The sequence below is a fragment of the Enterobacter sp. BNK-13 genome (assembly GCF_048685015.1).
Classification (GTDB): Bacteria; Pseudomonadota; Gammaproteobacteria; order Enterobacterales; family Enterobacteriaceae; genus Enterobacter; species Enterobacter quasiroggenkampii.
In genome coordinates this window covers 1,816,832-1,871,144 of the sequence record NZ_JBLQTP010000001.1, presented here as the reverse complement: position 1 = coordinate 1,871,144, position 54,313 = coordinate 1,816,832, and the positions used below count along the sequence as shown (strand labels likewise).

Here is a 54,313-nt window from a genome sequence, read left to right as displayed (position 1 = left end):
GTGGGCAAAACTTTCCATGCCCCGTTAATCCAGTCTGTGGACGGGCTTAAGCTGGCCGTGGCCTCTTCTCGTGATGAAGAGAAGGTGAAACGCGATCTGCCGGACGTAGAGGTGGTCGCCACCCCTGAAGAGGCTATTCAGCATCCTGATGTTGACCTGGTAGTGATTGCCTCCCCCAACGCCACGCACGCCCCGCTGGCGACGCTGGCCCTGAACGCAGGTAAACACGTGGTCGTGGATAAGCCTTTCACCCTCGACATGCAGGAAGCCCGCGACCTGATTGCGCTGGCGGATGAAAAGCAGCTACTGCTTTCTGTCTTCCACAACCGCCGCTGGGACAGCGATTTCCTCGGCATTAAGCAGGTCATTGAGCAAGGCACGCTCGGCAAGGTTAAGCACCTGGAGTCGCATATCGACCGCTTCCGCCCGGAAGTGCGCGTGCGCTGGCGCGAGCAGAATGTCCCCGGGAGTGGCCTGTGGTTTGACCTGGGGCCCCATCTTATCGACCAGACGCTACAGCTCTTTGGTCTGCCGCAGTCGGTTCAGGGGAATATCGCGACGCTGCGCGACGGCGCAGAAATCAACGACTGGGCGCACGTGGTCTTAAACTATCCGGAGCATAAGGTGATTCTGCACGCCAGCATGCTGGTGGCAGGCGGTACGGCGCGCTTTGCCGTCCACGGGGACAAGGGCAGCGTGGTGAAGGCCAGAATCGATCAGCAGGAAGCACAGTTGCTCTCCGGGGTTATCCCTGGGAGTGAAGCCTGGGGCGAAGACAGCGACAGTATGGTGTTCTTTGGCGCTGACGGCGCATCGCAGACGATCCCTACCCCTAAAGGCGATCAGCGCCAGTATTACATCAACGTGCGTGACGCGCTGCTTGGGAAAATCACCAATCCGGTCCACCCGGTTGAGGCATTAGCGGTGATGGCCGTGCTGGAAGCGGCGGTGAAGTCGTCTGAGACGGGGTCAACCCAGGCGCTGGCATTAACAGTTGAAGAGCGTGCTTTGCTGGGTTAAAAACAAGCCGGGTGACGCGTAGCGATCCCGGCCTACGATTCAGAGCCGTTTGTAGGCCCGTGCAAGCGAAGCGCCGCCGGGCGAGAAGACTACGAACGCTTTTTCGGCATCATGCGCAGAAGAGTATTATCTTTCCAGAAGTAGTGATGCATCAGCGCCGCCGCCGCGTGCAGGCCAATCACAAAATAGCCCAGGTTTGCCAGCGTCTCGTGCCACGCCTTCAGCGTATCCACCAGGTCAAAATTGGACTCCGCCGCATGCGGCATCGCCAGGCCAAAGGCAAACCAGTCGCTGCCCCGGTTATACATCATCACAATGCCAATCAGCGGCAGCGCAATAAACAGCAGATACACTACCAGATGCCCCAGATGAGACATCCCCGTCACCATCGCTTTTGGCTTCGGTTGAATCGGCGGCGCGCGGAACTTCAGGCGAACCAGCAGACGCGTCACCATCAGCACCAGAATACCGATCCCGCATGAGACGTGGATCATATTGATCGCCGGACGCGCGGTGCGCGGGAAGAAACCTCTGAACTCCATCGCGCAGTAGGCGACGATGATTAACAGAAACACCAGCCAGTGGATGCCGATTTGCAGGCTTGTATATTTAGTGCGCATGTGATTTCTCGATTAAAAACAGTTACCGCGCCAACATAATCCCCTTTCCTTAAAAATTCATTAACTTTTCTGGATGGTTTTTCAAATACTTCCCCCCGCATGAAGCATCTTCAATTGCCGCCCTGCCCGTGATGGTCTAAGCCTGGATGAGTTCAAACTGTCGCATCGACACGTTTACAGGAGAACACCATGAGTAAAATTGGCATTAACGGCTTTGGACGCATCGGACGTCTTGTTCTGCGTCGCCTTCTTGAAACCCAGGACAGTAATACCGTCGTCGCCATCAACGACCTCACCTCCCCCAAAGTGCTGGCCTACCTGCTCAGGCATGATTCCAACTACGGTGGCTTCCCGTGGAGCGTGGATTTCACCGAGGATGCGCTGATCGTTGACGGTAAAACCATAGCGGTCTATGCCGAAAAAGAGGCAAAGCATATTCCGTGGAAAACCGCCGGTGTGGATATCGTCGTGGAGTGCACCGGTTTTTATACGTCTGAAGAAAAATCACGGGCGCATCTGGACGCGGGCGCGAAGAAGGTGCTGATCTCTGCGCCTGCGGGCGACATGAAAACCATCGTCTACAGCGTGAACGACGACACCATTGACGCCGGTGATACCATCATCTCCGTCGCCTCCTGCACCACCAACTGCCTCGCCCCGCTGGCGAAAGCCCTGAACGACGCGTTTGAAATTAAGGTGGGCACCATGACCACCATTCACGCCTATACCGGTACCCAGGCGCTGGTGGATGGCCCGCGCGGGAAAGATCTTCGCGCCTCGCGGGCGGCGGCAGAGAATATCATTCCGCATACCACCGGCGCCGCCAAAGCCATTGGTCTGGTGATCCCTGCGCTCAGCGGCAAACTAAAAGGCCACGCGCAGCGCGTACCGGTTAAAACGGGCTCCGTTACCGAACTGGTGGCCATTCTGGGCAAGAAAGTGACCGTTGAGGAGATCAACGCCGCGCTGAAAAAGGCGACGCAGGGCAATAAATCGTTCGGGTATACCGATGAAGAGATCGTGTCGTCAGATGTGATTGGTTCACATTATGGTTCAGTGTTTGACGCCACGCAGACGGAGGTGTCAGAAGCGGGAGACCTTCAGCTGGTGAAAGCCGTTGCCTGGTATGACAACGAGTATGGGTTTGTGACGCAGCTGGTGCGGACGCTGGATAAGTTTGCGGCGCTGTGATTTTTCCCACCTACCCCTCACCCTAACCCTCTCCCCAAAGGGGCGAGGGGATTGTTCCGTGCCTAAATTATATTACGTGCACCCTTCAGGACAGGATCCTGCTGCAGCTGTTTCCATGCGGCGGTGACGGCCTCGGGGAATTCAACGTGAGCAATATAATCCCGCCCGGCCGGGCCATAGCCGTTGGCGTTATCATACAGGCGCGGCAGTTCCCCCATAACCAGTGAAAGGTAACGGTCAACGGGCCACAGGCCGGTGTTGCCCTCGCTGAATTCCACGCCCTCGTTTCCGTTTTGCAGTGTCGGCGTAAACCCCGGATGGCTGAGCCACTGCGGTGAAACGGGCTCATCCCGACAAACGCGGGCAAACGTCGCCATCGTGCGGCGCTGCATCGTCGGATCCTGCACCACCAGCACCCGCCCGGTCGTTCGATGACGCTGTTTCAGCAAGTTCCAGCTAAAACGCGCGTTTTCACCGCAGTTGGTGGAGCGATCCTCAACCCACAGCTGCGCCTCGGGGATCTGCCAGAACGCCCGCGCAATGTCGGCAAGAATGCTCGCTTCAGGCCGCCCCGTGACCGGTACGGTGTGGTAACACGGATGATTGCCAATCGCGGTATATAAAAAGCTAGTCGAATGCCCGATGCCGCCGCTAATCAGAAGCGGCACGTCTTGCTGAGAGGCCATCCGGCAGGCCGCGTCAATGGTTGGGATCACCGCGTTTCCTGCCAGAATCACCGCATCGACTTCCGGGAGCGGACGCGTCGCGCTCAGATCATCCTGCGCCAGCCATTCACCGACAGTATTGATGGCCGCCAGCGTGGCATCTGCCAGAAAGGGAAAATGGGGCTGAACCATGGTGAACTCCTCACGTTGTTGAAGCACCGAATTTATCATTTTTCTGAAATAACCAGAAACATCCAAAAATCATCGGGTTGCACCTGCCTATTATGCTTTTGATTTCCAGCCTTACAAAACATTGTATTGTACAGGCGTCATGAAAAAGCACCCAGCGCTGCTTATTTCACCGTGATCTGACCAGTTTTATCCCCCCTGCGCTTGCCAAACGCAACATCCAACCCTAAGTTGCTTAACAATTTCACAACCTTTTTCATCATCACAGGTTGCACCTGAAGCGCGCCAGGTGACACCTCTCTCATCATCAACGTGGCGGGGTTTCAGGTCATGACAGAACATGAAAGTACGACGACGGTGTTACGTAAAAATAAAAAGGTGTTAATCGCCAGCCTTACCGGGAGCGCCATTGAATGGTTTGACTATTTTCTCTACGGTACGGCGGCCGCGCTGGTCTTCAATAAGATCTTTTTCCCGATGGTCGATCCGGTGATCGGACTCATTCTCTCTTATCTCTCTTTCTCCTTAACCTTCTTTATTCGCCCGATTGGCGGGGTACTTTTCGCCCACATTGGCGACCGCATCGGACGTAAAAAAACCCTCGTGTTGACCCTCTCTTTGATGGGAGGTGCAACCGTCATGATTGGCCTGCTGCCCACGTATGAGATGATTGGCCTGTGGGCGCCCGCTCTGCTGATCCTGATGCGCATCATTCAGGGGATGGGCATCGGTGGTGAATGGGGCGGCGCGCTGCTGCTGGCCTATGAATATGCGCCAGAAAAACGTAAAGGCTTCTTCGGCAGTATTCCGCAGGCGGGCGTGACCATCGGTATGCTGATGGCAACCTTTATCGTTTCGCTGATGACCCTGTTCAGCGAGGCGGATTTCCTCTCCTGGGGCTGGCGCATCCCGTTCCTGCTGAGCTCGGTTCTGGTGTTGCTCGGCCTGTGGATCCGTAAAGATATTGATGAAACGCCCGATTTTCAGCGAGTCAAAGCGTCCGGTCAGGTGGCTAAGGCTCCGCTGCGCGATACGCTGAAACATCACTGGCGTGAAGTGCTGATTGCCGCCGGTTTGAAGGTGGTTGAAACCGCGCCGTTCTATATTTTCTCGACCTTCGTGGTGAGCTATGCCACCAGCACGCTGACGTATCAGAAATCGCAGGCGCTGGAAGCCGTGACGCTGGGTGCGCTAGTGGCGACCATTATGATCCCGCTAATGGGGCTGCTCTCCGATAAGGTAGGCCGTCAGCGCATGTACGCGATCAGCGTCTTCGTGCTGGGCCTGTTTATCGTACCGTGGTTTATGCTGCTCAATACCGGCACCACATGGGGTATCGTGCTCGCGACGGTCATCGCCTTTGGCGTGCTGTGGGCACCTGTCACCGCGGTACTCGGCACGCTGTGCTCTGAAATCTTTAGTGCAAACGTGCGCTACACCGGCATTACGCTCGGCTATCAATTGGGTGCCGCGCTGGCTGGCGGTACCGCGCCGTTGATTGCCACCGGACTGCTGGCAAAATACGACGGCGACTGGGTGCCGGTGGCCTGGTATCTTGCCGTCACGGTGACCATTTCTTTAATCGCGATTTTCTGCGCCAGCCGCGTTAAGCGCGCCACTCTCATCCAGGCGCAGCCCGAACGTCTCTGACCCTTCCCGGCCCGTCCTGCGGGCCGCTCTTTTTCCTTAAATTTCCCTTCACCATTTGATTAACATGCGTAAATCATATTCACTTGAATTATCATTTGCGGCAGACGTAGAATCGCTAGCCCGCTAATTATTCAATCATTTCTAAGGTAAACGACGTTATGCGCCTGCCCGAACGCGACCCTTATGCTCCTCGCGAGTGGCAGCCACATGAGAAACCCGCCCTGTTGGGTTCGCCCTCCACGCCCGAACACAGTACGCCAAAACGCATTGCCTACGGCGTCGTGGGCCTGCTGGTCTGCCTGACGGGTGCGCTGGGCAATGCGGTGGTGACCGCCAACCTGCAAAATTTGCAGGGGACTTTCGGGGCCTGGTCCACCGAAATCGCCTGGCTGCCCGCGGTCTATGTGATGACCAACATCTCCATCAACCTGCTGCTGGTTAAATTCCGCCAGCAGTATGGCCTGCGCGCCTTTACAGAAGGTTTTCTGGTGCTGTACGTGCTGGTCACCTTCTTCCATCTGTTCGTAAACGATCTCAGCTCGGCGCTGATGGTTCGCGCCGCGCACGGCATGGTGGCCGCCGCGCTCAGCTCGCTGGGGATTTACTATCAAATCCAGGCCTGGCCTGCGAAGCACCGCCTGAAGGCGCTGACCATCGGCATCACCGGATCGTCACTCGCCATTCCGCTGGCCCGCCTGTTTTCGACCGAGCTGCTGCAGCTGGACGAGTGGCGCGGGCTCTATTTCTTCGAGCTGGGGCTGGCGCTGATCTCCCTGGCCTGCGTGATAGCCTTAAAACTGCCGCCGGGCGACCGGCGCAAGGTCTTCGAGAAAAAAGACTTTATCACCTTCTTTTTAATGGCCCCCGGGATGGCCCTCCTCTGCGCCGTGCTCTCTTTAGGCCGTCTGGACTGGTGGTTCGAAGCGCCGTGGATCGGCTGGTCGCTGGCGCTATCGCTGGTTCTGATTGTCGCAGCCATCGTCTTTGAACATAACCGCAGCAACCCGCTGCTGAACACCCGCTGGCTGTCGAGCGGCAGCATCGTCCGCCTGGGGCTAATTATGCTGCTGATCCGAATCGTGCTGGCCGAGCAGAACACCGGCGTCATCGGCTGGCTGCAGTACGTGGGCTTACAGAACGAGCAGATGACGCATCTGGCGTGGTCTATTTTCGCCGGGATCGTCTGCGGGATTGTCACCAGCTGTCTCACCATCAAGCCGACGAAACTGGCGTGGCCAATCATTACCTCCCTGGCGCTGATGATTGTTGCCTCGCTCCTGGACAGCCAGTCCAACAACCTGACCCGTCCGGATCAGTTGATGGTAAGCCAGTTCCTGCTGGGCTTCGGCAGCGCCTTCTTCCTGGCGCCCGCTATGCTGGCCGCCATTGGCGGGGTGATCGCCGACCCGCGTAACCTGGTCAGCTTCTCGGTGATGTTTGGCATGAGCCAGAACCTCGGTGGCCTGCTGGGCTCCGCGATCCTCGGCACCTTCCAGACCTGGCGCGAGAAGTACCACTCAAGCCTGCTGGCGGACCAGCTCACCACGCTCAACCCGCTGGTCAACGAGCGAATTCAGCTTTATACCCAAATGTACAAAAGCCTGATTGGCGACAGCGCGCTGCTGGGCACCCAGGCGATAACGCAGCTGCAAACGGTCACCGCGCTGGAGGCGAATATTCTGGCCTACAACGATACTTATCTGCTGACGGCGAGCATCGCTGCCGCCACGCTGGTCTGGATTTTATGGCGCTTGCTGCGCCTGCGCATCACTGCCCGTCTGGCGCTGAAGAACGCCACCGGCAACAAATAATATAAAGAGTTCTGGAGAGTTTATGAGTCAGCAGGATGCCGCCAAAGAGCAGGCCAACACCCGCAAAAATGTGCGCATTGTTTCCGTTTTCACCGCCGCCGCCATCGGTATCGTCGGCGTGCTGGTGATCCTTTATGCGTGGCAGCTGCCGCCGTTCACCCGCCACGCGCAGTTTACCGACAACGCCTACGTGCGCGGCCAGACGACGTTTATCAGCCCGCAGGTGAACGGCTATATCACCGAGGTAAAGGTTCAGGACTTTGAGCAGGTCAAAAAAGGCGACCTGCTGCTGCAGATTGATGACCGTATCTACCGTCAGCGGGTGCATCAGGCCGAGGCGCAGTTGGCGATGAAAATTGCCGCCCTGAATAACAACCTGCAGCAGCGTAAAAGCGCCGAAGCGACGATCGCAAAAAACGACGCCGCGCTGAAAAATGCCCGTGCCCAGAGCCTGAAAAGCCAAGCGGATTTAAAACGGGTGAAAGAGCTGACGGCGGACGGCTCGCTTTCCATTCGCGAGCGCGACGCCGCGCTGGCCAGTGCCGCCCAGGGTAGCGCCGATATCGACCAGGCGAAAGCCGCGCTTGAGATGTCGCGTCAGGATCTGCAGACGGTGATTGTCAATCGCGGTGCGCTGGAGGCGGATGTTGAAAACGCTAAAGCGGCGCTGGAGCTGGCGCAGATTGACCTGCAAAACACCCGCATTGTGGCACCGCGTGACGGCCAGCTCGGCCAGATCGCCGTGCGTCTCGGGGCCTACGTGACCGCCGGGACGCACCTCACCACCCTGGTGCCGCCGCAGCACTGGGTCATCGCCAACATTAAAGAGACCCAGCTCGCGGAGCTGCGCGTCGGTCAGCCGGTGAAATTCACCGTTGATGCCCTGAACAACAAAGCGTATCAGGGACGCGTGGAGAGCATCTCCCCGGCAACCGGCGTGGAGTTCAGCGCCATCACGCCGGACAACGCCACCGGCAACTTTGTCAAAATAGCCCAGCGTATTCCGGTGCGCATTGAGGTACTCGGTAAGCCAGAAGATTCCGCGCTGCTGCGTCCGGGTATGTCGGTACAGGTGACCATTGATACGCGGGAGGCGAAGTAATGATCCTTCGCCCGATAGCCGTGCTGGTGGCGGCGGTCATGCTGGCCGGATGCCAGTCCGTTGACGTCAAGCCGGCGCAGCCGACGCTGCACATCCCCACCCAGTGGCGCACCGTCTCCGGCCCTGCCAGCCCGACGGAGCAGCTCTGGTGGCGTAATTTCCATGACAACCACCTGAACCGCTATGTGGATCAGGCGCTGCAGCATAACAGCGACGTGCTGATCGCCCGCGAACGGATAAACGAGTATCAGGCGCGGGTCTATGCGGCCGACGGCAGCCTGTTTCCTTCGCTTGATGCAGGCGTAACCGGGACGCGCGCCCGTTCACAATCCGCTGCGACCGGGCTGCCGGTTTACGGCACATTGTACAAAGGGAGCCTGACGGCAAGCTATGACGTGGATATCTGGGGCGTCAACCGCAGCACCTCGCGCGCTGCCGAAGCCTCGCTGGAGGCGCAAAAAGCCGCCGCCGCGGCCGCGGATTTGACCGTTGCCTCCTCCGTTGCCTCCGGCTATGTCACTCTCCTCGCGCTGGATGAACAGCTGCGCGTGACCGAGTCCACGCTGAAATCGCGCGAGGAGGCCTTTAACCTCGCGAAACGTCAGTTTGAGACGGGCTACAGCTCGCGCCTGGAGCTGATGCAGTCGGATTCCGAACTGCGCTCGACGCGGGCGCAGGTGCCCGTGCTGCAGCACCAGATTGCACAGCAGGAGAATGCCCTGAGCCTGCTGCTGGGAAGCAACCCGGGCGACGTGGCGCGCGGCGAAAGCTTCGCGGCACTGACGCCGCTGACGCTGCCGTCGCAACTGCCTTCTACGCTCCTGAACCGCCGCCCGGATATCGTCCAGGCCGAACGCCAGCTGGTGGCGGCGGATGCCTCGCTCGCGGCGTCGCGCGCCAGCCTGCTGCCGTCGATCAACCTGACCGCCAGCGGATCGGTTCAGGATCGCACCCTTTCCGGCCTGCTGGACAACCCGCTTCAGCTCTGGAGCGCAGGGGGAAGTATTCTCGCCCCGCTGCTGAACCGTCAGGCGCTGAATGCGCAGGTGGACATTTCCCAGTCCCAGCGTAACCAGGCGCTGTACGCCTATGAAAAAACCGTGCGTAACGCGTTTGCCGAAGTGAACAACAGCCTTGATGCGATAAGTCGCTATCAGGAACAGCTGACGGAGCTGCTTGCCCAGCAGGATGTGGCGCAGGAGACGCTGCGCATTGCGCAGAATCGCTATCGCAACGGTTATTCCTCCTATCTTGACGTGCTGGACGCGCAGCGCACGCTGTTCTCGGTCCAGACCAGCGTCGTGCAGGTGAAAAATAACCTGCTGCTGGCGCAGATTGATTTGTATAAAGCGCTGGGCGGCGGCTGGGTCAGTGCCTGAAACATTTCACCCCGTAGGCCGGGTAAGGCGCAGCCGCCACCCGGCGATTCCCCCTCAGGAGACAATCTATGCAACAACAGTGGTCTGCAGTTGATAATTTCATGATTTCTTCGCTGATTCCTGACGATGACGTACTGAATCAGGTGCTGGAAAACAACAAGCGCGCCGGGCTACCCGAACACGATGTCGCGGCCAATCAGGGGCAGCTGCTGGCGCTGTTCGTGCGCATGACGCAGGCAAGACGCATTCTTGAGATTGGGACGCTGGGTGCCTACAGCTCAATCTGGATGGCGCGTGCGCTGCCGCCGGACGGTAAGCTGATTACGCTTGAGGCCGATCCGACGCATGCCGGGGTTGCCCGCCAGAATATTCACCTCGCGGGGCTAGACGAACGTATTGAATTAATTGAAGGCCCGGCCCTGAGTTCGCTGGAGAATTTCGGTGAGGTTCCGCCGTTCGACCTGATCTTTATTGATGCCGATAAGCCAAACAATCCCGGCTATCTGGAATGGGCGCTGCACTACTCCCGCCCCGGCACGGTAATTATCGGCGATAACGTGGTGCGTGACGGAGAGGTAATCAACGGGGAAAGCGACGACGCGCGCGTGCTGGGCGTGCGGCGTTTTATTGAGATGATGGGGGATAACCCGCGCTTAACCGCCACCGCGCTGCAAACGGTGGGGATTAAGGGTTGGGATGGGTTTACGCTGGCGATTGTAGAACGATAACCAGCCGGGTGGCGGCTACGCCTTACCCGGCCTACCATTTCACCCGTAGGCCCGGTAAGCGCAGCGCCACCGGGCAAGGGTTTAACCGGAAATCTGCTCCATCGCCTGCAGAATACGCTTATCCGAAATCGGATACGGCGTACCGAGCTGCTGGGCAAAGAAGCTGACGCGCAGCTCCTCGATCATCCAGCGGATCGCCTGCACGTCTTCATCGTCGCGGCGCGCTGGCGGCAGCTTGTTCAGCCACTGCTGCCACGCCTGCTGCACGCTCTCCACTTTCAGCATCTGCGCGCGGTCGCGGTGCGGGTCGATAGCCATTTTCTCCAGCCGTTTTTCAATCGCCTGCAGATAGCGCAGCGTATCGCCAAGACGGTTGAAGCCGTTGCCGGTAACAAAGCCGCGGTAGACCAGTCCCGCCATCTGCGCCTTCACGTCCGACAGCCCCAGCGCCATGGTCATATCCACGCGCCCTTTCAGACGCTTGTTGATATTGAACACGGTGGTGAGGATCTGCTCGACCTGTTTGGCAATCTCCACCACGGTGTCGTTCAGCTCCGCACGCACCTTCTCGTGAAGCTGAGCAAAGCCCTCTTCCGTCCAGACCGGGCCGCCCGCCTCGTGGATCAGTTTGTCCACGCCACAGGAGATGCAGTCGTCAATCAGATCCAGCACTTTGCCGTACGGGTTAAAGTAGAGCCCCAGCTTGGCCTTGTTCGGCAGCTTCTCGTGCAGATACTTGATCGGCGACGGGATGTTGAGCAGCAGCAGACGACGCAGCCCGCGCCACATCATCTGCTGCTGTTCCTGCGGGTTATCAAACAGTTTGATCGCCACGCTGTCGCGCTCGTCCACCAGCGCAGGCCAGGCTTTCACCTTATAGTTACCGCGCTTCTGCTCGTAGCTTTCCGGAAGCTGGCCAAAGCTCCAGATATGCAGCCCGCTCTGCTCGATGCCGTCGTCGGCCACCGCAGACAGCGTCTCCTGGACTTTGCCTTTCAGCGCCTCTTTCAGCTCGCTCAGGGAACGCCCTTCCAGCAGCTTTTTGTTTTTATCGTCCACCACGCGGAAGCTGATTTTCAGGTGATCGGGCACCTGATCCCAGTTCCAGTCGTCGCGGTCAATGGTCGTTCCGGTCATGCGGCGGAACTCACGCTCCAGCGCGTCCAGCAGCGGCAGCTCCAGCGGCGTGACGCGGCCCAAAAACGCTTCCGCGTAGTTTGGCGCAGGCACAAAGTTGCGGCGCACCGGTTTCGGCAGGGATTTGATCAGCGCAATCACCAGCTCGCGGCGCAGGCCGGGGATTTGCCACTCGAAACCGCTCTCGTCCACCTGGTTTAACAGCGGTAGCGGAATGTGGACGGTCACGCCGTCCGCGTCTGCCCCCGGCTCAAACTGATAGGTCAGACGCAGCTTGAGGTTGCCCTGATGCCAGAAGTTCGGGTAGTCGAGCTTGCTGACCGACTCCGCGCCCTCTTTAATCAGCATGCTCTTTTCAAAGTTGAGCAGGTCCGGCGTCTCTTTGCTGGCCTTCTTCCACCAGCTGTCGAAATGGCGAGCGGAGATGACGTCGTGGCTGATGCGCTGGTCATAAAACTCGAACAGCGCTTCATCATCCACCAGAATGTCGCGGCGGCGCGATTTATGCTCCAGCTCTTCCACTTCAGCACGCAGCTTCAGGTTTTCACGGAAGAAGGCGTGGCGCGTCTGCCAGTCGCCCTCCACCAGCGCGTGGCGGATAAACAGCTCGCGGCACAGGGCAGGATCGATCTGACTGTAGTTGACCTTACGCGCGGCGACGACCGGCAGGCCGTAAACGGTCACTTTTTCGGTCGCCATCACCGCGCCCTGCGCGCGCTCCCAGTGCGGTTCACTGTACGAGCGCTTAAGCAGATGCTGCGCCACCGGCTCCACCCATTCCGGATCGATACGCGCGGCAATGCGTCCCCACAGGCGGCTGGTTTCCACCAGCTCCGCGACCATGGTCCACTTTGGCGGCTTCTTGAACAGGCCGGAACCGGGGAAGATGGAGAAACGGGCGTTACGCGCGCCGGTATACTCCTGCTTCTCGGCATCCTTCATCCCTATGTGGGACAGCAGGCCGGTCAGCAGCGCGATATGGATTTCGCGGTACTCCGCCGGTTCGCTGTTGACCGGAATGCCCAGCTCTTTCACCACCTGGCGCAGCTGGGTGTAGATATCCTGCCACTCGCGCACGCGCAGATAGTTGAGGAAATCTACGCGGCACTGACGGCGGAACTGATTCGAGGAGAGCGCCTTCTGCTGCTCGCCGAGGTAGTTCCACAGGTTCACAAAGGCGAGGAAATCGGACTCTTTATCGTGGAAGCGGCGGTGCTTTTCGTCCGACGCCTGCTGTTTGTCCATTGGACGCTCGCGCGGATCCTGAATGGAGAGCGCCGAGGTAATGATCATCGTCTCGCGCACGCAGCCGTGTTTTTGCGCTTCCAGCACCATGCGTGCCAGACGCGGGTCGACCGGCAGCTGGCTGAGCTGGCGACCCAGCGGCGTCAGCTTGTAGACCGTCGCCTGCTCGTCGGTGGTGATCGCTCCGAGCTCTTCCAGCAGACGCACGCCGTCCTGGATGTTGCGTTTATCCGGCGCTTCGACGAACGGAAACGCCGCGATGTCGCCCAGCCCCAGGGCGGTCATCTGCAGGATAACGGACGCCAGGTTGGTGCGCAGAATTTCCGGGTCGGTAAATTCCGGACGCGACAGGAAATCGTCTTCGGAATAGAGACGAATACAGATCCCTTCCGACACGCGGCCACAGCGGCCCTTACGCTGGTTAGCAGACGCCTGCGAAACGGGCTCAATCGGCAGCCGCTGAACCTTGGTACGGTAGCTGTAGCGGCTGATGCGCGCCGTACCCGGATCGATCACGTATTTAATGCCCGGCACGGTGAGCGAGGTTTCCGCCACGTTGGTCGCCAGGACGATACGGCGTCCGCTGTGCGGCTGGAAGACGCGGTTCTGTTCGCTATTGGACAGGCGGGCGTACAGCGGCAGGATCTCGGTGTGGCGCAGGTCGCGCTTACTGAGCGCATCGGCGGTATCGCGGATTTCGCGTTCGCCGCTCATGAAGATCAGAATGTCGCCCGCGCTTTCGTTACCCAGCTCGTCAACGGCATCGAAGATGGCCTGCAGCTGGTCGCGCTCGGTATCATCCGCCTCTTCCACAATCGGGCGATAGCGCACTTCCACGGGATACGTGCGACCTGACACCTCGATAATCGGCGCATTGTTGAAGTGCTTCGAGAAGCGCTCCGGATCGATGGTCGCGGAGGTGATGATCACTTTCAGATCCGGGCGACGCGGCAGCAGTTCTTTCAGGTAGCCGAGCAGGAAGTCGATGTTCAGGCTGCGCTCGTGCGCTTCATCAATGATGATGGTGTCATACTGCATCAGCAGGCGATCCTGCTGGATTTCCGCCAGCAGAATACCGTCGGTCATCAGTTTGACCATGGTGTTGTCGCTAACGTGATCGCTGAAACGGACCTTGTAGCCGATGCAGCCGCCCGGCTCCGTCTGCAGCTCTTCGGCAATACGGTTGGCAACGGTGCGCGCCGCCAGACGACGCGGCTGGGTGTGGCCAATCAGGCCTTTGATCCCGCGTCCCAGCTCCATACAGATTTTCGGCAACTGGGTGGTTTTCCCCGAACCGGTTTCACCCGCGACAATCACCACCTGGTGGTCGCGGACGGCCTCAAGAATGTCCTGTTTCTTCTGGCTGACGGGCAGGTTTTCCGGGTAGGTAATCGCCGGGCGCGCAGCTTCGCGCAGCACAACCTTCCCTGCTGCCTGTTCAATCTCTTTCGCCATCTCCTGGTAAATGGCCTGTTGTGCATCAGGATTTTTAACCTTCTTGACGCCGTGCAAACGGCGGGCGAAGCGCTGTTTGTCGCGCAGCGTCAGAGAATCGAGCTGTTGCAGGAGCATCGGGAAGGTGAATTTTTGTTGTTCTGTCATAGCGTTAAAGGGCAGTACACGCCCTGATAAACTCTCTTTTTAATGATTGCTATAGAGTACCACACTGACGCCTTTCGCGCCTTATTCAAAAAATTCGAACATAGGCTTCGATATATTGCGCTATCTCTGTGGCAGGATTGTGAATAGAGTGTCAACAAGCAACGGGGCACCCCCCTTCAATCAAATGCAACAACAGGAATCACCCATGAGCAAAGTATTAGTTTTGAAATCCAGCATTCTGGCAGGGTACTCTCAGTCTGGTCAGCTGTCTGATTACTTCGTTGAACAGTGGCGTGAACAGCATTCTGCTGACGAAATCACCGTGCGTGACCTGGCTGCAAACCCAATTCCTGTGCTGGATGGCGAGCTGGTTGGCGCGCTGCGCCCAAGCGATGCACCGCTGTCTCCACGCCAGCAGGAAGCCCTGGCCCTGTCCGACGAGCTGATTGCTGAGCTGCAGGCGCATGACGTTATCGTCATCAACGCCCCAATGTACAACTTCAACATTCCAACCCAGCTGAAGAACTACTTCGACCTGGTGGCGCGCGCTGGCGTAACCTTCCGTTACACCGAGAACGGCCCGGAAGGTCTGGTGAAAGGCAAGCGTGCGATCGTACTGACCAGCCGTGGCGGTATCCATAAAGACACCCCAACCGACCTGGTTGCGCCATACCTGAGCCTGTTCCTGGGCTTCATCGGCATCACTGACGTGAACTTCGTGTTCGCGGAAGGTATCGCTTACGGTCCTGAAGTGGCGACCAAAGCGCAGACCGACGCGAAAGCCGCCATCGACAGCCTGGTTGCAGCGTAAGACTTCACCCTCTCACCGCCCGGTGGGAGGGTTTTTCTTTTCCCCGCATTTCGTTATCATCCGCTCCCACTCTCCAGCCGGGCGGCCTGATGTCTGCGATTATTGATTCTTTTATTGCCCCACCGTGTCACGATGACATTCAGATCCTCTGGCAGGATGAACATCTGCTGCTGATCGACAAGCCTTCCGGCCTGCTCAGCCTCTCGGGCAAAAATCCGCAAAACCTTGATTCCGTCCATTATCGTCTGGTTCAGACGTTCCCGGGCTGCACGCTGGTGCACCGTCTGGATTTTGGTACGTCCGGGCTGATGGTGGTAGCGCGCAATAAGGCCATTAACGCGGCACTGTGCCAGCAGTTTAGCCAGCGCAGCGTGGAGAAAGTCTACTGCGCCCTGCTTTGCGGCCACGTGGAAAATGATGAAGGGGTTATTGATGCGCCGATTGCCAAAGACCCGGCGCTGTTCCCGCTGATGTCGATCTGCGCCATTACCGGTAAACCCGCCCGCTCCCGCTACCAGGTTGTGGAACGGTTTTATCAGGGGGCGGGATTACCGTTAACGCGGGTGAAACTGATCCCGGAGACCGGGCGAACCCATCAGCTGCGTATTCACTGCCAGCAGCTGGGACACCCGATTCTGGGCTGCGATCTGTATGGCGGTCTTGACGTGCCGGGTGCTGAGGAAACGCCCCGGTTGATGCTGCATGCCTGCGAGCTGAATTTTATTCATCCCGTGAGCGGCGAGCCGGTTAACGCCCGTCACGCCGCCCCGTTCTGAACGCGGTTTACCACATCAAATCGTCAGGGATTTTGAAGTCCGCGTACGGATCGTCTTCGTCCTGCTCTTCCTGGCTGAGCGCGCTGTTTAACACGATGCTGTCGGCATCGCGCTGGGCAATTTTATCGGCCACCACTGCCGGAATGATCGCGTAGTCGCAGTCACCGTTAGCATTGAGCACCAGGCGAGCAATCGCCAGACGGCCGTTGATCAGCTGGGTCTGCGTTTGCTTATCGACTTCAATCTTTTTAATCAGCGTACCGTCGGTAAAGTTAAAGGTGATGTTGCCTTTCGCCACGGTGATGCGGTTCATCTCAATCAGCTGCTTCACCTGCGCCTTAAACTCTTTCGCCAGCACGGCCTGCTTCTGCTGCTCGCTCAGCAGCTTATCACGCTCGATCTGCGCCTTCTTGTTCTCTTCTACCGCTTCCCGAGCCTCACGCGCCTGAACGCGTGATTTCTTTGCCGTACGCTGCACTTTCGCCGCTTTCTTGCTGCTGACGAGGCCCGCTTTCAGCATCTGCTCTTGTAAGGTGAGTTTTGTCATGATTGTTTCTAAACCGGTTGGAAATTTTGGGGATTATAGCGGGAATTGAGGAAAGAGTGCGACATTAGAGAATCGTAGGCCGGGTGAGTGCAGCGTCACCCGGCAAGAAGGCAGCGACACCTCAAGCGTTACACTTCATGAACTTCCCTCATGTTGCATTGAAATTAAGTCACTTCCCCTGCGCCACGGGCTCAGGCATAAATTATGCATTGGTAACTTCTTAGCAACATGAACTTAGGATGCATAACCACAATGAGCAAAGCTTTCACATATACCCTTAAGCGCAGTTGCTTCGATGAGAATTACAACCCGTCAGAAAATACGCGTACGACCACCAACTTCGCCAACCTGGCCCGCGGGGAAAAGCGTCAGGAGAACCTGCGCAATACCCTGGTGATGATCAACAACCGCTTTAACGCTTTAGCGCGCTGGGATAACCCAAACGCCGATCGCTATGCGGTTGAGCTTGAAATCATCTCTGTCGATTTGAATATTGGCGCGGAAAAACCGTTCCCGGCCATTGAGATACTGCAAACCACCATTGTCGACAAGAAAAACAACCAGCGTATCCCTGGCATCGTCGGGAATAACTTCTCGTCTTACGTGCGGGATTATGATTTCAGCGTCCTGCTCCTGGAGCACAACAAGAACCAACAGCACTTCAGCATTCCGGAAAAGTTTGGTGAACTGCACGGCAATATCTTCCGCCATTTTATGAGTTCACCGGAATACAAAGAGAACTTCACAAAAGGACCGGTGATTTGCCTGAGCGTCTCCAGCAAAGATACCTATCGCCGCACCGGTAATCAGCACCCCGTGCTGGGCGTTGAGTATCAGCCGGATGGCGAATCGCTCACGGAACAGTACTTCGCGAAGATGGGCCTAGACGTGCGCTACTTCATGCCGGAACACAGCGTGGCGCCGTTCGCGTTCTTCTTTACCGGGGATTTACTGAGCGACTACACCGATCTGGAACTGATCGCCACCATCAGCACGATGGAGACGTTCCAGAAGATCTATCGCCCGGAAATTTATAACGCCAACTCGGCGGCCGGACTGTGCTACCGACCGGATCTGAACCAGCAGGATCACTCATTAACCAAAATTGTGTATGACCGGGAAGAGCGAAGCCGTCTGGCGATTGAACAGGGTCGATTTACCGAAGAGTACTTCATTAAGCCTTACAAACACATTCTTGAGCAGTGGTCTGATAACTACACGCTTTAATACATCAAAAAAGGTCTTTTATTATGAAAACATTGCTCCCGACTTCAACGGCTGGCAGCCTGCCAAAGCCGACCTGGCTTGCGCAACCTGAAACGCTATGGTCACCCTGGAAATTGCAGGATCAGGAACTGCTGGCGGGCAAGCAGGATGCGCTGCGCCTGTCTCTGGATGAGCAGATCCGTGCGGGAATCGATATCGTCAGCGACGGGGAACAGACCCGCCAGCATTTCGTCACCACCTTTATTGAACACCTGAGCGGCGTCGATTTTGAGAACCGCCAGACGGTGCGCATTCGTAACCGCTATGACGCGAGCGTGCCGACCGTGGTCTCCGCCGTCGCGCGTCAGAAACCGGTCTTCGTCGACGATGCAAAGTACCTGCGCCAGCTCACAGACAAGCCGATCAAATGGGCTCTGCCGGGGCCAATGACCATGATCGACACCCTGTACGATGCGCACTATAAAAGCCGCGAAAAGCTGGCCTGGGAATTCGCCAAAATCCTCAACCAGGAAGCGCGAGAGCTAGAGGCCGCAGGCGTGGATATTATCCAGTTCGACGAACCGGCGTTTAACGTCTTTTTTGATGAGGTCAACGACTGGGGCATCGCCGCGCTGGAGCGCGCCATTGAAGGGCTGAAGTGCGAGACCGCGGTCCACATCTGCTACGGCTACGGCATTAAGGCCAATACCGACTGGAAAAAGACGCTCGGATCCGAGTGGCGCCAGTACGAAGAGGCCTTCCCTAAGCTGCAGACCTCTAACATCGACATCATCTCCCTGGAATGCCACAACTCCCGCGTGCCGATGGATCTGCTTGAGCTGATCCGCGGCAAGAAAGTGATGGTTGGCGCGATTGACGTAGCAACCAACACAGTTGAAACGCCGGAGGAAGTGGCCGATACGCTGCGTAAAGCGCTGCAGTTTGTCGACGCCGACAAGCTGTATCCGTCAACCAACTGCGGCATGGCTCCCCTCTCCCGTCAGGTGGCTAACGGCAAGCTGAGAGCACTCAGCGCTGGCGCTGAGATTATCCGCAAAGAGCTTGGCGCGTAATCCCCTTACCTTTGCCAGTAAAGCGGCGTACCAAAACGCTCAACGTAATAATCAATTACCGCCCTGACATTCAGGGGCGGATGTCGGGCATCGGGGTAGATCGCCGCGATCGCTTGCTGTTCCGTATTGATGGCACACTCCAGCGTGGGCAGGAGCGGAATCAGCTCACCGCGCTGGAGCGGCTCGCTCACCAGCCAGTCCGGGAACAGCACAATCCCCATCCCGCCTCGCGCCGCAGCCAGCAGCGCTTCCGCATTATTCGAGGTCATCAATGGCGTCACGGGATAGTGTATCCACGCCTCGCCCGCTCTGCGCAACAGCCAGCGGTTAGGCCCTGACGATCCACGATAGACAAGACAGTGATGGCGATTCAGATCGTCCGGCCCTTCAGGCGCACCGTGTCTACGCACGTAATCTGGCGACGCGGCCAGATGATACACCTGCTGCCCGAACACCCGCGCCCGAAACGAGGAGTCCGTCAGCACGCCAATGCGGAAGATAAGGTCTGCCGCATCCCGGTGGGGGTCAATAAAATCATCGGTCAACGTCAACTCTACGTTCAGGCGGGGATAGCGTTCCGACAGGCCGGGAAGTCCCGGGGCTATATGCTTCTGGCCGAAAAACACCGGTCCGTTAATGCGGATCGCACCGGACGGTTCCACCGCACGCGCGTCCAGCTCCCGGCGCGCCTCTTCCAGGTTTTCCGCCATTGACCGGGCGTAACGGATAAACAGATGACCGCTTTCCGTGGGAATGACGGCCCGCGTATTGCGATAGAAAAGCTGCTGCCCGAGCGCATCCTCAAGCTGGTGGATCACACGCGATATCTGCGAGGCCGATATCCCCTGCCGCCGCGCCACGACGGAGAAGTTCTGCGCTTCATACACGTCGATAAAGATCAGCAGCGCGCGGATGTTGATGTTGCTGGCGTCAACCATTAATGCATTTCTCGCAAAGGTGTTTACTGCATTATGGCATTTTTCTCATTGAACAACCCACGTAATCTTCTTCGCCTGAAAACGGAGGAAGAAGAATGCAGTTTGTTTTGATTTTACTGGTGATTGCTGGCGGGATGGGCCTCTCCGTCGAGGCGGGCCTGCTGGGACCGCTGGGGGGAAAGGTCGGGGATTTATGGGCGACGTTCAGCATTTTTGGCGTCGGTGCCGCGCTAACGTTTCTGCTGATGCTGTTTTTCAGCCCGCGCAACAGCCCGTCGTTTTTCGCACAGCCCGGCTGGCAGCTGCTCGGCGGCGTGCTCGGTCCGGTATACGTGGTCATCCTGACCGTGGCGACACCCACCATCGGCATCGCCATGACCATGATTGGCATTCTGGCCGGCCAGGTCTTTAAAAGCCTGATCATTGATCATTATGGTCTGCTGGGTTCGCCGCACAGGAAGATAAACGCAAAGCGCATTATCGCACTGGGGTTCATTATTGCGGCACTGGTTCTGGTCGCGCAGGGGTAACGTATGACACTGATTATGATTCTTCTGGCCGTGTGCGGCGGCGCAACGCTAAGCATTCAGGCCGCCATTAACGGCCAGCTCGGCAGCAGCGTGGGGGTATTTAAAAGCGCGTTTCTGACCTTCTCCGTCGGCGCGCTGGTGACCGCCCTGCTGATTTTCTTCTTTGAGCCTAAGCAGGCCGTCAGCCTGCTGGACGTGCCGAAATGGCAGCTTCTCGGGGCAATGTTTGGCGTGCCTTATATTGTGATTATGGTCGTGGCGGTGCAGCGCATCGGCACCGCCGTCGCCACGGTGGCGGTCATCTTTGGCCAGCTCGCCATGAGCATGTTGATTGATCACTTTGGCTGGCTGGGTAATCCCGCCATTTCGTTTTCGCCGAGCCGTCTGGGGGCGGTGGTCTGCCTGGGGATTGCACTTTTCTTTATTTACTCGGGTAGTAAAACCCGTTCTGCCGGGGCATGACATCACACCTTGCGGACACAGCGTAGACACGAAACAGTTCCCTCGCCCCTTTGGGGAGAGGGTTAGGGTGAGGGGGAACATACGGCTGTAGTGGTCATTCCGTTCACTTTATGTTCCTTGCTACTCTGTAACGACATGACCTGTGAACGTGCCAGGGTGGCTCAATCGCCACCACCCTGGCGACCCGGGCTCCCGGCGGTAAATCGCCGCTTCGCGGTCCCTTCGGCTTATTCCTTCCGGCTTATCGGGGACGGGCGGAGGTAACATCCCTGTAAAGCCCGCCCTCTCGGCGCATCCCTGCGCCTCGCCCCGGCCTGCAGGAAACGCCTCAGCGATTTACAGCCGTACCAGGTCATCGCTGCAAAATAATCATGTCATTTAAAAAATCCGAATCGCTTCTGGTTACAAATTGAGTGGGGATCCCTTATCTCTTGGTGAAAAACAACGTCACCGTGGCGACGGTGACGCCCAGTTTCTTCATCTCGGTTTTATTAAACAGATGGTTCTCATCCTGCAGGTACATCCAGTCGTCAAAGTTCAGTAGCCAGGTGCTGCCGTTGGCCTTCACGTTCATGCTGTAATGCCAGTTGAACGCGTTGCCTGCGGCCTGCCCCGTCGCTACCCCTTCGATATCACCCGCCGTGCCCTCATAGCGATCGTTCCCCAGGCGCCGGATATGCCAGACTCGCTGCTGCTTCTCGCCGTCGTCGTAAACGAAGTGCTCGTTCAGGGTCAGCGTATCGCCGATAACGTCCCCGGCAATCTCAACGTGAAAACGTCGGATCTGCTTGCCGCTGCGATCCTGCACCATCCCCCACGCGTCGGTTTTGCCCTGGAAGAAGTGGAAGATATCCAGCCGCGGCTGCTGCTGGCGGTATTCGGTCACCTCTGTGCTACAGCCCGCCAGCAGCATCGTTAATGCCAGCACCATCATCAGGAAACGTTTCATTTTTGGCCTCCGATTAACTGCTGACGCAGCTCAGGATATTGCGTACGGGGAGCCAGCCAGATGGCCAGAAAGCGGGTACTGAACGCTTCTGACTGGCGTGGTCCCAGGGGAGTAAAGGTTTTCTGAAGGGTCGGATCGCGGTACCAGAACTGCCCCTGCTGGTCATCAAGGACAAACGCCAGCTGTGAGCCCGGTCGAACATCCGGCCACAGCGACCGGAGCATCCGCAGCCAGGCTTCGCTTTGCGGTTCCTGCGCCAGGATCCCCTGCGCCTGCCACTGGTCGCGGGTCGCCTCGACCAGCTCATCGCGATCGATGTCACGCGCATAGGTAATTATCAGCGCCTGATCCTGGTTCTCCCGACCGTAACGTCCGTCCGGCGTACGCAGCTGGGAGGTGTAGACGGTGAACGGCCCCCAGGTGAGCGTGGCATCGCCCACCTTACGCCACGCCAGCCAGTCGGCGGCCTGGGCCGCGGGCATGGCGATCAGCCAAAGCAGCAAAATCGCAGCTCTCATTTTTGTCTCCCCATCAGCAGGTGGAAAAACAGCATCAACACCAGCCAACCCGGCGCCATCCAGCTGACGACGATAAAAGTCGGCTCCAGAAATGTGATGGCATCCAGCCGCTCGCCAATCAGGTACGCCACCGGGCCTCCCACGACGGCCAGCAGGGTCAGCAGCCAGCCGGGCAACGTGGTGGTGCGCGTAAGCTGCGTCCAGACGGTGGCGAACATCAGCCACAATGCCACCATCCATAGCGGCATCAGAGACTCGCCCGTGAAGGCTATCAGTCCCGTCAGCGCCCAGAGCGTATCCAGCAAACTGCCCGCCGCGGCCAGCCCGATGGCGTAAAAACGGTATACAGACGGCAAGAGCAGGCACGCCAGGATCGCCAGCGCGAGCCAGATAATCAGGCCCTTTTCGCGAAAGAGCACCACCAGCGTCCAGTAAAGATCGAACGCGACGGTCAGCAGAAAGACCTGAAGATATCGTTTCATACGCGCTCGGCGGTCAGCTGCACCACGCTGATGGTGCGGGCGTTAAACCCGGCTTCGCAGTAGCCAAAGTAGTACAGCCACATGCGGCGGAACCGCTCATCAAAGCCGAGCTTTTCAATCTCCTGCCAGGCGTGGACAAAGCGCTGCCGCCAGTGCGCCAGCGTGCGGGCGTAGTCCGGCCCCATGTCGAACAGATTGCGCACCACGAAATCGGTGTGGCGCGTCATCAGATCGTTCATCGCGGTGATGCTCGGCAGAAAACCGCCGGGGAAAATGTAGCGCTGGATAAAATCGACGCTTTTGCTGTAGTCGCGATAGCGCTGGTCCTGAATGGTGATGGCCTGAATCGCCATGCGTCCTCCCGGGCGCAGCCGCGCCTGGCAGGTACGGAAGAACGTGGGCAGATAGCGCTGCCCGACGGCTTCAATCATCTCTATCGAGACCAGCTTGTCGTACTGCCCGGTGAGGTCGCGATAGTCGCAGAGCAGCACCTCGACCCGATCCTGCAGTCCGGCGCGGGCAATCCGCTCGGTCGCCCAGACGTATTGCTCCTGCGATAGCGTGGTGGTGGTCACCCGACAGCCATAATGTCGGGCCGCGTATTCCGCCATCGCCCCCCAGCCAGTGCCAATTTCCAGCAGATGATCGCCCGGCTTCAGCGCCAGCTGTTCGCACAGACGCGCCATTTTGGCCTGCTGGGCCGCCGTGAGATCCTGTTCTTCCTCCGTAAACAAGGCGCTGGAATAGAGGAGCTCCTTATCCAGAAAATGGGCATAGAAGGTGTTACCCAGATCGTAATGGGCGGCAATATTTTCACGCGCCTGCGCGCGGGAGTTTCGTCGCGTCCAGTGGCGTAGCCGCTCCAGCGGCCTGCCGAACAGACGGAACCCGTTTTCCAGACGGCCAAGCACCTCGCCGTTGAGCGCCAGAAGTTCCAGTAGCGGCGTAAGGTGCGTAGTTTCCCATTCGCCGTCCATCCAGGCTTCTGCCGCGGCAAGGCTCCCGCCCGTTAAGACGCGCCAGTAGACGCCGGGCGTCAGGATCTGTACGTCGGCATGCAGCGCGGAGGCTGACTCACCAAAATGAAAGGTCTGCGCCCCCTCTCGCAGCGTGAGCGAGCCACCGCGGATACCGCTTAACAGACGAAAAAGCAGCCAGCGCGCAAGGCGCACGTTGCGCGGGATATCGGGTTCTAACGCAAAGACGGGATCGGTCATGAGCGTTCACTCCTGCTGACGGGATGGTTATACAGCGGCACGCGCTTGAGCCACAGGCGCAGCGCCTGCCAGTAAATGGCGAAAACAGTTTTCAGGGTCATGAGCGGGATGCGCACCAAAAGCGAACGCAGCGCGGGGCGCGTCAGAGGCTCCCGGCGCAGCGCCAGCGTGGCGTCGAACACCTTCGCCTCCTGATGATTTTCAATGTGCATATGCAGCGTGTTATCCGGGTCGTTGAAGCGCCAGTGGTAGATCATGTCCATCGGGTTGAAGGGGGAAACGTGAAACGCTTTTTCCGTCGGCTGGGCATGTTGCCCGTCGACCGCGTAATAATGCCGCTCGTTCCACGGCGTGTTGCGGACCTCCGCCAGCAGCCAGCGCAGGGTACCCTTTCCGTCATAGCAGTAGTAAAAGTTGACCGGATTGAAATGGAACCCGAAATAGCGCAGCTGCGTCAGGAGCATCACCCGCCCGTCCGGACGTTCCCCGGTCAGGCTCTCCAGCCTGCTTAGCACGTTCTCTTTAAGCGGCGTGCCGAGCGGATAGTCCGCGTCATGGAAAGAGGCGGCAGCAAAGCGATTGCGCCGCACGCCGACGGACGCGAGCTGCGGCAGCTCATCGAGATCCAGCCAGGCCATAAACACGCTGTAGCGAAATTCATGGGTTTTCGGCTGCAGGCGGCGGTGGCGTAATACGCCGTGGTAAAGGCAGCTGTTCATCTCAGTTCCCCTCCCCGGCCGCTATCGCATTGACCACGTCCAGCGCGCTGCGCACCCCGTCCTCATGAAAACCGTTGTACCAGTAGGCTCCGCAGAACCAGCTCCGCCGGTGGCCGTTGATCTCGCCGCGCCGCGCCTGCGCCCGCCAGCTTTGCGGGTTAAACAGCGGATGCTCATAAACGAAGCGTTGCAGAACGAAGCGCTCATCCACCGGCGCGTCCGGGTTCAGGGTGACGCAGAACAGCGGGCTGCCCGCAGGCAGCCCCTGCAGGATATTCATGTTGTAGGTGACACAGGCGCTGGCCTGCGCCTGCTCGCTCAGGCGGTAGTTCCAGCTCGCCCAGGCGCGCGGCCGCACCGGCAGCCAGCGCGGGTCGCTGTGCAACACAACCTCGTTGCGCTGCCAGCCGATATCGCCCAGCACCTCGCGCTCTGCGGTGGTCGGGTCGTCAAGCATGGCCAGCGCCTGAGCGGAGTGGCAGGCAAATATCACCTGATCGAAGGTATGGCTGCCGTTTTCGAGCTGGAGCGTGACCCCGCGCTCGTGGCGGCTCACCCGCTGAACCGGCGTATTGAGATGCAGCGTCAGCCGATCGCCCAATTTGTCCCGCATCGCGCGGATATACTCCCGCGAGCCGCCCGGCACCACGTACCACTGCGGGCGATGGGTGATATCCAGCAGACCGTGGTTTTGGAAGAAACGTAAAAAGAGCGGCAGCGGGAAGCGCGTCATCTCCTGCAGCGACGATGACCAGATGGCGGCCCCCATCGGCAGAATGTAGTGGCGCGCAAAAAACGGCGTGAAGCCGTGCTGGTCCAGAAACGTCTGCAGCGTGGCGTTCGGATCCACTTCCCCGTCCAGCGCCTGTTTTGCCAGGCGGTTAAAGCGTACGATCTCGCCCAGTAGCCGCCAGAATGCCGGATTCACCAGGTTTCGACGCTGGGCAAACAGCGACGTCAGCGTGTGGCCGTTGTACTCAAACCCCGTCGCGGGGTCGTGCACCGAAAAGCTCATCTGCGTTTTTTGCCCGCTGATGCCCAGCTCGCTGAGCAGGCCCATAAAGCGCGGGTAGGTACGGTCGTTGTAGACGATAAACCCGGTATCGATCGCGTATGTACCCTGTGGCGTCGTCACGTCAACCGTTGCGGTATGGCCGCCCGGCGTCGATCCCGCTTCAAACAGGGTCACCTGATGGTGTCCGGCCAGGCGCCAGGCGCAGGTCAGCCCGGCAATGCCGCTGCCGATAATCGCAATTTTCATGAACGCACCATCCTGCGCAGCAGCGTGCGCTGAAGAAACGCAGGCAGCCCGGAAAGCAGCCGCAAAATGAAGCCAAACCCGGACGGAAACGCGATGTGCATTTTCCCAGCCGCCAGTCCGATACGGATCGCCTTGACCGCCTCGTCGACGGTTACTCTGCCCGGCATGGCAAAATCGTTTTTTTGCGTCAGGGGCGTATCGACAAAGCCCGGAGAGACAACCGTGACGGCAATCCCTTTTGGCTCCCAGTCCAGGCGCAGGCTCTCGGCAAACCAGCTCAGCGCCGCTTTGGACGCGCCGTAGGCCTCTGCACGCGGGAAGGGAAGCCAGTGCGCCATCGAACTCACCAGCACCACACGGTTACCGGCAACCAGCTGCGGTTGTAGCGCCTCAAGGCAGTTCACCGGCCCGAGGAAATTGGTGTTCATGACCCGCTCCACCAGCGCCGCATCCACCACGCCACCGTCGAGGTATTCGCAGGTACCCGCGCAGAGAATAATCAGGTCGGCGTAGCTGCCGGTCAGCGCCTGGCGACAGGCGTCCCTGTCCGTCATATCGAACAGGCGCACGGTGAGATTGGGACAGGTCTGATGCAGCGCTTCCAGACGCGCCGGATCGCGCCCGCAGGCAATCACATGGTAGCCGTCAGCAGAGAAGGATTTCGCCAGCCCGGCGCCAATCCCCGAGCTTGCGCCGGTAATCAACACCGTCTTCATGATTTCACCCTCCGCTTCACGCCGCGAACCGCCCAGCCCAGCAGAGGAAGATGTTCGTAGATCATCTCTCCCGCATCGTAGTAGTCCCGCTGGCGCGTGATGAGATCGTTTTCCGTCTCCACCACCGAGCACCCCGGCAGATCGAGCGGTTCGCCTCCGGCAATGCGCGGATGCGACCAGTGCATCACCCAGGTGACAACAAATCGATTCCCGCTGCACAGCGGCGGATCGATAGAAAAACGGCAGTTCTCGACGTTGGCCAGCAGATGGGTGAAATAGCGCTGAAGCGCAAAAATACCGTTGTGCTCACCGAAGGGATCGATAAGCGTGGCATTCGAATGATAAAGCCCCGCCAGCGCGGACGGCGGCTGGCTATCCAGTGCGGCGTAGTACTCGACAAACCGACTCACGACAGAGGGCAAAGTGCTCATGGGTCACATCCTGGCTGTAAACAACGTGGCGTAATCGCATAATTAAAACTTACACAATTAACGTTATTTGTCCAAGTTTGTGCGAATTTATTTTTTATTACACATAAATATCAATAAGTTGAAAGCTCATTCGGTTGAAGCTTTTGTAGGCCGGGTAAGGCATAGCCGCCACCCGACTTTCACTCACTTTCAGGTTATCCTTAAGGCAAATTCAGCGGTCATCTTCCAGGCTTATCCTTTTTATTCATAAGGATGCCTGACATGAAACGTTTCTTTCTCTCCCTATTCTCAAGCCCGGAATCCTTACTGCAGGTGATGAGTCAGCAGGAAATTATTGAAGCCGTGGAAGATGGCGACCGCATCATCATCGACCAGGACGGGAACGCCTCGGTGAACTACAAGAGCAACGAGGTGCGGCAGGACTTTCTGCGTCACGTTAACGCGCTGAAGAGGGCCTGATATGGGAACGGCGATATTTATGGTGCTGATGGTCTGCGGGTACTGGTACACCAGCCGCGACCTGTCGACCCGCTTTAAAATCAAGCGTTCCTTCGGTTGGGATGTCTATTTTCTCGTTGCGCTTTACGGCTGTATTTTCGTTCTGCAAGGGGTGATTGCCACGGGGTTACTCTGGCTGCTGCTGCTTAGCCTTTCCGCCGCCAACAACGCTTTCCATTTTGCCTCACCGAAATACACCGACTGGCAAATCGACTTTATGAACTGGAGTTTTTTAGGCATTCAGGCGCCGGTGGTGGTAATGCTGGCGTTTGCCATCCTGTTTTGTCTCTACCGGTCTAACTGGGCAGGCAGTGCCAGGCTGGATGGCGAGAGTCGGAAAAAGCTCTACAAACGGCTTGCGCAGGCGAGCGGGATCGAGCAACTGCTCTATCAATGTATGGAGCAAGGCGAGCTGGCGCAGGTCACGCTCCGCTCGAGGCGGATATACGTGGGTATGATCCACACCGCGACGCTGGAATATGAAAAAACGGCCAATATCGTGCTGATCCCGATGTTGAGCGGGTACCGGGACGAGAAGACGATGAACCTGCGCATCGAGAATAATTACAGCCGGTGGTACGCCGAGCATGACATTACGCTCGACTCGGAACCCCGCAGCGCCATGTCATTCCGCAAGGTGATTTTACTCAATCAGATTGAGAGCATCTCGCTGTTCGATCCCGCCAGCGCCAGCGCGCTGTCGCTGGCACAGCGGGATGAGAGCCCTGGCCCTAAAGAGACATCCCCATAATTCTGAGTATGCTCTGCTGTGAGGCTGTTTCAAAAAGGACGTTCTTAATGCAGAGCATGCCCTGCTTCTGGTAGAACCGGTACGCTCCTCCGTTCTGCTCAAGCACTTCCAGCCAGAGATAGTCCTTTCCCCTGCTCCGGGCCATGTCGATAATTTTATTGAACAGGTCCTGACCATAGTTCTTGCCGGTCTCGGCAGGATCGAGGTAGAGCTTGTTGAGGAGAACGCCCCTCTTGTCCGTTTCTGGAAGCATGGCGTCCCAGGTCACTTTCATGAATCCCACTGGCCGATCGGTCTCTGCAACATACCAGGACACAGTGTTATCTATCAGGCTCTGTTCAAGTACAGAAACGGCGTACTCGCCGTCCAGAAAGGCCTTCATCTCGGCGTCTGATACCCACAGATGCTGAAAATGGGCGGGGTAAATGCGGTATCCAAGTTCGCTTAAGAGCGAAGAATCGGCCCCGCTGGCCTGTCGAATTCGAAGAGTCATGGAAGGTATCCCTGGTCATCACCCGCGTTGGGCATGTTGATAGAGGTCCCAGCGGTTGCCGTAAATATCTTCAAACACCACCACCATACCGTACTCTTCCTCACGAGGTTCTTCACAAAAATGAACGCCTTTTGCTTTCATGGCATGGTAATCGCGCCAAAAATCATCCGTCTGAAGGAACAGGAAAACTCGGCCACCGCATTGATTACCAATAAAATCTTCCTGCCTCTCGTTAGACGCACGAGCCAGCAAAATATTGCAGTCGCTTTCCGGGTTGGGTGAGACGACTACCCAGCGCTTTCCCGGTTGGGGCGTATCCTCTACAAGGGTAAACCCCAGCTTGTCGGTGTAGTATTCAATGGCACGATCGTAGTCATCAACCACAATAGCCACGCAGCCGAGGCATCGTTTCTGTGTTCTCATTTCCGTTACCTTTACTCTAAATGGTTATGCTCAGCGCTTTTCCACTGAATACGCGCACATAAAAACAGCGATCGCATGCGTAACCCGACGAGCAATTTCTTCATCAGATAAGCTTTTTCTGGCGCCAAGCTTTATCTCAAGGCTTGTCATCCCGAGCCATAACCCGGCCAGGTCGTCAGCTGCTTCGCGCGGGGAGCACGCGATCAGTAAGCCCTTTTCAACGGCTTCACCGATAATTGTCTCCAGCATCTGCTGCGCCCTGCCGGGACCTGCCGCATAAAAACGCGCGGGTAACTCCGGATGACGAATAGCGGCGGAGGCAATTAAGCGGTCCCAGCCCGTCAGCTCGCGCTGGTTGATGAAGCGGACAAAACGGTTGCCAAACGCGGTTAAGACCTCGGTCAACGACAGATGATGCCGCTCGGAAAAATCACTGTCACTGATGGTCAGATCCGATTCCTTACGGAGTACGGCCTCAACAAGCAGATCTTTATCCGCGAAATTGGCATAAAGCGTGGCTTTTGCCACCCCGGCAACGCGGGCAATTTCTTCCGTCGTGACATCGAGGCCTTTCTCGAGAAACAGGCTTCTTGCGGCCTGCAGTATCGCCTGCTCCTTTGACGGATCTTTTGGGCGGCCTTTCTGCCGAACCTTTTCTCTCATCGTTTACGACCTGACAAAAGCATGCTCATCATGAGCCCCCCGATAACGGTTATGTGTTCAAGCGCGATATGAAACTCCTGGGTGCGCTGGGGCTCGCTAAATTTCCAGAATGGATGCCCCACCGGAATGGTGAGTAATGTAAACACAATCAGCATTGCCGATCCAATCCATCCGTAGCCCGCAAAATTCGAAATCACCAGAGCAGAGCCTACAAGCTGACAGAGAATGGTGCCTGTCGCGAATAAGACGGGCCAGGGGAGACCCACGTCCACCATTTCCAGCACAATCTCTCCAAAGTTGAACAACCCGTAAAAGCCTGCCATCCAGAAGAAAAAGGTCAGTAAAATTCTTGAAAGACAGAGTGTTGGGATAGATGACGTGATTTTTGACACTGAATTATCTCTTTGATCATTTAAAAGACTGGCGAGTCTACTTATTAATTAACAGACCGACAAGTCTGATAAGTGCGATCAACGCCGTGAAACACCAAAACGGGTGGGTGAAAATCAGTGTGAGAACGCGCTAGTCTGCCTCTGGTGAATGGATGGTGAGCGATGAAGACATATGGAAATTATTTTGATGCGCCACGGCGAACCCGAATACAGGGGCGCGGGAAAGGTGTCGTACAGGGAAATGGTGGGATGGATCGACAGCTATAACCGCTCTTCAACGGGCCGCGACAGACCTTCGGAGATGGCTCAAATCCTCGCGTGCCGCGCGCTGACGTTTCTCAGCAGCCCTCTCCCGCGAGCCCTTTCATCATTGAAATCGCTGGGGTGTGAACCGGGCTTAATTGATGAGGTTTTCCGGGAAGCAGAGCTGCCGGTGTTCCGTATTCCGGGGTTACGGCTATCGCCTTTTTACTGGGCAGCGCTGTTTCGCGTTCTTTGGCTCTGCGGCCTGTCTGGCGAGTCAGAGCGCGTAAGCGCCGCAAAAGAACGTGCCGTTAAGGCGGCAGAAATCCTGGTGAATGTAGCGAAGGACTCTGACGGCCCCGTCTTGCTCATGGGGCACGGGGTCATCAACCGGTTCATTGCAAAAGAACTGATCGCATCAGGCTGGAAAGAACAGACTCGTCCGGGTAAGGGGTACTGGGGAGCGGGGGTTTACAGCATTGTATAGCGGCACATGCTGAGGCCGAGGATTGTTCATCCTCGGCGCACGCCAGCCGACTGTTATTCGCAAATGTTGAATGCACCTGTCAGCCATCGTCTGGAGGACTAAGGGGGGATCCTCGCTAGCCCCCGATTAAGTCTGCCAGCGCCCTCTTCAACGACGTGATGACCTCATCCGTCTCCATGCCCATCTGCGCATGAATAATGGCGCCGTCAATGAGCAACATGATTTCATTGACGACGCGCTCATCCGTGATGGTCGTTAGCGACGCAATAATATTCTTTGTTTCGATTTTATGATCGCGGCATATCGCTTTTATTTCACTTTCAATATCTTCGGATTTGGCTTCGGCGCTGGCATTAATAAACGCACAGCCGTGGAACTCGGGCGAAATAAACCATTCACAGAGCGTTGCAGAAATCGCATCAGCAGGTATTTCGCCGTCATCGAGATGTCGGCGCAGCGTGGATTCAAACCAGTTAATCCATATTTCATGCCGATAGTGCAAATAGGCGAGAATAAGTAAACTTTTGCTCGGAAAATGGCGATAAAACGTCACCTTCGTCACTTTCGCCTCTTTAATCAGCGTATCAACCCCCGTCGCCCTGAAGCCCGTGGAATAAAACAGATCGTGCGCCGTGAGTAATATTTTATCCCGGACGCTAATTTTTGTTTCGTTGCCTGCGTGTTCGGTTTTCATTTTTTCGACAGCCTCAAAAAGGGTGTTGACAGCGTTATTTTTCAGGCATAGATTACCCCAAGTAGACAGACCTGTCTACATAAAATCACACTGAGGTAACCGCCATGAACACACGTCCTCCTTTACCGCCCTTCACCCGTGAAAGCGCCATCGAAAAAGTCAGGCTGGCAGAAGATGGCTGGAACAGTCGCGACCCGGCGAAAGTCGCGCTGGCCTATACGCTGGATACCCAATGGCGCAACCGTGCTGAGTTCGCCACCAACCGTGAAGAGGCCCGGGCGTTTCTGGAGCGGAAATGGAAAAAAGAGCTGGATTATCGTCTGATTAAAGAGCTGTGGGCCTTTACGGATAACCGCATCGCGGTCCGCTATGCCTATGAATGGCATGATGATTCAGGCAACTGGTTCCGCTCGTACGGCAACGAGAACTGGGAATTCGACCCTGACGGCTTGATGAAGCGTCGTTTTGCCTGCGTAAACGATATGCCGATAAAAGAATCCGAGCGACTGTTCCACTGGCCGCTGGGCAGACGCCCGGACGATCATCCGTCGCTGAGCGATCTGGGCTTATAGGATTTCTACATCACTCCGGGGCGCCCCGGAGTGATGGGTTTAGAGTGCGCCCAGCTGTTTCATCAGCGTCAGGTTGTCCTCAATATGCCAGTTTGCCGTAATTTTACCGTCGCGGATTTCATAAATATCCGTAGCGATGAAATCTATTTTCTGCCCTTTTCCTTTCAGCGTGCCAAATGTCCCGGTGAATGTGCCGTAAAAATGCAAATGCGAAACCACGCGATTGCCTGAAATAATCATCTGCTCAACGTCACAGCGTAAGTCCGGCACGGCGGCACGAAACGCCCGGGAGGCTAAAATAGCGCCTTCAGGCCCCTGCTTACGACCTTCCGGGGGCGTTTTATCGCTGAAATTCACCGCCAGCGCATCACGCGCCAGGGATTCTTCTCCCGTATTCCAGAACGTTGCATATTCTCTGGCAACGGCTTCATTCGCCCTTAATTGCGCCTGGGACAAGCTCTTATCAACAATAAGCTGTTTCGGCTGAAGCCATTCCAGCTGCGCCGAAAATGTGGTGCCGGACAGACCGGCAAGAATAAGCATCGCCACAGCTGGACGAAAACACGTCGTATATTTCATGATGTCTCTCAACAGAGTATTACGTTACCCGCAGACGATTTCCTGCGGTTCAAACCGGTGGGGATTCAGTTAATTAACGCCCCGCCCTCAATATCAATGACCGACCCCGTGACAAAGGGATTGTCCATGGCGAAAAGATACCCTTGCGCGATGTCCTCCGCCCTTCCCCAGGCCTTGGCTGGCAGGGTTGCCGCCGCGCCGGCGAGCATTTTTTCCCGCGCGGCGGCGTCCATCCCCGCATACGCTTCCGTGTCGGTCAGCCCCGGACTCACGACGTTGACGCGCAGCGGGGAAAGCTCCTTCGCCAGCACTTTTGTCGCGGCCTCAATGGCGGCATTCATCGTGGTTTTTACGATGGCGCCCGCCACGGTGCGGCGCGCCACAAAGCCGCTGGTGAAGGTCAGCGTACCGCGGGGGGCGATGTTCCCGCTGAGATAGCGGGCGACATTGAGGCTTCCCCAGAATTTTGTATCAAAGGCATGTCTTGCCGCACGGAGATCCAGTCCGGAAAGCAGCCCGCCCGGCGCCTGTGAACCCGCCGTGACGACAATATTATTGACCTCGCCCAGCGTTTCACTGAGCGCAACAAGCTCTGCCTCACGGCTGATATCGAGCACGAGGGTGCTAACAGACGCGGCATGAGCGCTCAGTCGTTGCCGTGCCGCGTCCAGTTTTGCGCTGTCGCGCCCAGCAAGCATAATCTCCTCGCCGCGCCCGGCAAGCAGACTTCCCAGGGCGAAACCGATGCCGGACGCGCCGCCGATAATTAAGGTTTTACGGGTCATCATGTTTCCTCCTGCAGGGTGTACGTTGGGTAATCGGTATAGCCCGTGGCGGTCCCGCCAAACAGCGTGGCGGGGTCGCGCACCTGGGCCAGCGGCAAGCGGTGCGACAGCCGGTGAGGCAAATCCGGGTTGGCAATAAACGGTCGTCCGAAGGCAATCAAATCGGCATAGCCCGCCGCCAGAATTTCTTCGGCTTTGGCAAGGTCATAGTTGCCCGCGACGATCAGGGTTCCGCTGAAGGTCTCGCGAAGGGATTGACGGAAACGCTCGGGTATCTGCGGCGCGTCGTCCCAGTCGGCTTCCGCCAGGTGGATGAATGCAATCCCCTTTTGTTCGCACCAGGCCGCAAGCGCGAGTATGGCTTCAGAGACCTGCGGGTCATTCATCCCGCGCTGGGTAATAAACGGCGAAAGACGGATGCCCGTACGTTCGTGACCAATGGCTTCGGCAATCGCGCTTAACACTTCCTGGGCGAAGCGGATCCGGTTAGCCACCGTACCGCCGTACTCGTCGGTGCGTTTGTTGGAGGTTTGGCGCAGGAACTGGTCGATCAGATAGCCGTTTCCACCGTGGATCTCCACACCATCAAACCCGGCCTGGACGGCATTCAAAGCGGCCTGGCGATAGTCCGCGACGATGTTCTGAATGTCCTTGCGTGAGAGCGTTCTCGGCTGCGGGCAGTCAACCATCTCGCCTTCACCACGCTCATTCACCACCCACACCTGCGCGTCCGGGGCCAGCGCTGACGGGGCGACCGGCTGACCGTCCGGGTGAAAACTGGCGTGCGACATTCGCCCAACGTGCCAGAGCTGAGAAAAAATGACGCCGCCCGCCTGATGCACGGCCCCCGTCGTGAGCTGCCATCCTGAAACCTGCTCCGGCGAATGGATGCCGGGCGTCCAGGAGTATCCCTGACCCTGAGGCGAGATCTGCGTGGCTTCGGTGATGATTAACCCCGCGCTGGCCCGCTGCCGGTAATACTCGGCCATCAGCGCGGAGGGAATGTTGCCCGGCTGAAGGGAGCGCGCGCGAGTCATCGGCGCCATGACGATACGATTTTTCAGCTCTAACTGACCCAGCCTGTAACGTTCAAAGAGTGAGGTAGGTTTCATGTTTTCATCCCTTATGGTTTGGATGAAATCACTTTACAGTCGGCATATGATTTTGATAATTACGCTAAAAATAGATGCACTTTTCGGAAAAAATGAATAATGGGTAAACTCGAAGACATGGCCTTACTGGTGGAAGTCGCCAGGGCCGGAAGTCTTTCCGCCGCCGGACGACGCCTGTCGCTTTCCCCTGCCACCATGACGGCCAGGCTGAAGGCGATTGAGGAGCGTTACCAGACGCGGCTGTTTCATCGCTCCACGCGCTCCCTCACCCTGACCCGCGCAGGCGAAGAGTTTTACCACGCCGCGCTGCGCGTGCTGGAAGAGGTGCATCACGCCGAGTCGCTGCTGACGCAAAAAGAAGGCGTGCTCAGCGGCAACATTCGCCTTTCCTCTCCCTCGGACTTTGGCAGACAGTATCTCAGCCCTGCCGTGATTGAATTTTCCCGACGCCATCCTACCGTAAAATTTTACATCTCGCTAAAAGAACACGTTGAGGATCTGGTTGCTAACCGGCTGGATATGAGCGTGCGTTTCGGTAACCTGCCGGACAGCAGCCTTGTCGTCAGAAACATCCGCCCGAACCATCGGGTGCTGGTTGCCTCCGGGGCGTATCTTAACGACCACGGCATCCCCGACACGTTTGCAGATTTAGCCCGACACCGTTGCCTGGCGCTGGAGTCTCAGGGCGTGGTGATGAACGAATGGCGTTTTGAAAAAGAGGGAGAGGAAAACATTGTACGCGTCGAGCCCGCCATGGTGTGCGACGACGGGGCAGTGCTTCGTCAGTGGGCGCTCAGCGGGGCCGGCATCGCGGGGAAATCGTGGTGGGACGTCAAAGACGATGTTGAGGCAGGAAGACTCACGGTGCTGTTTGCCGACAGCTTCACCGGCTTTAGCCGATACGATCGCAAAGATGTCGGGCTGCAGTTTGTTTATCCACAGCGCAGGCTGCAGCCGCTTCAGGTTACGGCGTTCAGTCAGTTTTTTCTCGACTGGCTTAAAAAACATTAACGTAAAAACAGTGATACACTTACTCCACCTGGCCGATTGTCCCGTCTTTACGACGTAAGACAGCACAATAGTAACCAAAGTACAAAATGGTCACTCGTTGCCAACCCTGGCCCGTCACGCTAAGCTTACATAATGACTAAAACTATGAACGCCCCATCAATACGTGGTCCACTTGACCATTCTGTCAGAGAGCAAATCGTCGAAGCAGCTTTTGAGCACTTCGGTCACTACGGCTATGAAAAAACCACCGTCGCCGAGCTGGCGAAATCGATCGGTTTTTCTAAGTCCTACATTTATAAGTTCTTCGATTCCAAGCAGGCTATCGGCGAGGTGATCTGCGCTAACCGCCTGGAGCTGATCATGGCGGCAGTGCTTTCCGCCCTCGAAGGTGCACCGTCAGCAAGCGAAAAATTACGTCGGCTTTTCAAAGCGCTTACCGAGGCAGGAAGCGAGCTGTTTTTCCACGATCGCAAGCTTTACGACATCGCCGCCGTCGCCGCACGCGAGCAGTGGCCGTCGACTGAACGGTATGCTGAAAGCCTGATGAAGCTGATTGAGAGCATCATTATTGAAGGCAGGCAGGCCGGAGAGTTTGAAAGAAAAACGCCGCTGGATGAGGTCACTCAGGCCATCCACATGGTGATGTGTCCTTTTATCAACCCCGTTCAGCTGCAGTACAACCTTGAAATGGCCCCCGCTGCCGCGGTGCTTCTCTCCTCACTGATATTAAGAAGCCTGGCCCCCTAATTTGTGACCATTGACATTATTGGTCACTAGTCAGAGAATGCGGATACCGTCCTGTTACTTCAATAAGGTTTCCCATGCTCAGGCTCACTTCAGCCCGCGTTGCCGTATGTCTTCTGCCGTTTGCCCTGGGGGCGTGCGGCGATAATTCCGCGAGTGACGATCCGCGCACTAAGCCACCGCTTGTCAGATCCGCCTCTGTCGAGATGGCGAACCCTACCGCCCGCGCCTTCACGGGCGTGGTGGTGGCAAGAACGCAAAGCGACCTGGGCTTCAGGGTTCAGGGAAAAATCCTCGAACGCCTGGTGGATACCGGGCAGACCGTCAGACAGGGACAGCCTTTGCTGCGTCTCGATCCTGTTGACCTGAAATTACAGGCCCAGGCGCAGCAGCGCGCGGTGGATGCTGCCCAGGCGCGGGCGAGAAAAGCCACCAGCGATGAGGCGCGCTATCGCGGCCTGGTGGCGTCCGGCGCGGTGTCCGCCTCGGAGTACGATCAGATTAAAGCGGCGGCCGATACGGCCCGGGCAGATCTCAGCGCTGCCCGCGCGCAGGCCAACGTGGCGCAAAACGCCACGGGCTATGCCGTACTGCTGGCGGATTCAGACGGCGTGGTGATGGAGACGCTCGCCGAACCCGGTCAGGTCGTTAGCGCCGGGCAGGTCGTCATCCGCCTTGCCAGAGCAGGACAGCGCGAAGCGCTTGTCCAGCTTCCGGAGACGCTGCGCCCTGCCGTCGGCAGCGAAGCGCAGGCCACGCTTTATGGCAGTGAACAACACCCGGTCACCGCGACGTTGCGCCTGCTGTCTGACTCCGCGGATGCCGCAACCCGCACGTATGAAGCCCGCTACGTGCTGGATGGTCAGCTGGCGAACGCGCCGCTGGGGGCGACCGTCACGCTCAGCATTGAAGACGCGAAAACGGAAGGTCAGGCGATGCAGGTCCCGCTGGCCTCACTCTACGATGCGGGTAAAGGGCCCGGCGTCTGGCGCATTTCCGCCCAGCCAAAAAAGGTCACATGGACACCGGTTAAGGTGCTGAGCGTGGGCGAAGATGCGGTCCAGGTCACGGGTGGCGTGAAGCCTGGGGAGAAGATCGTTGCGTTAGGCGCCCATCTTCTGCACGAAGGTGAAGTTGTCAGGCTGGCAGAACAGCGCCATGCCGCTCCGGCGGAGAATGCACCATGAGCGGAAGCCGCTTCAATCTGTCAGCGCTGGCCGTCCGCGAGCGTTCCGTCACGCTGTTTCTGATCGTTCTGGTGACGATTGCCGGTATTTACGCCTTTTTTGGGCTCGGGCGCGCGGAAGATCCGCCCTTCACCGTGAAGCAGATGACGGCGATCGCCGTCTGGCCGGGCGCAACCGCGCAGGAGATCCAGGATCAGGTAGCCGAACCGCTGGAAAAGCGCCTGCAGGAGCTCAAATGGTATGACCGTACGGAAACCTACACCCGCCCCGGCATGGCGTATATCACCTTGTCACTGCAGGACAAAACCCCGCCTTCTGAAGTGCAGGAGGAGTTCTATCAGGCGCGTAAGAAGCTTGGTGATGAATCCCTGCGTCTTCCGGCGGGCGTCATTGGCCCGATGATCAATGATGAATTCTCGGATGTCACCTTTGCCCTCTTTGCCCTGAAAGCAAAAGGCGAACCGCAGCGGCAGCTGGTACGCGATGCCGAAGGCCTGCGACAGCAGCTTCTGCACGTTCCCGGGGTGAAGAAAGTGAACATTATCGGCGAACAGGCCGAGCGGATTTATATCGCCTTCTCCCATGACCGTCTGGCGACGATGGGCCTCTCACCGCAGGATATTTTCAATGCCCTCAATAGCCAGAACGTCCTGGCCGCGGCGGGTACCATTGAAACCCGGGGCGCACAGATTTTTATCCGCCTGGACGGCGCGTTCGATGAACTGCAGAAAATCCGCGATACGCCTTTAGTCGCCCAGGGCAAAACGCTCACGCTGTCTGATGTGGCAACGGTTGAACGAGGCTATGAAGATCCCCCGACGATGCTGATACGCAATCAGCATGAACCCGCCCTTCTGCTGGGCATTGTCATGCGTGAGGGCTGGAACGGCCTGGCGCTGGGTAAAGCGCTGGATGCGGAAACGGCGAAAATCAACGATAGCCTGCCGCTTGGCATGACCCTGACCAAAGTCACCGACCAGTCCGTCAATATCCGCTCCTCGGTCGATGAGTTTATGATCAAATTCTTCGTCGCCCTGCTTGTGGTCATGGTGGTCTGTTTTGTCAGCATGGGCTGGCGCGTGGGGGTGGTGGTTGCCGCGGCGGTACCGCTGACGCTGGCGGTCGTTTTCGTGGTGATGGAAGCCGCGGGAATAAACTTTGACCGCGTCACGCTGGGCTCCCTGATCCTCGCCCTCGGTCTGCTGGTTGACGATGCCATTATCGCCATCGAAATGATGGTGGTGAAGATGGAGGAAGGTTACGACAGAATCAAAGCCTCGGCCTACGCCTGGAGCCACACCGCCGCGCCGATGCTGGCCGGTACCCTGGTGACGGCCATTGGCTTTATGCCGAATGGTTTTGCACAGTCGACCGCCGGGGAATACACCAGCAATATGTTCTGGATTGTCGGCCTCGCCCTGATTGCCTCATGGTTTGTGGCGGTGGTGTTCACACCGTATCTTGGGGTGAAGATCCTGCCAGCGATCCCCAAAGTGGAAGGGGGTCATGCCGCCATCTATAACACGCCTCGCTATAACCGTTTTCGCCAGCTGCTTGGCCGCGTTATCGCCAGAAAATGGCGCGTGGCCGGGTCCGTGGTCGCCATTTTCATTCTGGCCGTTCTCGGCATGGGGCTGGTAAAAAAACAGTTCTTCCCTACCTCCGATCGCCCGGAAGTGCTGGTTGAAGTACAGATGCCTTATGGCACCTCAATTGCGCAAACCAGCGCCGCAACCGCAAAAATAGAAGCATGGCTGGGCCAGCAGCCGGAAGCCAAAATCGTCACGGCCTATATTGGTCAGGGCTCGCCCCGTTTCTATCTGGCAATGGCTCCCGAGCTGCCCGATCCCTCTTTTGCGAAAATCGTGATCCTGACGGACAGCGAGACGTCACGTGAGGCGCTTAAGTTCAGGCTCAGGGAGGCCGTCGCCAGCGGTCTTGCGCCCGAAGCCCGCGTGCGGGTGACACAGCTGGTGTTTGGCCCCTACTCGCCCTTCCCGGTTGCCTGGCGCGTGTCGGGGCCGGACGTCAAACAGGTACAGGACATCGCCGAACGGGTGAAAGCCGTGCTTCAGGCAAGCCCGATGATGCGAACCGTCAACACTGACTGGGGGTCACGCGTTCCGGTATTGCATTTCACTCTCGATCAGAACCGCCTGCAGGCGACCGGCTTAACCTCCAGCGCCGTTGCCGAGCAGCTTCAGTTCCTGTTATCAGGCGTGCCTGTCACCTCCGTGCGGGAAGATATTCGATCGGTAGACGTCGTTGCCCGCGCGGCGGGTGATATCCGCCTTGACCCGGCAAAAATCGAAGGCTTTACCCTGGTCGGCAATGCGGGACAGCGCGTGCCGCTGTCTCAAATCGGCAGGATTGAGATCGGCATGGAAGACCCGATCCTGCGCCGCCGCGATCGCACCCCCACGATTACCGTACGGGGCGATATCGCCGACAATCTTCAGCCGCCGGACGTGTCGGTCGCCATCATGAAGCAGCTCCAGCCGATCGCCGATGCGCTACCGGCCGGCTACCGTATCGACATGGCGGGTTCGATTGAGGAATCGGGTAAAGCCACGCAGGCCATGTTACCACTGTTCCCGATCATGATTGCCCTGACGCTACTGATCATCATTTTGCAGGTGCGTTCACTCTCCGCGATGGTCATGGTGTTCTTAACCGCGCCGCTGGGGCTGATTGGCGTCGTGCCGACCCTGCTGATATTTAATCAGCCGTTTGGCATCAACGCGCTGGTCGGTTTGATCGCCCTCTCCGGCATTCTGATGCGCAATACACTGATTCTGATCGGTCAAATCGATCATAACCAGAAGGACGGCCTCGATCCGTTCCAGGCGGTGGTCGAGGCGACGGTCCAGCGAGCGCGACCGGTCTTACTCACCGCCATGGCGGCCGTGCTGGCGTTCATTCCCCTGACGCATTCGGTGTTCTGGGGCACGCTGGCCTGGACGCTGATCGGCGGAACGCTGGGCGGGACGATCATTACCCTCGTCTTCCTGCCCGCGATGTATGCGATCTGGTTCCGGATCCGCCCGGTTGAACAACGCGTTCAGCACGGCACGGAAAACGTGTAAACTACCATTGGTAGATAACTAATCTGAGGAAAGCATGGTTGTTAAGCGCTTAAGAAAAGAGGACCGCCGCGTGCAGCTGCTGGAGGTTGCGCGTGGAATCGTGCGTCAGCAAGGCACCGAGGCGTTGACCCTTGGCTATCTGGCAGAACGGGCCAACGTGACCAAGCCCATCCCCTACGACCACTTTGGCGATCGCGAAGGGCTGCTGATGGCGCTGTATCAGGACTATAGCGATCGGCAATTGGCGAAATTCCGCGAGACGCTGGCGGTTGACAGCAAAACGCTGGAGAAGACCATCCGCTTTTTCAGCGCGGCCTATATCGACTGTGCCATTGCCGCCGGGCCTGAAACCGGGCCAATCGCCGCGGCGCTGTCCGGTTCTCGCGCGCTGCAGACGTTCCGGGAAGCATGCGTGGCCGAATGTGCCGACTGCCTGCGCACCGCGCTTTCGCCTTTTATCGTCTTAAAAGGCGTTCAGGGGGAAGCGGTACTGACGGCCATCATTGGCGCGGCGGAGGCGCTCAGCACCGCGGCGGGCAACGGCGTGCTCGCCCGAAACGTTGCGGAAGATACGCTCAGCGGTGCCATGACCGGCGTGCTTGCGACTTACGCGAATAGCACAAAATGATCGCCGGGGGTGGATTGACACCTAAGTTACCAATAGTAACATAAGCATCTCTTCTCCCCCATTTTGAGGTTGCTATGTCTGCTACAAATGCCATGAGTAACGCGCTGATCGTGACGGCTCACCCTGTCGACACGTCCTTGTCCCATTCACTGGCCGCCCGCATTGCCGGAAAATTACGCGAGGAAGGTATGCAGGTTGAGATGGCTGATCTTCATGCTGAAGGGTTTAATCCGGCCATGTCTCGCGCCGATCTTGACTTGTATCACGGGGATCCGAGCGCCCTCCCCGACGATATTCTGCGCGAGCAGCAGCGCGTCGAGCGTGCGGATATGCTGGTGTTTGTCTTCCCGGTGTACTGGTGGTCGGTTCCCGCGCTGTTGAAAGGCTGGTTCGACCGCGTATTGACCCTGAACTGGGCGTATAAGGTGGCTGACGACGGCCGGATCGTGGGCAATTTACGGGATGTTCCCGTTCGCCTGATTGCCACTGGCGGTAGCGATCTCACCGGATTTGATAAACACGGCTATTCGACGGCGATTCAGACACAGATAATCGAAGGGGTATTTGGCTTCTGCGGGTTGAAGAACGTTAAGCTCGATATCCTTTACCAGGCAGACACGGCGACGCCCGAGCAGGTTGACGAATTTCTGAGCGAGATCGGCAACCTAAAATAATATCGGCTATCCATCCAGCAACGGCGTGCCTCCTTCGCCATAAGGAGGCACGAGTTCTCGATGTTACTAACCGTCAGGGATCCTGCTGGCAAACCGGAACGCTCTTTCTTGTGATTAATCAAAAAATAACGAGAAAAGGCCTATCGTCATCACTACACTCATAATCACCTGAATCAAAATAATAAAAAAAGCGATCCCACCTAATACCGTGATTTTTCGACGCAGAATGAAAGTTATGCCCGAAAGTACAGCACTGAACAGAATGGCTTTAAGTATATAGGAAAGCGGCATCATGGCCGGATGACCGGTCTGCACTCCAGCAAGCCCAATGAGACCCAGTAGAAAATTACCGCAAATTCCCCATCCCCAGAAAGTCATCGGTAAGCTCATCTGCCCCGCGACTAATCTTTTCAACATACGCACATCCTTTTTGTGATTTTTTAACGAAACACAACGGTTTTTATCCAGTCTCTCGCACTGTTGGATTGTGCAATAAGTCGAGCCGACAAATACGCAACTACCAAATATGCTGATATGATTTTGTTCATCTTTACATGCATATTGATGGTATTGAAAAGAACTATCGACAGCAAATTTTTAAAGTTTAACGGCTCGTCCGGATATCATTTAAAAGATATATCAGCGAAGGTCATAACATGTTTACGTCAGTTCAGCCAACAACCCCCCTCACCACCACCGGAACCTTCGGCGGCGTGAGTGTATCTGTAGCAAACGACTGACAAACAGAACCTCAATCCCCGCCAGTCTGGACGGGGAAATGTTTCTCCGTTCACCACCCTCTGAATGGAGAAATAAAATGGTTTCGTCTGACAATGCTCTCTTGATTATCGACATGCAGCAGGGCCTCTTTCGGGGCCCGGTTTCCCCTCGCTCCGCCGATGCCGTTCTGGCCAATATCCGCTTGTTAATCGCCAACGCCCGAGACGCGCAGGTATCCGTCTTTTTTGCCCGCCATATTGGGCCGGACGACTCCCCCTTCTCAGAAAAGGGGCCGTTAACCCAGCTGATACCTGAACTGGACGTGAAGGACCAGGACGTTGTTTTCACCAAGCGCTATCCCAGCTGTTTTCGGGATACGGTATTGCTGCGAGAACTTAATCAGCGAGGTATTAAACAGCTGGTCATTGCCGGGATGAAAACAGAGTTTTGCGTCGATACGACCTGCCGGGCCGCACCGGAGCTGGGTTTCAGGACGGAATTAATTTCAGATGCGCATACCACAATGGATAATGACTATTTATCCGCCAGCGACATTATTGCCCATCACAACAGCACGCTGGCAGGCCCGTTTGTGACGCTCTCGACTGCTCGTGACTGGCATTTTAATAGGTCGAGTTGAGTTGGCGGGTTCGTCTCTCTCTTCCCCGGTGCGCCGTTGCGCGCCGGGGACATGAGTGCACAATTACAGGGTAAAACCACCGTCACCCACCTGTGCCTGAGCGTACCATTGCATCAGCTTCTCGGTGCCGGGCTCGTTTTCTGCCGGTGACCATGGGGCGGTATCATGCTCGGGCACGGGCTGATACCCCCCGCGTTTAACCTCAAAAATGACGCCACCTTTATCCAGCGACAGCACGGCATGCCAGGTTCCGGCATCCATCTCCAGCACTTTACACTCTTCACCTAACACCACACGCCGGGTCACGTTGCCGCTGTCGTCAAAATTCAGCACCAGAAAGCGACCGCTCAGCGCCGTCAGCAGTTCAAAGGTGTGAGGATGGCGATGGGGGCGAACATAGGTACCGGGCTCCATTGCAATGGCCAGGCGCTGCACCGGGTCGCTCAGTTCAGGGTGTAAATTACGATGGGCGCGTAAGCGAGGAGAATTTGCGGCCTGCTCGCTTTGCTGCTGCAGGTCACTGAAAGTAATTTGTTTCATATACACCTTTAGGAATGTGGGCTGTCTACGGCAACCCGATTGCCGCAAGACGTTATACCATCCTGAACGGTCGAGGAGCGATGGGATTTGTGAAACAAATCACTGCCGGATGAGTGGTCAATCCCCCGACAGGAAGCTCATCAGTAGAACTGACATGAAAACCGCCATTCCCCTTCTGATGACCGGTGAAAGTAACCGATACCGTTATCCGCCCACATCCAGTTTACTTTTTCTTCTGACCCAACCTGAAAAACAAACTCTTCGATTCCCACACCGTGTTGTATCTCAGTCGGAAATCCCCCTACCTTGGTTCCCCTGTAGCGGTTGAAATCTTCAAAAAAACTATCACTGGCCTGCTCATCATCATTTACGCAAGAGAGATCAATAATATCCCAGGCATCTTCCCATCCAGGAGCATCGTCAATGACACTCAGCCATTGAACTGGAAACGGCCGATACGGCGTGTCCAATTCAGGCAATGGCTGAAGCCCTTCAAGGCTGGCATACTCGCGAATTAACCATCCTTCACCGTGGGGTTCGTCAAAGGGATGTTGTTCCAAATTGTGAAACAACACCAGAAGGGCAATGCTCTTCAACTGGTCAGGAATAACAGGAAGCTCGTCGACCCTGATCTGAAGAAGTGGAAACATTGGTTTGCCCTTCCATGTGGGTAATCCTTCATCTGCGCGAGAAACGCCCTTCAGAAACCATGACGTAATGGGATCTTCAGGCGGCCGAAACCCACCGACCTGCGCGACCGATGCGGGTCTTAGCCTGGTCCGGAGTTCTTCTAAAACTGACGCACACTCTAATCTCATGTTTGCTCGCCTCTGTAGACGCTTGTCGGATAGATATTCTGCTGCTCATTGTAAGTTAATCATCACATCTGGAGAATTTCATTGAATAATGAGACCTATGTTGAGTAAAACTCACATTGAATCCCACTATTTCTCGTTTTTCAAACCTGATCGCATTGAAATACCATCCCTTCATTCCCAATCTCTTCCTGACCTGGAACAGAGAGCGAAACTCAAATAATAAATACACCTGCATGTCTATGGAGTACGTATGACACTCGATGTTCTATTTCATCTAATGAAAATGATCTCACCTGAAAAAAACATCGCGGGTGAAAATATACATACGTTAATAACGTTACTTTCGTCAGAAGGCGATAGCGCTGAGGTGCTTTCACCCTTTATTCATCGCCTGCATCTGCTCTCTTTTGCCCAGAGCAATCCGCGTAACGCCGAAGAGTTACTCTCTGCGCATTTACCCAAAGACGACGGGATCCTTCCGGTTCTGGACTTCGCGGACTGGCCCAGGGTTCGTTACGTGGGGTCAGGTGAAGTTCAGACGCCTGAATCTGAGAAGTACTTCCGTGAAATGACATCGGCTACCAATCTGTTACGTTCTGCGCTGATCGAAGCTGAACGCGCAAAGGGAACGCCTGCACTTTATATTCTGGATAAATTACTCAATCTGAACAGCGCCCTGCCGGAAAGATATAAAAAGATGGCAAATATTCCCTACGCATAAATACGCTCACTATGCGGAATATCTCCCTGTTAATATTCCGCTATTTATTAAATCCGCTTTTCATTGAAATCAAGACAGACAATATCCAAAGAGGGCACCACTGGTGCATTAAGGTTAAGCCAGGTCAGCAACCGTTCAATACTCTGTCCTCTGAGCGAATTTTTCGGCCAGACAAGGTAGTAACCATCTCCTGTTGCTATCGCCTCCCTGAAGGGCAGCGCGAGAAGGCCGCTTTTCAACGCGTCGAGCGTGAGCCGGAGATCGGCCATCGCCACGCCGTGTCCGTGCATGGCCGCAAGGCTTCCCTGCTCCAGGGTGTCGAACACGATCCCACCGCTCATGTCGAGGCCGGGGAATAAGCCCGTCCTTTTCAGCCAGCGCTTCCAGTCCCGTCTGTCCGGTGACGGATGAATAAGATCGCATTCTGGAAGCTGATGCCGGGCAGACTCCAGTAAAGACGGCGTACAAACCGGAATAAGCCATTCGCTGAACAGCAGCCGACTCTCAGTTGACTCGCCGAAATAACCGTTACCGAGGAGGATCGCACAATCATAAGGTTCCCGACTGAAATCAACCGTGTCGAAGTCCATCCAGACGCTGGCAATTTCGATTTTCGGCTTCGCGTGGTTCTCGCGGAAGGATTTAAGCACATCCAGAAGCCATCGCATCGTCAGCGAGCTGGGCGCTTTGAGGCGCAGAAGGTGGTTTTCACTTTTGAATGCGCGACAGGCCCACTCAATAGTCGAGAAACTTTCGCTAAGCTGCCCGGCCAGAATACGCCCGGCATCGCTGACCTCTACTTTCGGACCCTGGCGTTTAAACAGCTCGCAGTCGAACCACATTTCAAGCGTCTGGACATGTCTGCTGACTGCCCCCGGCGTGATATTCAGGACTTCAGCCGCTTTGCTGAAGGAGTTCAGCCGTGCGGCAACTTCGAACGCGCGCAGCGCATACAGTGGCGGTAAAGACATACGTTCCCTTTTTGTCAGGTGTAATCATGCAGTTTTTGTATTATCGGCACTCGGTGACGTTTCACCCCATTCCTCAGCCGGAAACGTCAGCAGCAGCCCTCTGAGCAGAGACTCAAGCTGCGCGCGTTGCGCCTCAGAGAGGTTTCTCAGCAGCGCATTTTGCGTTTCCGTATGCACGAGCAGCGCCTGTTCGATACGAGCCTGCCCGTGCGGCGTCAGGCTGACGAGCGAGCTGCGCTTGTCATCAGGATCGGCAATCCGCCTGATAAGGCCTTGTTGTTCAAGATGGTTGAGCCGGTTCGTCATCGCCCCTGATGTGATCAACAGGGATGTATACAGCTGCGTGGGCGAAAGGCAGTACGGCTCCCCGGCGCGACGCAGCGTGGCGAGAACGTCAAACTCGCCCTCGCGAAAGCCAAACGGCGCCATGGCCAGCGCGCGTTCTTTTCCCAGGTGCTTCATCAGCCTGAGCATTCGGCCAAAAATTTTCATCGACGAGGCGTCCAGCTCAGGCATGGCGCTGCTCCACTGGCCGACAACGAAGTCTACATGGTCTTTCATCTTCACCCCGGATGGCGTGGGAATTTATCGAGTTGTGCGGTACATCTTACACAAAAACAGATTTTATCTTAACGTTAAGATAAATGCTCGCGGCAATTTGCCTGGGCCATTCACAACCGAAAAGGATGCCATGTTGAAACGTACATCACCGTTACTCTTCGCCGTTATCGCTTTTATCGTCGGGCTGAACCTGCGCCCCATTCTGGCCTCGGTCGGCCCTCTTTTCTCCGTGCTGCAGCGCGAAGCGGGGCTGACCGCGACGCAATTCAGCCTGCTGACTACCCTGCCGGTGGCGATGATGGGACTGGCTGCCCTGTGTGGCCCCTGGCTTTTAGCCAGGATCGGTGCCGTCAGGGGAATAATGCTCGGGCTGTTCATCCTGCTGATAGCCTGTTCATTACGCGGTTTTAGCACCTCGCTGACAGGTTTGATGGGCACCGCGTTACTGGGCGGGGCCAGCATCGGCACGATCCAGGCGTTAATGCCTGCTCTGATAAAAAAGGCGTATACGCAAACGGCCTGCACGATCATGTCGCTATTCAGCACGGGCATTATGGCCGGTGCGGCAGTCGCCGCCGCCAGCGCCGAGCCGCTGTTTTCATGGCTCACGCTCAAGCCCGCGCTGGCTATGGCAGGCGTGCTCGCGCTGCTGGCGCTGATGCTGTGGTTACCCCTGGTTAAGCAGCCTCAAGGGGAACAAACAGCACATGAATCCGTTACGCTCTCTTCCTCCCGGACTGGACTCCTTCTGCTCTTTTTTGGCGTGGGGACGGGTGCCTACACGCTGGTCTTAGCCTGGCTGCCCCCGCTCTATATTCAGGCAGGATGGTCCGCACGCAGCAGCGGCTATATGCTGGCCTGGCTGACCTTAACCGAGGTGGCCGCCGGGTTTGCCGTCTCCGCGCTGATCGGTAAATTCCCCGACCGCCGTGTTCCGCTGATAACAGTACTGTTACTGCTGCTGGCGGGATTACTGTGTCTGGTCTTCTCTCCAGGTACGACGCCGGTCTTATCAACCTTGCTGCTTGGCATCGGTATCGGCGCCCTCTTCCCGCTGTCGCTTATCGTCACGTTCGATCATGCGCGAACGCCCGCGCAGGCCGGGAAGTTACTGTCTAAAGTTCAGGGAGGAGGATATATGATCGCCGCGCTCATGCCGCTAGTTGCCGGGATCGTTCGCGACAGTTCGGTCTCGCTGACCAGCGCCTGGCTGGTGATGAGTGCAGGAGTCGTGCTGTTGATCGTTATCGCGTTCACTTTCAAACCCACCGTGAACATGCAGGCGCGGTGAATGCGATACCATAATTGAGAGTCGTATTTAAGACGGCTCTACGCTAAATTCCATCATTTCAGGCTATTAAGGAGTGGATATGTCGCAGACGTTACCGGGAATTGATGTCATGTTCGTCGCCGGGTTCGGGCCCATTTCACAGGATACAGCGTCCAGCACCGCGTTTTATATCCAGACTCTCGGTCTGCCGCTGAAGCCAATGGAGGGCAATGCCGAGTATCTGCTCACTGAAGAGGGACACTTACCGGGCGTGAAGCATTTTGCCGTCTGGCCGCTGTCACAGGCGGCAACGTCCTGTTTTGGTGAATCGGAGTGGCCCGTGGAGCATCCAATACCGCAGGGATGGATTGAATACGAGGTGCAGGATCTCGATTCCGCTACCCGTGTTTTGAGTGAAAAAGGCTATCGGTTGTTGGTCGCCAACCGCACGGAACCGTGGGGACAAACCGTTACTCGCCTGCTCAGCCCGGAAGGTTTGCTGACCGGACTAACAGTTACGCCGTGGCTGCGTGGATAGAGGATGTTATAAGGTGCTGGCTTATATCACGATAGGGACAAATGACTTTCAGCGCGCCGTGAACTTTTATGACGCTATTTTTAACGTGCTGGGCTATTCACGTCTGGCCGCCTGGACTGATAGCTGGGCAATGTGGGGAAACGAAAATCATCCGGATGACGAATTTAGCTTCTGCATTTGTCCTCCTTTTGACCAGCAACCCGCGACGGCGGGAAACGGGACAATGTTCGCATTCAGAGCCGATAGCGCGGAAATTGTCAGACGCTTCCATGCAGTGGGCCTCCGTGCGGGAGGAAAGGATGAAGGCGTGCCCGGTACACGAACCGCCTACGGCCCCGATTTTTATGTTGCCTATCTGCGCGATCCTGACGGGCATAAACTGGCATGCGTTTACCGGAATTATTCACCTGATGCAGATACGCTCTCAGGAGAGGAAGAGTCACGTCACTAATAAAGTTTTAAAGTATGGTCCGCTTTTAGCGAAGAGCGGACCTAAAGAACTTGTGTCAAACATCTGATGATTGATCCCCCACCAGGTTTCAAAAGGACCGGTAGACACCCCGTCCTGCGGAGAGATCACTTCAGCTCCAGCATGCTTATCACATGGGCAATATCCGCGATATCACCAGCTGACAATGGTTGCAGAGGTCGAGGCAGGCAATCCATGTCGGTAAGCCCAAGCACACCAGCAGCAGCGGCAATAACGCGAATACTTCCCCCATGTTTCCGGAAGAGCGACCACAACGGCTCGAGGCGGGTTGTCAGGGCTGTAACGCGTTGATGATCGTTTGCCGCCGCAGCTTCGGTGATTTGTTTCGCCATCTCAGGGAACAGACCGCCACACACGGAATACCACACTTCACAACCGGCGTTTAATCCCAGCCCCGCATAAGCGTCGCCACTAATACCGATTGTTACGCCAGGGCGCAAATGTTGACGTAACGCATTCACCCGCTCAATCGCTGCAGCGGGGCTATCCGGGACGCCAGGGATCTTGACCGAGCGAACCCCCTCAAGTGAGGAGAGACGACCGTGGAGTTCATCCGTAAAGGTAAAATGCGTAGTGCCCGGATTATCATAGATACACACCGGTACAGAAACGTGCCGGGTAACGGTCTCAAAGAGTGAGAAGACTTCTTCGTCACGGAGTGGCTGGTAACTGACCGCCGGGAGTAACAGCGCATTCGCACCAGCTGCCTGTGCATCATCTGCCAGATGCAGAATGGCATCGGTACTGACCGCTCCCACACACACCATAACGGGGATGTTCCCTGCATGCTGTTTTGCCAGCGTTGCTACGCGCTTGCGCTGCTCCCGGGTCAGATAGGCGTAGCTTCCGGTTGACCCCAGGATGCCCATAGAATCAACACGAGCGTCTGTAAGACGGGAAAGAATATGGCTGAAACCCTCTTCATCCACGCCGCTGGCAGTGACTGGGGTTAATGGAAACGCCGACAAACCGGTAAACATAACTGTTTCTCCTGAAGGGTATTACTGCTGTTGTTCTTCGTTGAGAGCAACGTCAAACCACAGACCGGGCATCATTTTTTCCAGGCCGTCGGTCAGCATCTTCCCGGCTTCGTGAAGTCTATCCAGCGGCATCTGCGGGAGACTCTCCAGAATAAACCACATTTGCTGAGCTTCCACGCCTAAGCGGGTTCTGATCCCCTGTCGCCAATTCCAGCGACGGCAGGTCACGCCGATATCATCACACCAGATAACCTCGCCTTGTGAAGGATACTCAACGGTGGCCTCTCCCTCTTTGACGGTATCAAAAGGCTCTGTTCCTTTTGCCACAGTCAGACGCGGCGCCCCCTGATAGGCAGAGAGATTCTCTCCACCAACCGGAACGGCATAGCGGAGACTAACGGCATTATAAAGATCAACGATAGGATCGAGCGCTGGCATCGTTCCGTCACGTAACACGCGCTTGCGTAACGCATCCGCAGAGCAAGGAGTGCGTTTAGGTTTAGCACCAAACTTTTGAAAAACGTCGGCCCATGCCGCCAGATGAGAGTCCGCCCACTCTGGTTCACCGGCCAGAACGGCTTCACAGGCTTCACGCAGCGCCATTTCTCCAGTGTCGGGATTAAGCACTGGCGCAGCTTTTACGCAGATGCTGAGTGCCCGAAAACCGGGAGCAATACGATAAATTTCAGGGGCAATTGACGGCGATACTGTTAGCACGTGATAATCCTGTAATGACCAATTTATTCCATGATAATGACCAATGACCAAAAAAGTCAATTTAATGACCGATGCAAATTCGATCGCCAGTTCCGTGAATGAAGCCGTATCGCAGCGAATAAAACTGTATCGTAAGCAAAAGAAAATCTCCCTTGATGAACTCTCGCGTCGGGCAGGCGTCAGCAAGGGAGCGCTGGTTGAGATAGAGGGATGCCGGGCGAATCCCAGCATTGCCCTGCTATGCCGCCTGGCTGCCGCAATGGGGGTTTCAGTGGCTGATTTTGTGGATGTCAGTTCAAAACCGACCGTGCATCTCATCGCTGAAGATGAGATCCCTGAATTGTGGGAAGGTGAAAAAGGCGGGAGAGCAAGATTGCTCGCAGGGTCAGGTGGCCCTGATATGACCGAACTCTGGATGTGGGAAATGCAGCCGGGGGAAAAGTTTGCGTCCCCCGGCCACACGGAAGGTACGCTTGAACTGTTTTATGTGCAGTCGGGCACGCTCACACTCGGCGTACAGGAACACGTGTATCGGGTAAATACTGGCTGTTCGGCAACCGCCAGAACGGACGTTCCTCATTTCTATGAAAACCAGGGGGAGAACCCGCTGGTATTTATCATGACAGTACATGAAAAAGCATCCTGAGCATTCCCCGGCATAGAGGACAGCCCTGTGCCTCATCACAAGTAGCCCAAAAGGAGGAGTTCGGTGAATAATCAGCATCTGCGTTTTACCAAAGACAAATTTATTGTCACAACCGATCCCAGCTTTTTTCAGCTGGAAGCCATTCACGATTACCTCTCGCAATCGTCCTGGGCTCCTGGTATTGATGCTGAAACGGTCAGGATATCAATCCAGAACAGCCTTTGTTTCGCGCTCCTGGATGGAACAAGACAAATCGGCTTCGCCCGTCTGGTCACAGACTATGCCACTTTTGGTTATTTGTGTGACGTCTACGTGCTGAACGATTATCAGAAAAGTGGTCTTGGACGTTGGCTGATTGAATGCTGTCATGCCCATCCATTGTTGTCACGTCTGCGACGGATAATGCTGGTAACCGACAGCGCGCCATGGTTATACCAGAAGCTGGGGTATAACCCATTGAACCGACCAGATTTTGTCTGGCAAATCAATCGACCCGATATTTATCGTAACCCCGGGCAAAAATAAAAGTACTTTTCAGAGAGTAATGATAAATGTGAATCCGCAGGGCCTGTCACTCTGATGCAGAAGAATTTGCTCTTTTAGCCGAACGAATCTTACGACATCCGCTTCTGGCACTGAGCGGATATGCTAACTGAGCTAAAGGTCCGCTGTGAGTGAGAAGCAAACATCTTAAGTAGGTTGTTCTTTTATGCTACTACCTCTATGTAGCCATGTTATATGGCTACATTTATGCAGAAGTAAGGATTAGTCTTTTCCCGGCCCATAATTAAATTTTGTCCCTTTGCCAATGGCGTAAAACTGTCCGCCAGCAACGTAATGGACAGTACGTAATTCATCTGGTGCATCATCAAAAATCCAGTGCCCATTTTTGAAAACGCGGTCATCACTCCATGCTCCGACAATTTCCCCCATGAACAAGTTGTGCTGCTTTTCATTTTCTTCATTGGGTATGACCTTACATACTAACCAGCCAGCGCAACCTTCCACTAAAGGCAGATCAAACTCTTTCTGATAAAATAGTGGGATTTTACTATTTTTATCGGGTGTGTCGGAATAACTGTGACCACCAGCATATAAAACCATTTCCATCTGATTTACTACTGGGATCTGTACAACGTAATATCCGCTTTTTTCTACAAGCCCGCGAGTAAATGCCTGTGGACCTATAAAAGCCATCACTTTGTTATTGCCTACTAATCCCACCCAGGCCGCTGCCATGACATTTTCAATGCCATCATTTTTAGCCGATATCATCGTCGTTGGCCCGACCTGTAATAAACGATAGGCTTTGTTTAACTCTACTGGTTGAATTGACATAGTTTACTCTTTTGAGTTCTGATAAAAAGTAAGACAGGTTACTTATTTGATTGTTCTATTATATGGCTGGAATAGTTGCAAATTAATTGCTATTATCAAAATACATTATTGCAGATTTCACAATAATCATGGACAAACTTGACGCTCTAAAATTTTTTATCATCGCCTCTGAGACCTTGAACTTCCGCGAAGCAGCCATCAAGCTGTCGGTTTCACCATCAGTAGTAACCCGAACAGTCGCTGAGCTGGAGAAAAAACTTGGTGAACCTTTATTCAAACGCAATACTCGTTCGATCTTTCTCACTAGTTTCGGCGAACTATTTTTACCCCAAGCGAAGCGACTGCTTGAAGATTCTGAAAAACTATTTCAGACAGGGAAAGATGATAATGACATGAAGGGTATTGTTCGTATCACATTACTTCGATTTCCAAATCATGAACAAATCTTGTATGAACTATTGACTGCACTACGTCCCTATCCTGAGTTATTTATCGACTGGCGTTTAGATATGATGAAACTTGATACTATTGAGCATCGTATCGATATAGGTATACGCGTAGGGCGAGAACCTAATCCAAACTTTATCATTAAAAATATCGGACAAGTTGAACATATTTTGGTTACATCCCCTGAACTTATTGAGCGACTGGGAGCACCTACTGATTTAGAAGATCTTCGACAGCGTTATCCATTTAGTGGTTTAATTAATCCTGAAACGGGAAAATCATTTGAGTTTATGAGTGACGCAGTAAATACTTTTGTCCCTCGTCATATTGAGTTTTATACTACAGATCCATATGCCGAAATTCAGGCTGCATTGGCCGGGAGAACGGTTGTACAGTCCAGCGACTTTATCTGTAGGGAGTACTTAGCAAGCGGCCAACTTGTTCCCCCATTGCCAGAACTGCGACAGGAGAAATGGCAATTTTATTTATATCGGCCTTACCAGCTGATTACTCCCAAAAGGGTGACGGTCGTTTTCTCGTTATTAGAAAAAATATTACGCAAATATTTCGCATCAATATAACATTCTCCTCGACGTCCGCATCTGGCACAGAGCGGACATCAGAATATCGGCTATCCCCGACAAACAGATGGCTCTAGCGACAAAAACACTCACCTTCCCAGTGCCGCAACAATTGCCCCCTCCATTTTCTCGGGCGTAGTCATTGGTGCAAAGCGCTTGAGGGGTTTACCGTCACGCCCGATCAGAAATTTAGTAAAGTTCCACTTAATCCGCCCACCCAGCACGCCGGGCAATTCGTCTTTCAGATAACGAAAAATCGGATGTGCTGCGGCGCCGTTGACCTCGACTTTCTCGAACATGGGAAAGCTGACGCCGTAGTTAATGTAACAGGTCTTTGA

At 56.1% G+C, this 54,313-nt stretch carries 61 protein-coding genes (2 of these 61 cut by a window edge); 31 read left to right on the top strand and 30 right to left on the bottom strand.

The window, feature by feature from the left end; all coding sequences use genetic code 11:
• Positions 1-1,020, top strand: partial view of an oxidoreductase gene (locus tag ACMGGQ_RS09150; RefSeq protein ID WP_420289901.1) — the 3' portion only. The gene continues 48 nt to the left of window position 1, outside the view; 1,020 of the gene's 1,068 nt are visible here — the last part of the coding sequence; the start codon falls outside the window, past its left edge; the stop codon is at positions 1,018-1,020.
• 89 nt (positions 1,021-1,109) lie between these two features.
• Here the strand turns inward: ACMGGQ_RS09150 and cybB are convergent, their stop codons facing one another.
• Positions 1,110-1,640 carry a cytochrome b561 gene (gene cybB, locus ACMGGQ_RS09145; RefSeq protein WP_045910487.1) on the bottom strand — a complete coding sequence of 177 codons (531 nt, stop codon included), beginning with the start codon at positions 1,638-1,640 and terminating at the stop codon, positions 1,110-1,112.
• A 189-nt stretch (positions 1,641-1,829) separates the two neighbouring features.
• Here cybB and gap point away from each other — a divergent pair, with 189 nt between their 5' ends.
• Positions 1,830-2,831, top strand: a complete 1,002-nt coding sequence (gene gap / locus ACMGGQ_RS09140) for a type I glyceraldehyde-3-phosphate dehydrogenase (protein ID WP_024908382.1) — start codon at positions 1,830-1,832, stop codon at positions 2,829-2,831.
• Between the two features lie 62 nt (positions 2,832-2,893).
• Here the strand turns inward: gap and ACMGGQ_RS09135 are convergent, their stop codons facing one another.
• Entirely contained in the window at positions 2,894-3,688 is a 795-nt protein-coding gene (locus tag ACMGGQ_RS09135; RefSeq protein ID WP_420289900.1) for a YdcF family protein, read from the bottom strand.
• 327 nt (positions 3,689-4,015) lie between these two features.
• Between ACMGGQ_RS09135 and ACMGGQ_RS09130 the strand changes: the two genes are divergently transcribed.
• From ACMGGQ_RS09130 to ACMGGQ_RS09110, 5 genes are all read left to right on the top strand, one after another.
• Positions 4,016-5,335: an MFS transporter gene (locus ACMGGQ_RS09130; protein ID WP_046092563.1), complete on the top strand. Its 1,320-nt coding sequence runs from the start codon at positions 4,016-4,018 to the stop codon at positions 5,333-5,335.
• A 158-nt stretch (positions 5,336-5,493) separates the two neighbouring features.
• Positions 5,494-7,146: an MFS transporter gene (locus ACMGGQ_RS09125; protein WP_045910485.1), complete on the top strand. Its 1,653-nt coding sequence runs from the start codon at positions 5,494-5,496 to the stop codon at positions 7,144-7,146.
• A 22-nt stretch (positions 7,147-7,168) separates the two neighbouring features.
• Complete coding sequence (locus ACMGGQ_RS09120; protein ID WP_262749551.1) at positions 7,169-8,248, top strand: HlyD family secretion protein; 1,080 nt, start codon at positions 7,169-7,171, stop codon at positions 8,246-8,248.
• Positions 8,248-9,627, top strand: coding sequence for an efflux transporter outer membrane subunit (locus ACMGGQ_RS09115; RefSeq protein WP_420289899.1), 1,380 nt, complete (start codon positions 8,248-8,250; stop codon positions 9,625-9,627). The genes ACMGGQ_RS09120 and ACMGGQ_RS09115 overlap by 1 nt, the downstream gene beginning before the upstream one ends.
• 68 nt (positions 9,628-9,695) lie before the next feature.
• The gene (locus ACMGGQ_RS09110) at positions 9,696-10,355 is read left to right on the top strand and encodes an O-methyltransferase (RefSeq protein ID WP_048030563.1); all 660 of its coding nucleotides are present in this window, start codon (positions 9,696-9,698) and stop codon (positions 10,353-10,355) included.
• An 81-nt stretch (positions 10,356-10,436) separates the two neighbouring features.
• Here ACMGGQ_RS09110 and hrpA read toward each other — a convergent pair whose 3' ends face one another.
• Positions 10,437-14,339 carry an ATP-dependent RNA helicase HrpA gene (hrpA, locus tag ACMGGQ_RS09105; RefSeq protein WP_248221346.1) on the bottom strand — a complete coding sequence of 1,301 codons (3,903 nt, stop codon included), beginning with the start codon at positions 14,337-14,339 and terminating at the stop codon, positions 10,437-10,439.
• 205 nt (positions 14,340-14,544) lie between these two features.
• Here hrpA and azoR point away from each other — a divergent pair, with 205 nt between their 5' ends.
• Complete coding sequence (azoR, locus tag ACMGGQ_RS09100; protein WP_008502313.1) at positions 14,545-15,150, top strand: FMN-dependent NADH-azoreductase; 606 nt, start codon at positions 14,545-14,547, stop codon at positions 15,148-15,150.
• A gap of 89 nt (positions 15,151-15,239) precedes the next feature.
• Positions 15,240-15,926, top strand: coding sequence for an RluA family pseudouridine synthase (locus ACMGGQ_RS09095; protein WP_420289898.1), 687 nt, complete (start codon positions 15,240-15,242; stop codon positions 15,924-15,926).
• Positions 15,927-15,933: 7 nt separating this feature from the next.
• On the opposite strand, the gene ACMGGQ_RS09090 is transcribed toward ACMGGQ_RS09095, so the two are convergent.
• Complete coding sequence (locus ACMGGQ_RS09090) at positions 15,934-16,473, bottom strand: DUF2058 domain-containing protein (RefSeq protein ID WP_008502315.1); 540 nt, start codon at positions 16,471-16,473, stop codon at positions 15,934-15,936.
• Positions 16,474-16,725: 252 nt separating this feature from the next.
• Here ACMGGQ_RS09090 and ACMGGQ_RS09085 point away from each other — a divergent pair, with 252 nt between their 5' ends.
• Both ACMGGQ_RS09085 and ACMGGQ_RS09080 read left to right on the top strand, forming a co-directional pair.
• A complete protein-coding gene (locus tag ACMGGQ_RS09085; RefSeq protein ID WP_420289897.1) occupies positions 16,726-17,700 on the top strand; it encodes a DUF1852 domain-containing protein in 975 nt (324 codons plus the stop codon).
• A 23-nt stretch (positions 17,701-17,723) separates the two neighbouring features.
• Positions 17,724-18,752: a methionine synthase gene (locus ACMGGQ_RS09080; RefSeq protein WP_048030571.1), complete on the top strand. Its 1,029-nt coding sequence runs from the start codon at positions 17,724-17,726 to the stop codon at positions 18,750-18,752.
• A gap of 5 nt (positions 18,753-18,757) precedes the next feature.
• Here the strand turns inward: ACMGGQ_RS09080 and ACMGGQ_RS09075 are convergent, their stop codons facing one another.
• Complete coding sequence (locus ACMGGQ_RS09075; protein WP_048030574.1) at positions 18,758-19,690, bottom strand: LysR family transcriptional regulator; 933 nt, start codon at positions 19,688-19,690, stop codon at positions 18,758-18,760.
• A 95-nt stretch (positions 19,691-19,785) separates the two neighbouring features.
• Here ACMGGQ_RS09075 and ACMGGQ_RS09070 point away from each other — a divergent pair, with 95 nt between their 5' ends.
• Entirely contained in the window at positions 19,786-20,220 is a 435-nt protein-coding gene (locus tag ACMGGQ_RS09070; RefSeq protein ID WP_045910475.1) for a DMT family transporter, read from the top strand.
• A gap of 3 nt (positions 20,221-20,223) precedes the next feature.
• Positions 20,224-20,682, top strand: a complete 459-nt coding sequence (locus tag ACMGGQ_RS09065) for a DMT family transporter (RefSeq protein WP_196346287.1) — start codon at positions 20,224-20,226, stop codon at positions 20,680-20,682.
• A gap of 424 nt (positions 20,683-21,106) precedes the next feature.
• Here the strand turns inward: ACMGGQ_RS09065 and ACMGGQ_RS09060 are convergent, their stop codons facing one another.
• Genes ACMGGQ_RS09060 through ACMGGQ_RS09025 form a run of 8 tightly spaced genes read right to left on the bottom strand, consistent with a single transcriptional unit; the run spans position 21,107 to position 26,975 of the window.
• On the bottom strand, positions 21,107-21,631 hold the full coding sequence (locus ACMGGQ_RS09060; RefSeq protein WP_420289896.1) for a DUF3833 domain-containing protein: 525 nt from the start codon (positions 21,629-21,631) through the stop codon (positions 21,107-21,109).
• A complete protein-coding gene (locus tag ACMGGQ_RS09055; protein WP_420289895.1) occupies positions 21,628-22,149 on the bottom strand; it encodes a hypothetical protein in 522 nt (173 codons plus the stop codon). Before ACMGGQ_RS09055 ends, ACMGGQ_RS09060 begins: the two co-directional genes overlap by 4 nt.
• On the bottom strand, positions 22,146-22,631 hold the full coding sequence (locus tag ACMGGQ_RS09050) for a DUF2878 domain-containing protein (RefSeq protein ID WP_420289894.1): 486 nt from the start codon (positions 22,629-22,631) through the stop codon (positions 22,146-22,148). Before ACMGGQ_RS09050 ends, ACMGGQ_RS09055 begins: the two co-directional genes overlap by 4 nt.
• Complete coding sequence (locus ACMGGQ_RS09045) at positions 22,628-23,848, bottom strand: class I SAM-dependent methyltransferase (RefSeq protein ID WP_414455152.1); 1,221 nt, start codon at positions 23,846-23,848, stop codon at positions 22,628-22,630. Before ACMGGQ_RS09045 ends, ACMGGQ_RS09050 begins: the two co-directional genes overlap by 4 nt.
• Complete coding sequence (locus tag ACMGGQ_RS09040; protein WP_223540447.1) at positions 23,845-24,567, bottom strand: DUF1365 domain-containing protein; 723 nt, start codon at positions 24,565-24,567, stop codon at positions 23,845-23,847. Before ACMGGQ_RS09040 ends, ACMGGQ_RS09045 begins: the two co-directional genes overlap by 4 nt.
• Position 24,568: 1 nt before the next feature.
• Complete coding sequence (locus ACMGGQ_RS09035; RefSeq protein ID WP_420289893.1) at positions 24,569-25,828, bottom strand: NAD(P)/FAD-dependent oxidoreductase; 1,260 nt, start codon at positions 25,826-25,828, stop codon at positions 24,569-24,571.
• On the bottom strand, positions 25,825-26,544 hold the full coding sequence (locus ACMGGQ_RS09030) for an SDR family NAD(P)-dependent oxidoreductase (protein WP_420289892.1): 720 nt from the start codon (positions 26,542-26,544) through the stop codon (positions 25,825-25,827). The genes ACMGGQ_RS09035 and ACMGGQ_RS09030 overlap by 4 nt, the downstream gene beginning before the upstream one ends.
• On the bottom strand, positions 26,541-26,975 hold the full coding sequence (locus ACMGGQ_RS09025; protein ID WP_045910466.1) for a nuclear transport factor 2 family protein: 435 nt from the start codon (positions 26,973-26,975) through the stop codon (positions 26,541-26,543). The genes ACMGGQ_RS09030 and ACMGGQ_RS09025 overlap by 4 nt, the downstream gene beginning before the upstream one ends.
• Before the next feature lie 261 nt (positions 26,976-27,236).
• Between ACMGGQ_RS09025 and ACMGGQ_RS09020 the strand changes: the two genes are divergently transcribed.
• Together ACMGGQ_RS09020 and ACMGGQ_RS09015 are read left to right on the top strand one after the other, a co-directional pair.
• Complete coding sequence (locus tag ACMGGQ_RS09020; protein WP_008502331.1) at positions 27,237-27,434, top strand: hypothetical protein; 198 nt, start codon at positions 27,237-27,239, stop codon at positions 27,432-27,434.
• Position 27,435: 1 nt separating this feature from the next.
• Positions 27,436-28,224: a hypothetical protein gene (locus ACMGGQ_RS09015; RefSeq protein ID WP_045910465.1), complete on the top strand. Its 789-nt coding sequence runs from the start codon at positions 27,436-27,438 to the stop codon at positions 28,222-28,224.
• Here the strand turns inward: ACMGGQ_RS09015 and ACMGGQ_RS09010 are convergent.
• From ACMGGQ_RS09010 to ACMGGQ_RS08995, 4 genes are read right to left on the bottom strand one after another with little or no spacing between them, the layout of a single operon-like run.
• Complete coding sequence (locus tag ACMGGQ_RS09010; RefSeq protein WP_277718818.1) at positions 28,205-28,717, bottom strand: GNAT family N-acetyltransferase; 513 nt, start codon at positions 28,715-28,717, stop codon at positions 28,205-28,207. The two genes, ACMGGQ_RS09015 and ACMGGQ_RS09010, sit on opposite strands and share 20 nt — an antisense overlap.
• Positions 28,718-28,735: 18 nt before the next feature.
• Positions 28,736-29,140, bottom strand: a complete 405-nt coding sequence (locus ACMGGQ_RS09005) for a VOC family protein (protein ID WP_252073338.1) — start codon at positions 29,138-29,140, stop codon at positions 28,736-28,738.
• Between the two features lie 30 nt (positions 29,141-29,170).
• Positions 29,171-29,803 (bottom strand): TetR/AcrR family transcriptional regulator, encoded by a 633-nt coding sequence (locus ACMGGQ_RS09000; protein ID WP_021241367.1) that lies wholly within the window; start codon positions 29,801-29,803, stop codon positions 29,171-29,173.
• Positions 29,800-30,195, bottom strand: coding sequence for a DoxX family protein (locus tag ACMGGQ_RS08995; RefSeq protein WP_072052297.1), 396 nt, complete (start codon positions 30,193-30,195; stop codon positions 29,800-29,802). The genes ACMGGQ_RS09000 and ACMGGQ_RS08995 overlap by 4 nt, the downstream gene beginning before the upstream one ends.
• Before the next feature lie 172 nt (positions 30,196-30,367).
• Between ACMGGQ_RS08995 and ACMGGQ_RS08990 the strand changes: the two genes are divergently transcribed.
• Positions 30,368-30,925: a histidine phosphatase family protein gene (locus tag ACMGGQ_RS08990; RefSeq protein WP_032674726.1), complete on the top strand. Its 558-nt coding sequence runs from the start codon at positions 30,368-30,370 to the stop codon at positions 30,923-30,925.
• Between the two features lie 115 nt (positions 30,926-31,040).
• Here ACMGGQ_RS08990 and ACMGGQ_RS08985 read toward each other — a convergent pair whose 3' ends face one another.
• Complete coding sequence (locus tag ACMGGQ_RS08985) at positions 31,041-31,619, bottom strand: TetR/AcrR family transcriptional regulator (protein WP_420289891.1); 579 nt, start codon at positions 31,617-31,619, stop codon at positions 31,041-31,043.
• A 104-nt stretch (positions 31,620-31,723) separates the two neighbouring features.
• On the opposite strand from ACMGGQ_RS08985, the gene ACMGGQ_RS08980 reads away from it, so the two are divergent.
• On the top strand, positions 31,724-32,191 hold the full coding sequence (locus ACMGGQ_RS08980) for a DUF1348 family protein (RefSeq protein WP_021241363.1): 468 nt from the start codon (positions 31,724-31,726) through the stop codon (positions 32,189-32,191).
• Positions 32,192-32,230: 39 nt separating this feature from the next.
• Here ACMGGQ_RS08980 and ACMGGQ_RS08975 read toward each other — a convergent pair whose 3' ends face one another.
• From ACMGGQ_RS08975 to ACMGGQ_RS08965, 3 genes are all read right to left on the bottom strand, one after another.
• A complete protein-coding gene (locus tag ACMGGQ_RS08975) occupies positions 32,231-32,770 on the bottom strand; it encodes an ester cyclase (protein WP_420289890.1) in 540 nt (179 codons plus the stop codon).
• A 65-nt stretch (positions 32,771-32,835) separates the two neighbouring features.
• Positions 32,836-33,558, bottom strand: coding sequence for an SDR family oxidoreductase (locus ACMGGQ_RS08970; protein ID WP_196352314.1), 723 nt, complete (start codon positions 33,556-33,558; stop codon positions 32,836-32,838).
• On the bottom strand, positions 33,555-34,667 hold the full coding sequence (locus ACMGGQ_RS08965) for an alkene reductase (protein WP_420289889.1): 1,113 nt from the start codon (positions 34,665-34,667) through the stop codon (positions 33,555-33,557). Before ACMGGQ_RS08965 ends, ACMGGQ_RS08970 begins: the two co-directional genes overlap by 4 nt.
• 99 nt (positions 34,668-34,766) lie before the next feature.
• On the opposite strand from ACMGGQ_RS08965, the gene ACMGGQ_RS08960 reads away from it, so the two are divergent.
• From ACMGGQ_RS08960 to ACMGGQ_RS08935, 6 genes are all read left to right on the top strand, one after another.
• Complete coding sequence (locus ACMGGQ_RS08960) at positions 34,767-35,678, top strand: LysR substrate-binding domain-containing protein (protein WP_420289888.1); 912 nt, start codon at positions 34,767-34,769, stop codon at positions 35,676-35,678.
• A 132-nt stretch (positions 35,679-35,810) separates the two neighbouring features.
• Positions 35,811-36,425, top strand: coding sequence for a TetR/AcrR family transcriptional regulator (locus ACMGGQ_RS08955; RefSeq protein ID WP_045910456.1), 615 nt, complete (start codon positions 35,811-35,813; stop codon positions 36,423-36,425).
• Positions 36,426-36,499: 74 nt separating this feature from the next.
• The gene (locus ACMGGQ_RS08950) at positions 36,500-37,609 is read left to right on the top strand and encodes an efflux RND transporter periplasmic adaptor subunit (protein ID WP_420289887.1); all 1,110 of its coding nucleotides are present in this window, start codon (positions 36,500-36,502) and stop codon (positions 37,607-37,609) included.
• Positions 37,606-40,695, top strand: coding sequence for an efflux RND transporter permease subunit (locus ACMGGQ_RS08945; protein ID WP_420289886.1), 3,090 nt, complete (start codon positions 37,606-37,608; stop codon positions 40,693-40,695). The genes ACMGGQ_RS08950 and ACMGGQ_RS08945 overlap by 4 nt, the downstream gene beginning before the upstream one ends.
• 34 nt (positions 40,696-40,729) lie before the next feature.
• On the top strand, positions 40,730-41,323 hold the full coding sequence (locus tag ACMGGQ_RS08940; protein WP_045910453.1) for a TetR/AcrR family transcriptional regulator: 594 nt from the start codon (positions 40,730-40,732) through the stop codon (positions 41,321-41,323).
• Positions 41,324-41,397: 74 nt separating this feature from the next.
• Entirely contained in the window at positions 41,398-41,997 is a 600-nt protein-coding gene (locus tag ACMGGQ_RS08935) for an NAD(P)H-dependent oxidoreductase (RefSeq protein ID WP_048223051.1), read from the top strand.
• 114 nt (positions 41,998-42,111) lie between these two features.
• Here the strand turns inward: ACMGGQ_RS08935 and ACMGGQ_RS08930 are convergent, their stop codons facing one another.
• Entirely contained in the window at positions 42,112-42,414 is a 303-nt protein-coding gene (locus tag ACMGGQ_RS08930; protein WP_420289885.1) for a hypothetical protein, read from the bottom strand.
• Positions 42,415-42,814: 400 nt separating this feature from the next.
• Between ACMGGQ_RS08930 and ACMGGQ_RS08925 the strand changes: the two genes are divergently transcribed.
• A complete protein-coding gene (locus tag ACMGGQ_RS08925; protein WP_420289884.1) occupies positions 42,815-43,357 on the top strand; it encodes a cysteine hydrolase family protein in 543 nt (180 codons plus the stop codon).
• A gap of 63 nt (positions 43,358-43,420) precedes the next feature.
• Here ACMGGQ_RS08925 and ACMGGQ_RS08920 read toward each other — a convergent pair whose 3' ends face one another.
• On the bottom strand, positions 43,421-43,897 hold the full coding sequence (locus ACMGGQ_RS08920; protein ID WP_420289883.1) for a WbuC family cupin fold metalloprotein: 477 nt from the start codon (positions 43,895-43,897) through the stop codon (positions 43,421-43,423).
• Between the two features lie 140 nt (positions 43,898-44,037).
• Positions 44,038-44,715, bottom strand: coding sequence for a DUF1963 domain-containing protein (locus ACMGGQ_RS08915; RefSeq protein WP_420289882.1), 678 nt, complete (start codon positions 44,713-44,715; stop codon positions 44,038-44,040).
• Between the two features lie 250 nt (positions 44,716-44,965).
• On the opposite strand from ACMGGQ_RS08915, the gene ACMGGQ_RS08910 reads away from it, so the two are divergent.
• The gene (locus ACMGGQ_RS08910; protein ID WP_420289881.1) at positions 44,966-45,436 is read left to right on the top strand and encodes a hypothetical protein; all 471 of its coding nucleotides are present in this window, start codon (positions 44,966-44,968) and stop codon (positions 45,434-45,436) included.
• A 47-nt stretch (positions 45,437-45,483) separates the two neighbouring features.
• Here ACMGGQ_RS08910 and ACMGGQ_RS08905 read toward each other — a convergent pair whose 3' ends face one another.
• Both ACMGGQ_RS08905 and ACMGGQ_RS08900 read right to left on the bottom strand, forming a co-directional pair.
• Positions 45,484-46,407: a LysR substrate-binding domain-containing protein gene (locus ACMGGQ_RS08905; protein ID WP_262805568.1), complete on the bottom strand. Its 924-nt coding sequence runs from the start codon at positions 46,405-46,407 to the stop codon at positions 45,484-45,486.
• Between the two features lie 24 nt (positions 46,408-46,431).
• Positions 46,432-46,968 (bottom strand): MarR family winged helix-turn-helix transcriptional regulator, encoded by a 537-nt coding sequence (locus ACMGGQ_RS08900; RefSeq protein ID WP_048223035.1) that lies wholly within the window; start codon positions 46,966-46,968, stop codon positions 46,432-46,434.
• A 130-nt stretch (positions 46,969-47,098) separates the two neighbouring features.
• Here ACMGGQ_RS08900 and ACMGGQ_RS08895 point away from each other — a divergent pair, with 130 nt between their 5' ends.
• The 3 genes from ACMGGQ_RS08895 (at position 47,099) to ACMGGQ_RS08885 (ending at position 49,227) form a co-directional block, all read left to right on the top strand.
• Positions 47,099-48,259: an MFS transporter gene (locus ACMGGQ_RS08895; RefSeq protein ID WP_420289880.1), complete on the top strand. Its 1,161-nt coding sequence runs from the start codon at positions 47,099-47,101 to the stop codon at positions 48,257-48,259.
• Positions 48,260-48,338: 79 nt separating this feature from the next.
• Complete coding sequence (locus ACMGGQ_RS08890) at positions 48,339-48,776, top strand: VOC family protein (protein ID WP_106105945.1); 438 nt, start codon at positions 48,339-48,341, stop codon at positions 48,774-48,776.
• 13 nt (positions 48,777-48,789) lie between these two features.
• On the top strand, positions 48,790-49,227 hold the full coding sequence (locus tag ACMGGQ_RS08885) for a VOC family protein (RefSeq protein ID WP_420289879.1): 438 nt from the start codon (positions 48,790-48,792) through the stop codon (positions 49,225-49,227).
• Positions 49,228-49,352: 125 nt separating this feature from the next.
• Here ACMGGQ_RS08885 and ACMGGQ_RS08880 read toward each other — a convergent pair whose 3' ends face one another.
• Both ACMGGQ_RS08880 and ACMGGQ_RS08875 read right to left on the bottom strand, forming a co-directional pair.
• Entirely contained in the window at positions 49,353-50,246 is an 894-nt protein-coding gene (locus ACMGGQ_RS08880; RefSeq protein WP_262805565.1) for a dihydrodipicolinate synthase family protein, read from the bottom strand.
• 21 nt (positions 50,247-50,267) lie between these two features.
• A complete protein-coding gene (locus ACMGGQ_RS08875) occupies positions 50,268-50,963 on the bottom strand; it encodes a B3/4 domain-containing protein (RefSeq protein WP_420289878.1) in 696 nt (231 codons plus the stop codon).
• 43 nt (positions 50,964-51,006) lie between these two features.
• Between ACMGGQ_RS08875 and ACMGGQ_RS08870 the strand changes: the two genes are divergently transcribed.
• Positions 51,007-51,609, top strand: coding sequence for a helix-turn-helix domain-containing protein (locus ACMGGQ_RS08870; protein WP_045910440.1), 603 nt, complete (start codon positions 51,007-51,009; stop codon positions 51,607-51,609).
• A gap of 63 nt (positions 51,610-51,672) precedes the next feature.
• Positions 51,673-52,134 carry a GNAT family N-acetyltransferase gene (locus ACMGGQ_RS08865; protein ID WP_008502363.1) on the top strand — a complete coding sequence of 154 codons (462 nt, stop codon included), beginning with the start codon at positions 51,673-51,675 and terminating at the stop codon, positions 52,132-52,134.
• Positions 52,135-52,374: 240 nt separating this feature from the next.
• Here ACMGGQ_RS08865 and ACMGGQ_RS08860 read toward each other — a convergent pair whose 3' ends face one another.
• Positions 52,375-52,947 carry a flavin reductase family protein gene (locus tag ACMGGQ_RS08860; RefSeq protein WP_021241342.1) on the bottom strand — a complete coding sequence of 191 codons (573 nt, stop codon included), beginning with the start codon at positions 52,945-52,947 and terminating at the stop codon, positions 52,375-52,377.
• Between the two features lie 128 nt (positions 52,948-53,075).
• Here ACMGGQ_RS08860 and ACMGGQ_RS08855 point away from each other — a divergent pair, with 128 nt between their 5' ends.
• Positions 53,076-53,975 (top strand): LysR family transcriptional regulator, encoded by a 900-nt coding sequence (locus ACMGGQ_RS08855; RefSeq protein ID WP_420289877.1) that lies wholly within the window; start codon positions 53,076-53,078, stop codon positions 53,973-53,975.
• A gap of 89 nt (positions 53,976-54,064) precedes the next feature.
• Here the strand turns inward: ACMGGQ_RS08855 and ACMGGQ_RS08850 are convergent, their stop codons facing one another.
• A protein-coding gene (locus tag ACMGGQ_RS08850) for a glutathione peroxidase (RefSeq protein WP_414455135.1) crosses the window boundary here: on the bottom strand, positions 54,065-54,313 show its 3' portion. Its footprint extends 234 nt past the window's final position; the window shows 249 of its 483 coding nt (coding positions 235-483); its start codon lies beyond the right edge, outside the window; the stop codon is at positions 54,065-54,067.

Coding starts and splice junctions, on each gene's coding strand:
- ACMGGQ_RS09115 (WP_420289899.1), top strand. CDS start 8,248: ATGATCCTTCGCCCGATAGCCGTGCTGGTGGCGGCGGTCATGCTGGCC.
- azoR (WP_008502313.1), top strand. CDS start 14,545: ATGAGCAAAGTATTAGTTTTGAAATCCAGCATTCTGGCAGGGTACTCT.
- ACMGGQ_RS09085 (WP_420289897.1), top strand. CDS start 16,726: ATGAGCAAAGCTTTCACATATACCCTTAAGCGCAGTTGCTTCGATGAG.
- ACMGGQ_RS09125 (WP_045910485.1), top strand. CDS start 5,494: ATGCGCCTGCCCGAACGCGACCCTTATGCTCCTCGCGAGTGGCAGCCA.
- ACMGGQ_RS08900 (WP_048223035.1), bottom strand. CDS start 46,968: ATGAAAGACCATGTAGACTTCGTTGTCGGCCAGTGGAGCAGCGCCATG.
- ACMGGQ_RS09050 (WP_420289894.1), bottom strand. CDS start 22,631: ATGAAACGATATCTTCAGGTCTTTCTGCTGACCGTCGCGTTCGATCTT.
- ACMGGQ_RS08915 (WP_420289882.1), bottom strand. CDS start 44,715: ATGAGATTAGAGTGTGCGTCAGTTTTAGAAGAACTCCGGACCAGGCTA.
- ACMGGQ_RS09080 (WP_048030571.1), top strand. CDS start 17,724: ATGAAAACATTGCTCCCGACTTCAACGGCTGGCAGCCTGCCAAAGCCG.
- ACMGGQ_RS08980 (WP_021241363.1), top strand. CDS start 31,724: ATGAACACACGTCCTCCTTTACCGCCCTTCACCCGTGAAAGCGCCATC.
- ACMGGQ_RS08880 (WP_262805565.1), bottom strand. CDS start 50,246: ATGTTTACCGGTTTGTCGGCGTTTCCATTAACCCCAGTCACTGCCAGC.
- ACMGGQ_RS09000 (WP_021241367.1), bottom strand. CDS start 29,803: ATGAGAGAAAAGGTTCGGCAGAAAGGCCGCCCAAAAGATCCGTCAAAG.
- ACMGGQ_RS08920 (WP_420289883.1), bottom strand. CDS start 43,897: ATGAAACAAATTACTTTCAGTGACCTGCAGCAGCAAAGCGAGCAGGCC.
- ACMGGQ_RS08925 (WP_420289884.1), top strand. CDS start 42,815: ATGGTTTCGTCTGACAATGCTCTCTTGATTATCGACATGCAGCAGGGC.
- ACMGGQ_RS08890 (WP_106105945.1), top strand. CDS start 48,339: ATGTCGCAGACGTTACCGGGAATTGATGTCATGTTCGTCGCCGGGTTC.
- ACMGGQ_RS09060 (WP_420289896.1), bottom strand. CDS start 21,631: ATGAAACGTTTCCTGATGATGGTGCTGGCATTAACGATGCTGCTGGCG.
- ACMGGQ_RS08950 (WP_420289887.1), top strand. CDS start 36,500: ATGCTCAGGCTCACTTCAGCCCGCGTTGCCGTATGTCTTCTGCCGTTT.
- ACMGGQ_RS08910 (WP_420289881.1), top strand. CDS start 44,966: ATGACACTCGATGTTCTATTTCATCTAATGAAAATGATCTCACCTGAA.
- cybB (WP_045910487.1), bottom strand. CDS start 1,640: ATGCGCACTAAATATACAAGCCTGCAAATCGGCATCCACTGGCTGGTG.
- ACMGGQ_RS09065 (WP_196346287.1), top strand. CDS start 20,224: ATGACACTGATTATGATTCTTCTGGCCGTGTGCGGCGGCGCAACGCTA.
- ACMGGQ_RS09090 (WP_008502315.1), bottom strand. CDS start 16,473: ATGACAAAACTCACCTTACAAGAGCAGATGCTGAAAGCGGGCCTCGTC.
- ACMGGQ_RS09020 (WP_008502331.1), top strand. CDS start 27,237: ATGAAACGTTTCTTTCTCTCCCTATTCTCAAGCCCGGAATCCTTACTG.
- ACMGGQ_RS09015 (WP_045910465.1), top strand. CDS start 27,436: ATGGGAACGGCGATATTTATGGTGCTGATGGTCTGCGGGTACTGGTAC.
- ACMGGQ_RS08935 (WP_048223051.1), top strand. CDS start 41,398: ATGTCTGCTACAAATGCCATGAGTAACGCGCTGATCGTGACGGCTCAC.
- ACMGGQ_RS08985 (WP_420289891.1), bottom strand. CDS start 31,619: ATGAAAACCGAACACGCAGGCAACGAAACAAAAATTAGCGTCCGGGAT.
- ACMGGQ_RS09005 (WP_252073338.1), bottom strand. CDS start 29,140: ATGAGAACACAGAAACGATGCCTCGGCTGCGTGGCTATTGTGGTTGAT.
- ACMGGQ_RS08975 (WP_420289890.1), bottom strand. CDS start 32,770: ATGAAATATACGACGTGTTTTCGTCCAGCTGTGGCGATGCTTATTCTT.
- ACMGGQ_RS09075 (WP_048030574.1), bottom strand. CDS start 19,690: ATGGTTGACGCCAGCAACATCAACATCCGCGCGCTGCTGATCTTTATC.
- ACMGGQ_RS09120 (WP_262749551.1), top strand. CDS start 7,169: ATGAGTCAGCAGGATGCCGCCAAAGAGCAGGCCAACACCCGCAAAAAT.
- ACMGGQ_RS09025 (WP_045910466.1), bottom strand. CDS start 26,975: ATGAGCACTTTGCCCTCTGTCGTGAGTCGGTTTGTCGAGTACTACGCC.
- ACMGGQ_RS09040 (WP_223540447.1), bottom strand. CDS start 24,567: ATGAACAGCTGCCTTTACCACGGCGTATTACGCCACCGCCGCCTGCAG.
- ACMGGQ_RS08855 (WP_420289877.1), top strand. CDS start 53,076: ATGGACAAACTTGACGCTCTAAAATTTTTTATCATCGCCTCTGAGACC.
- ACMGGQ_RS09095 (WP_420289898.1), top strand. CDS start 15,240: ATGTCTGCGATTATTGATTCTTTTATTGCCCCACCGTGTCACGATGAC.
- ACMGGQ_RS08940 (WP_045910453.1), top strand. CDS start 40,730: ATGGTTGTTAAGCGCTTAAGAAAAGAGGACCGCCGCGTGCAGCTGCTG.
- ACMGGQ_RS08955 (WP_045910456.1), top strand. CDS start 35,811: ATGACTAAAACTATGAACGCCCCATCAATACGTGGTCCACTTGACCAT.
- ACMGGQ_RS08965 (WP_420289889.1), bottom strand. CDS start 34,667: ATGAAACCTACCTCACTCTTTGAACGTTACAGGCTGGGTCAGTTAGAG.
- ACMGGQ_RS08895 (WP_420289880.1), top strand. CDS start 47,099: ATGTTGAAACGTACATCACCGTTACTCTTCGCCGTTATCGCTTTTATC.
- ACMGGQ_RS08970 (WP_196352314.1), bottom strand. CDS start 33,558: ATGATGACCCGTAAAACCTTAATTATCGGCGGCGCGTCCGGCATCGGT.
- ACMGGQ_RS08960 (WP_420289888.1), top strand. CDS start 34,767: ATGGGTAAACTCGAAGACATGGCCTTACTGGTGGAAGTCGCCAGGGCC.
- ACMGGQ_RS09010 (WP_277718818.1), bottom strand. CDS start 28,717: ATGACTCTTCGAATTCGACAGGCCAGCGGGGCCGATTCTTCGCTCTTA.
- ACMGGQ_RS09035 (WP_420289893.1), bottom strand. CDS start 25,828: ATGAAAATTGCGATTATCGGCAGCGGCATTGCCGGGCTGACCTGCGCC.
- ACMGGQ_RS09045 (WP_414455152.1), bottom strand. CDS start 23,848: ATGACCGATCCCGTCTTTGCGTTAGAACCCGATATCCCGCGCAACGTG.
- ACMGGQ_RS08945 (WP_420289886.1), top strand. CDS start 37,606: ATGAGCGGAAGCCGCTTCAATCTGTCAGCGCTGGCCGTCCGCGAGCGT.
- ACMGGQ_RS09135 (WP_420289900.1), bottom strand. CDS start 3,688: ATGGTTCAGCCCCATTTTCCCTTTCTGGCAGATGCCACGCTGGCGGCC.
- ACMGGQ_RS08870 (WP_045910440.1), top strand. CDS start 51,007: ATGACCAAAAAAGTCAATTTAATGACCGATGCAAATTCGATCGCCAGT.
- ACMGGQ_RS09070 (WP_045910475.1), top strand. CDS start 19,786: ATGCAGTTTGTTTTGATTTTACTGGTGATTGCTGGCGGGATGGGCCTC.
- ACMGGQ_RS09110 (WP_048030563.1), top strand. CDS start 9,696: ATGCAACAACAGTGGTCTGCAGTTGATAATTTCATGATTTCTTCGCTG.
- ACMGGQ_RS08990 (WP_032674726.1), top strand. CDS start 30,368: ATGGAAATTATTTTGATGCGCCACGGCGAACCCGAATACAGGGGCGCG.
- ACMGGQ_RS09030 (WP_420289892.1), bottom strand. CDS start 26,544: ATGAAGACGGTGTTGATTACCGGCGCAAGCTCGGGGATTGGCGCCGGG.
- ACMGGQ_RS08905 (WP_262805568.1), bottom strand. CDS start 46,407: ATGTCTTTACCGCCACTGTATGCGCTGCGCGCGTTCGAAGTTGCCGCA.
- ACMGGQ_RS09130 (WP_046092563.1), top strand. CDS start 4,016: ATGACAGAACATGAAAGTACGACGACGGTGTTACGTAAAAATAAAAAG.
- gap (WP_024908382.1), top strand. CDS start 1,830: ATGAGTAAAATTGGCATTAACGGCTTTGGACGCATCGGACGTCTTGTT.
- ACMGGQ_RS09055 (WP_420289895.1), bottom strand. CDS start 22,149: ATGAGAGCTGCGATTTTGCTGCTTTGGCTGATCGCCATGCCCGCGGCC.
- hrpA (WP_248221346.1), bottom strand. CDS start 14,339: ATGACAGAACAACAAAAATTCACCTTCCCGATGCTCCTGCAACAGCTC.
- ACMGGQ_RS08930 (WP_420289885.1), bottom strand. CDS start 42,414: ATGTTGAAAAGATTAGTCGCGGGGCAGATGAGCTTACCGATGACTTTC.
- ACMGGQ_RS08860 (WP_021241342.1), bottom strand. CDS start 52,947: ATGTCAATTCAACCAGTAGAGTTAAACAAAGCCTATCGTTTATTACAG.